The organism is Pseudomonas sp. 2848, from assembly GCF_003253945.1.
GTDB lineage: Bacteria > Pseudomonadota > Gammaproteobacteria > Pseudomonadales > Pseudomonadaceae > Aquipseudomonas.
Genome location: NZ_QKZD01000016.1, coordinates 1 through 55,638, shown reverse-complemented (window position 1 = coordinate 55,638; position 55,638 = coordinate 1). Strand labels below are relative to the sequence as shown.

At 66.1% G+C, this 55,638-nt stretch carries 51 protein-coding genes, 1 tRNA gene, 1 pseudogene and 1 riboswitch (1 of these 54 only partly in view); of the genes and pseudogenes, 31 read left to right on the top strand and 22 right to left on the bottom strand.

Annotation, left to right across the window (positions count from 1 at the left end):
- The 8 genes and pseudogenes from DFS21_RS24100 to DFS21_RS24060 form a co-directional block, all read left to right on the top strand.
- Positions 1 to 585 (top strand): annotated as a pseudogene (locus tag DFS21_RS24100) (DMT family transporter) (it extends 286 nt beyond the left edge of the window).
- 153 nt (positions 586 to 738) lie between these two features.
- Positions 739 to 3,807 (top strand): formate dehydrogenase-N subunit alpha, encoded by a 3,069-nt coding sequence (gene fdnG, locus DFS21_RS24090; protein ID WP_146603173.1) that lies wholly within the window; start codon positions 739 to 741, stop codon positions 3,805 to 3,807.
- Positions 3,807 to 4,757, top strand: a complete 951-nt coding sequence (gene fdxH, locus DFS21_RS24085) for a formate dehydrogenase subunit beta (protein WP_038707246.1) — start codon at positions 3,807 to 3,809, stop codon at positions 4,755 to 4,757. The genes fdnG and fdxH overlap by 1 nt, the downstream gene beginning before the upstream one ends.
- A complete protein-coding gene (locus tag DFS21_RS24080; RefSeq protein WP_111533289.1) occupies positions 4,754 to 5,410 on the top strand; it encodes a formate dehydrogenase subunit gamma in 657 nt (218 codons plus the stop codon). Before fdxH ends, DFS21_RS24080 begins: the two co-directional genes overlap by 4 nt.
- Before the next feature lie 4 nt (positions 5,411 to 5,414).
- A complete protein-coding gene (gene fdhE, locus DFS21_RS24075; RefSeq protein WP_110703866.1) occupies positions 5,415 to 6,335 on the top strand; it encodes a formate dehydrogenase accessory protein FdhE in 921 nt (306 codons plus the stop codon).
- A 133-nt stretch (positions 6,336 to 6,468) separates the two neighbouring features.
- On the top strand, positions 6,469 to 7,896 hold the full coding sequence (gene selA, locus DFS21_RS24070) for an L-seryl-tRNA(Sec) selenium transferase (protein ID WP_110703864.1): 1,428 nt from the start codon (positions 6,469 to 6,471) through the stop codon (positions 7,894 to 7,896).
- Positions 7,893 to 9,815: a selenocysteine-specific translation elongation factor gene (gene selB / locus DFS21_RS24065; RefSeq protein WP_111533288.1), complete on the top strand. Its 1,923-nt coding sequence runs from the start codon at positions 7,893 to 7,895 to the stop codon at positions 9,813 to 9,815. Before selA ends, selB begins: the two co-directional genes overlap by 4 nt.
- A gap of 6 nt (positions 9,816 to 9,821) precedes the next feature.
- Positions 9,822 to 9,917, top strand: a tRNA-Sec gene (locus tag DFS21_RS24060).
- Between the two features lie 95 nt (positions 9,918 to 10,012).
- On the opposite strand, the gene DFS21_RS24055 is transcribed toward DFS21_RS24060, so the two are convergent.
- A complete protein-coding gene (locus tag DFS21_RS24055) occupies positions 10,013 to 11,002 on the bottom strand; it encodes an asparaginase (protein WP_111533287.1) in 990 nt (329 codons plus the stop codon).
- Between the two features lie 236 nt (positions 11,003 to 11,238).
- Positions 11,239 to 12,681, bottom strand: a complete 1,443-nt coding sequence (locus DFS21_RS24050) for a sodium:alanine symporter family protein (RefSeq protein WP_023632679.1) — start codon at positions 12,679 to 12,681, stop codon at positions 11,239 to 11,241.
- A gap of 181 nt (positions 12,682 to 12,862) precedes the next feature.
- Here DFS21_RS24050 and DFS21_RS24045 point away from each other — a divergent pair, with 181 nt between their 5' ends.
- On the top strand, positions 12,863 to 13,675 hold the full coding sequence (locus DFS21_RS24045; protein ID WP_023632678.1) for a helix-turn-helix transcriptional regulator: 813 nt from the start codon (positions 12,863 to 12,865) through the stop codon (positions 13,673 to 13,675).
- Positions 13,676 to 13,841: 166 nt separating this feature from the next.
- On the opposite strand, the gene DFS21_RS24040 is transcribed toward DFS21_RS24045, so the two are convergent.
- The gene (locus DFS21_RS24040; RefSeq protein ID WP_111533286.1) at positions 13,842 to 14,681 is read right to left on the bottom strand and encodes an alpha/beta hydrolase; all 840 of its coding nucleotides are present in this window, start codon (positions 14,679 to 14,681) and stop codon (positions 13,842 to 13,844) included.
- Between the two features lie 181 nt (positions 14,682 to 14,862).
- Here DFS21_RS24040 and DFS21_RS24035 point away from each other — a divergent pair, with 181 nt between their 5' ends.
- Both DFS21_RS24035 and DFS21_RS24030 read left to right on the top strand, forming a co-directional pair.
- Positions 14,863 to 15,747, top strand: a complete 885-nt coding sequence (locus DFS21_RS24035; protein WP_038707252.1) for a sugar nucleotide-binding protein — start codon at positions 14,863 to 14,865, stop codon at positions 15,745 to 15,747.
- Complete coding sequence (locus DFS21_RS24030; protein WP_111533285.1) at positions 15,740 to 16,672, top strand: NAD-dependent epimerase/dehydratase family protein; 933 nt, start codon at positions 15,740 to 15,742, stop codon at positions 16,670 to 16,672. Before DFS21_RS24035 ends, DFS21_RS24030 begins: the two co-directional genes overlap by 8 nt.
- A gap of 30 nt (positions 16,673 to 16,702) precedes the next feature.
- On the opposite strand, the gene DFS21_RS24025 is transcribed toward DFS21_RS24030, so the two are convergent.
- Positions 16,703 to 17,143 carry a helix-turn-helix domain-containing protein gene (locus DFS21_RS24025; protein WP_110703856.1) on the bottom strand — a complete coding sequence of 147 codons (441 nt, stop codon included), beginning with the start codon at positions 17,141 to 17,143 and terminating at the stop codon, positions 16,703 to 16,705.
- A gap of 98 nt (positions 17,144 to 17,241) precedes the next feature.
- Here DFS21_RS24025 and DFS21_RS24020 point away from each other — a divergent pair, with 98 nt between their 5' ends.
- The gene (locus tag DFS21_RS24020) at positions 17,242 to 18,465 is read left to right on the top strand and encodes an MFS transporter (RefSeq protein ID WP_111533295.1); all 1,224 of its coding nucleotides are present in this window, start codon (positions 17,242 to 17,244) and stop codon (positions 18,463 to 18,465) included.
- Here DFS21_RS24020 and DFS21_RS24015 read toward each other — a convergent pair.
- The 5 genes from DFS21_RS24015 to DFS21_RS23995 all read right to left on the bottom strand — a co-directional run bounded on the left by DFS21_RS24015 (position 18,453) and on the right by DFS21_RS23995 (position 22,349).
- Positions 18,453 to 19,136 (bottom strand): OmpW family protein, encoded by a 684-nt coding sequence (locus DFS21_RS24015; RefSeq protein ID WP_046857328.1) that lies wholly within the window; start codon positions 19,134 to 19,136, stop codon positions 18,453 to 18,455. The two genes, DFS21_RS24020 and DFS21_RS24015, sit on opposite strands and share 13 nt — an antisense overlap.
- A gap of 110 nt (positions 19,137 to 19,246) precedes the next feature.
- Positions 19,247 to 19,801: a DUF3299 domain-containing protein gene (locus tag DFS21_RS24010; protein ID WP_371926935.1), complete on the bottom strand. Its 555-nt coding sequence runs from the start codon at positions 19,799 to 19,801 to the stop codon at positions 19,247 to 19,249.
- A gap of 8 nt (positions 19,802 to 19,809) precedes the next feature.
- On the bottom strand, positions 19,810 to 21,075 hold the full coding sequence (locus tag DFS21_RS24005) for an ABC transporter permease (RefSeq protein WP_111533283.1): 1,266 nt from the start codon (positions 21,073 to 21,075) through the stop codon (positions 19,810 to 19,812).
- Positions 21,075 to 21,785: an ABC transporter ATP-binding protein gene (locus DFS21_RS24000; RefSeq protein WP_110704221.1), complete on the bottom strand. Its 711-nt coding sequence runs from the start codon at positions 21,783 to 21,785 to the stop codon at positions 21,075 to 21,077. The genes DFS21_RS24005 and DFS21_RS24000 overlap by 1 nt, the downstream gene beginning before the upstream one ends.
- On the bottom strand, positions 21,786 to 22,349 hold the full coding sequence (locus DFS21_RS23995; RefSeq protein ID WP_110704219.1) for a DUF2796 domain-containing protein: 564 nt from the start codon (positions 22,347 to 22,349) through the stop codon (positions 21,786 to 21,788).
- A gap of 134 nt (positions 22,350 to 22,483) precedes the next feature.
- Here DFS21_RS23995 and DFS21_RS23990 point away from each other — a divergent pair, with 134 nt between their 5' ends.
- Complete coding sequence (locus DFS21_RS23990; RefSeq protein WP_110704217.1) at positions 22,484 to 22,828, top strand: hypothetical protein; 345 nt, start codon at positions 22,484 to 22,486, stop codon at positions 22,826 to 22,828.
- A 27-nt stretch (positions 22,829 to 22,855) separates the two neighbouring features.
- On the opposite strand, the gene trxA is transcribed toward DFS21_RS23990, so the two are convergent.
- Genes trxA through DFS21_RS23975 form a run of 3 tightly spaced genes read right to left on the bottom strand, consistent with a single transcriptional unit; the run spans position 22,856 to position 24,887 of the window.
- Complete coding sequence (trxA, locus tag DFS21_RS23985) at positions 22,856 to 23,743, bottom strand: thioredoxin (RefSeq protein ID WP_111533282.1); 888 nt, start codon at positions 23,741 to 23,743, stop codon at positions 22,856 to 22,858.
- A gap of 31 nt (positions 23,744 to 23,774) precedes the next feature.
- Complete coding sequence (locus DFS21_RS23980; protein WP_111533281.1) at positions 23,775 to 24,434, bottom strand: methyltransferase; 660 nt, start codon at positions 24,432 to 24,434, stop codon at positions 23,775 to 23,777.
- Positions 24,435 to 24,887: a YbaY family lipoprotein gene (locus tag DFS21_RS23975; protein WP_038707256.1), complete on the bottom strand. Its 453-nt coding sequence runs from the start codon at positions 24,885 to 24,887 to the stop codon at positions 24,435 to 24,437.
- Positions 24,888 to 24,992: 105 nt separating this feature from the next.
- On the opposite strand from DFS21_RS23975, the gene nrdR reads away from it, so the two are divergent.
- The 12 genes from nrdR to DFS21_RS23915 all read left to right on the top strand — a co-directional run bounded on the left by nrdR (position 24,993) and on the right by DFS21_RS23915 (position 33,704).
- Positions 24,993 to 25,457 (top strand): transcriptional regulator NrdR, encoded by a 465-nt coding sequence (gene nrdR / locus DFS21_RS23970; RefSeq protein ID WP_009685710.1) that lies wholly within the window; start codon positions 24,993 to 24,995, stop codon positions 25,455 to 25,457.
- A gap of 2 nt (positions 25,458 to 25,459) precedes the next feature.
- The gene (gene ribD / locus DFS21_RS23965) at positions 25,460 to 26,587 is read left to right on the top strand and encodes a bifunctional diaminohydroxyphosphoribosylaminopyrimidine deaminase/5-amino-6-(5-phosphoribosylamino)uracil reductase RibD (RefSeq protein WP_110704209.1); all 1,128 of its coding nucleotides are present in this window, start codon (positions 25,460 to 25,462) and stop codon (positions 26,585 to 26,587) included.
- 42 nt (positions 26,588 to 26,629) lie between these two features.
- Complete coding sequence (locus tag DFS21_RS23960) at positions 26,630 to 27,295, top strand: riboflavin synthase (protein ID WP_110704207.1); 666 nt, start codon at positions 26,630 to 26,632, stop codon at positions 27,293 to 27,295.
- An 18-nt stretch (positions 27,296 to 27,313) separates the two neighbouring features.
- Positions 27,314 to 28,405 carry a bifunctional 3,4-dihydroxy-2-butanone-4-phosphate synthase/GTP cyclohydrolase II gene (gene ribBA / locus DFS21_RS23955; RefSeq protein WP_038707258.1) on the top strand — a complete coding sequence of 364 codons (1,092 nt, stop codon included), beginning with the start codon at positions 27,314 to 27,316 and terminating at the stop codon, positions 28,403 to 28,405.
- 91 nt (positions 28,406 to 28,496) lie between these two features.
- A complete protein-coding gene (ribE, locus tag DFS21_RS23950; protein ID WP_023631199.1) occupies positions 28,497 to 28,973 on the top strand; it encodes a 6,7-dimethyl-8-ribityllumazine synthase in 477 nt (158 codons plus the stop codon).
- Positions 28,970 to 29,470, top strand: coding sequence for a transcription antitermination factor NusB (gene nusB, locus DFS21_RS23945; protein WP_023631200.1), 501 nt, complete (start codon positions 28,970 to 28,972; stop codon positions 29,468 to 29,470). Before ribE ends, nusB begins: the two co-directional genes overlap by 4 nt.
- Positions 29,471 to 29,488: 18 nt before the next feature.
- Complete coding sequence (gene thiL, locus DFS21_RS23940; protein ID WP_111533280.1) at positions 29,489 to 30,445, top strand: thiamine-phosphate kinase; 957 nt, start codon at positions 29,489 to 29,491, stop codon at positions 30,443 to 30,445.
- Positions 30,442 to 30,945, top strand: coding sequence for a phosphatidylglycerophosphatase A (locus DFS21_RS23935; protein ID WP_023632630.1), 504 nt, complete (start codon positions 30,442 to 30,444; stop codon positions 30,943 to 30,945). Before thiL ends, DFS21_RS23935 begins: the two co-directional genes overlap by 4 nt.
- 16 nt (positions 30,946 to 30,961) lie before the next feature.
- Positions 30,962 to 31,708 carry an ABC transporter substrate-binding protein gene (locus DFS21_RS23930; protein ID WP_110704203.1) on the top strand — a complete coding sequence of 249 codons (747 nt, stop codon included), beginning with the start codon at positions 30,962 to 30,964 and terminating at the stop codon, positions 31,706 to 31,708.
- A gap of 150 nt (positions 31,709 to 31,858) precedes the next feature.
- Positions 31,859 to 32,476 (top strand): GTP cyclohydrolase II, encoded by a 618-nt coding sequence (gene ribA / locus DFS21_RS23925; protein WP_023631163.1) that lies wholly within the window; start codon positions 31,859 to 31,861, stop codon positions 32,474 to 32,476.
- Positions 32,473 to 32,892 (top strand): MFS transporter, encoded by a 420-nt coding sequence (locus tag DFS21_RS23920; RefSeq protein WP_111533279.1) that lies wholly within the window; start codon positions 32,473 to 32,475, stop codon positions 32,890 to 32,892. Before ribA ends, DFS21_RS23920 begins: the two co-directional genes overlap by 4 nt.
- Positions 32,892 to 33,704, top strand: coding sequence for a cobalamin-binding protein (locus tag DFS21_RS23915; protein ID WP_111533278.1), 813 nt, complete (start codon positions 32,892 to 32,894; stop codon positions 33,702 to 33,704). Before DFS21_RS23920 ends, DFS21_RS23915 begins: the two co-directional genes overlap by 1 nt.
- On the opposite strand, the gene DFS21_RS23910 is transcribed toward DFS21_RS23915, so the two are convergent.
- The 4 genes from DFS21_RS23910 to DFS21_RS23895 form a co-directional block, all read right to left on the bottom strand.
- Positions 33,682 to 35,559: a TonB-dependent siderophore receptor gene (locus DFS21_RS23910; RefSeq protein ID WP_111533277.1), complete on the bottom strand. Its 1,878-nt coding sequence runs from the start codon at positions 35,557 to 35,559 to the stop codon at positions 33,682 to 33,684. The genes DFS21_RS23915 and DFS21_RS23910 overlap by 23 nt on opposite strands.
- Before the next feature lie 71 nt (positions 35,560 to 35,630).
- Entirely contained in the window at positions 35,631 to 37,526 is a 1,896-nt protein-coding gene (dxs, locus tag DFS21_RS23905) for a 1-deoxy-D-xylulose-5-phosphate synthase (protein WP_111533276.1), read from the bottom strand.
- 134 nt (positions 37,527 to 37,660) lie between these two features.
- Positions 37,661 to 38,548 (bottom strand): (2E,6E)-farnesyl diphosphate synthase, encoded by an 888-nt coding sequence (ispA, locus tag DFS21_RS23900; protein WP_110704193.1) that lies wholly within the window; start codon positions 38,546 to 38,548, stop codon positions 37,661 to 37,663.
- The gene (locus DFS21_RS23895; RefSeq protein WP_011531978.1) at positions 38,545 to 38,787 is read right to left on the bottom strand and encodes an exodeoxyribonuclease VII small subunit; all 243 of its coding nucleotides are present in this window, start codon (positions 38,785 to 38,787) and stop codon (positions 38,545 to 38,547) included. The genes ispA and DFS21_RS23895 overlap by 4 nt, the downstream gene beginning before the upstream one ends.
- 216 nt (positions 38,788 to 39,003) lie before the next feature.
- On the opposite strand from DFS21_RS23895, the gene DFS21_RS23890 reads away from it, so the two are divergent.
- Genes DFS21_RS23890 through DFS21_RS23880 form a run of 3 tightly spaced genes read left to right on the top strand, consistent with a single transcriptional unit; the run spans position 39,004 to position 42,764 of the window.
- Positions 39,004 to 40,419, top strand: a complete 1,416-nt coding sequence (locus tag DFS21_RS23890; RefSeq protein ID WP_111533275.1) for an MBOAT family protein — start codon at positions 39,004 to 39,006, stop codon at positions 40,417 to 40,419.
- The gene (locus tag DFS21_RS23885; protein WP_256591581.1) at positions 40,406 to 41,569 is read left to right on the top strand and encodes an SGNH family hydrolase; all 1,164 of its coding nucleotides are present in this window, start codon (positions 40,406 to 40,408) and stop codon (positions 41,567 to 41,569) included. Before DFS21_RS23890 ends, DFS21_RS23885 begins: the two co-directional genes overlap by 14 nt.
- A 1-nt stretch (position 41,570) precedes the next feature.
- Positions 41,571 to 42,764: an SGNH/GDSL hydrolase family protein gene (locus DFS21_RS23880; protein ID WP_110704187.1), complete on the top strand. Its 1,194-nt coding sequence runs from the start codon at positions 41,571 to 41,573 to the stop codon at positions 42,762 to 42,764.
- An 88-nt stretch (positions 42,765 to 42,852) separates the two neighbouring features.
- Here DFS21_RS23880 and ribB read toward each other — a convergent pair whose 3' ends face one another.
- Both ribB and rtcR read right to left on the bottom strand, forming a co-directional pair.
- Positions 42,853 to 43,503 carry a 3,4-dihydroxy-2-butanone-4-phosphate synthase gene (gene ribB, locus DFS21_RS23875; protein ID WP_111533274.1) on the bottom strand — a complete coding sequence of 217 codons (651 nt, stop codon included), beginning with the start codon at positions 43,501 to 43,503 and terminating at the stop codon, positions 42,853 to 42,855.
- Between the two features lie 80 nt (positions 43,504 to 43,583).
- Positions 43,584 to 43,725, bottom strand: a riboswitch (FMN riboswitch).
- Between the two features lie 36 nt (positions 43,726 to 43,761).
- Entirely contained in the window at positions 43,762 to 45,345 is a 1,584-nt protein-coding gene (gene rtcR / locus DFS21_RS23870; RefSeq protein ID WP_111533273.1) for an RNA repair transcriptional activator RtcR, read from the bottom strand.
- 601 nt (positions 45,346 to 45,946) lie between these two features.
- On the opposite strand from rtcR, the gene DFS21_RS23865 reads away from it, so the two are divergent.
- From DFS21_RS23865 to DFS21_RS27080, 3 genes are all read left to right on the top strand, one after another.
- Entirely contained in the window at positions 45,947 to 47,077 is a 1,131-nt protein-coding gene (locus DFS21_RS23865) for a slipin family protein (protein ID WP_111533272.1), read from the top strand.
- A 38-nt stretch (positions 47,078 to 47,115) separates the two neighbouring features.
- Positions 47,116 to 48,321 carry an RtcB family protein gene (locus tag DFS21_RS23860; protein ID WP_111533271.1) on the top strand — a complete coding sequence of 402 codons (1,206 nt, stop codon included), beginning with the start codon at positions 47,116 to 47,118 and terminating at the stop codon, positions 48,319 to 48,321.
- 329 nt (positions 48,322 to 48,650) lie between these two features.
- Positions 48,651 to 50,105: a hypothetical protein gene (locus tag DFS21_RS27080; RefSeq protein WP_256591578.1), complete on the top strand. Its 1,455-nt coding sequence runs from the start codon at positions 48,651 to 48,653 to the stop codon at positions 50,103 to 50,105.
- Positions 50,106 to 50,152: 47 nt separating this feature from the next.
- Here the strand turns inward: DFS21_RS27080 and DFS21_RS23850 are convergent, their stop codons facing one another.
- The 4 genes from DFS21_RS23850 to DFS21_RS23835 form a co-directional block, all read right to left on the bottom strand.
- The gene (locus DFS21_RS23850) at positions 50,153 to 51,028 is read right to left on the bottom strand and encodes an alpha/beta hydrolase (protein ID WP_111533270.1); all 876 of its coding nucleotides are present in this window, start codon (positions 51,026 to 51,028) and stop codon (positions 50,153 to 50,155) included.
- 67 nt (positions 51,029 to 51,095) lie between these two features.
- Complete coding sequence (locus tag DFS21_RS23845; RefSeq protein WP_110704173.1) at positions 51,096 to 53,324, bottom strand: TonB-dependent siderophore receptor; 2,229 nt, start codon at positions 53,322 to 53,324, stop codon at positions 51,096 to 51,098.
- An 83-nt stretch (positions 53,325 to 53,407) separates the two neighbouring features.
- A complete protein-coding gene (locus DFS21_RS23840) occupies positions 53,408 to 54,745 on the bottom strand; it encodes a sensor histidine kinase (RefSeq protein WP_110704172.1) in 1,338 nt (445 codons plus the stop codon).
- The gene (locus DFS21_RS23835) at positions 54,745 to 55,437 is read right to left on the bottom strand and encodes a response regulator transcription factor (RefSeq protein ID WP_110704170.1); all 693 of its coding nucleotides are present in this window, start codon (positions 55,435 to 55,437) and stop codon (positions 54,745 to 54,747) included. The genes DFS21_RS23840 and DFS21_RS23835 overlap by 1 nt, the downstream gene beginning before the upstream one ends.
- Positions 55,438 to 55,638 lie beyond the last annotated feature (201 nt).

Genomic DNA, 55,638 nt, shown 5'->3' with positions numbered 1-55,638 from the left:
CGCCGTTGGTGACTTCCTATGGCGTGTTCACCACGTTGCTGGCGTGGTTGGGGGGCGAGGTGCTGGGCACCTGGCAGATCTTCGGCTTGCTGACCTGCTTTCTGGGCGTGGTCCTGGCCAGCCGTGAGGCAAAGGGCGGCACTGGGCAAGCGCCTGCGGGCAGTCGTCTGTCAGTCGGTTTCGCCCTGCTAGCCGCGCTGCTGTATGGCATCAGCTTCTGGGTCCAGGGAAAATACGTATTACCGGAGCTGGGGCCAGTGAACATGCTGGCGCTCGGCTATGGGGTGGGTGTTCTGTTCCTGCTGCCCGCAGCGCTGCGAATGTTTCGAGGTCAGATTACGGTCAGGCTCAAGACCTGGGGGACCTTGTGTGGTGCCAGTCTTTTCAATCTGGGGGGGGTTCTCGGCGTTTTCCTGGGGCGCGCTGCATGGCTCGATCGCAGTCGTTACGGTGATCAGCACCTTGTCTGGAGGCATTGCCGCCATTCTTGGCTTCCTGTTCTACCGCGAGCGTCTGTCCCTGCTACAGGTCGTCGGGGTGGCCCTGGTGCTGGCGGGCGCTGTACTTCTGCACCTGTATAAATAAAGTGGCGATTTACTTACAACCTGATCCAGATCACCCCACTTCCCAGATTCTTGACTAGGCTTAACAGTTGGCGGTCTCTACCCACCGCCACCGTGAAGTCCCTGAGGCGCCGGCCAAGTCCCGTGCGCCCGAGAACCTGATCAGGAGTGCACGATGGACCTCAACCGTCGGCAATTCTTCAAGGTCGCCGCCGTCGGCCTTGGAGGCTCGAGCCTTGCGGCGTTGGGCATGGCCCCGACCCCCGCGTTCGCCGAGCAGGTGCGCCACTTCAAGCTGGCGCACACCAAAGAGACCCGTAACACCTGCCCCTACTGCTCGGTCGGCTGCGGCCTGATCATGTACAGCCAGGGTGACGCGGGCAAGAACGTCAAACAGAACATCATCCATATCGAGGGCGACGCGGACCATCCGGTCAACCGCGGCACCTTGTGCCCGAAAGGCGCGGGCCTGCTGGACTTTATCCACAGCCCGAGCCGCCTGCAGTACCCCGAGGTGCGCAAGCCGGGCAGCAACGAGTGGACCCGCATCGAGTGGGACGAAGCCCTCGACCGCATCGCCGACCTGATGAAACAGGACCGCGACGCCAACTTCATCGAGAAGAATGCCCAGGGCCAGACGGTCAACCGCTGGCTCACCACCGGATTCCTCGCCGCGTCCGCCGCTTCCAGCGAAGCGGGCTACCTGACGCACAAGGTGATCCGTGCGACCGGCATGCTGGGGTTCGATAACCAGGCGCGTGTCTGACACGGCCCGACGGTGGCAAGTCTTGCCCCGACGTACGGCCGTGGCGCGATGACCAATCACTGGTCTGACATCGCCAACGCAAACCTGGTCCTGGTGATGGGCGGCAACGCCGCTGAAGCGCACCCGTGCGGCTTCAAGTGGGTGACCGAGGCCAAGGCGCACAACAAGGCGCGGCTGATCGTGGTCGACCCGCGGTTCACCCGTACCGCCTCGGTGGCCGATTACTACGCGCCGATTCGTACCGGCAGCGACATCGCCTTCATGGGCGGGCTGATCAACTACCTGCTGAGCAACGACAAGATCCAGCACGAGTACGTGCGCAATTACACCGATGTGTCGTTCATCGTCAAAGAGAGCTATGGCTTCGAGGACGGGCTGTTCAGCGGCTACGACGCGGCCAAGCGCGTGTATGCCGACAAGTCCGGCTGGGGCTACGAGCTGGGCGAGGACGGTTTTGCCAAGGTCGACCCGACCCTGCAGCACCCGCGTTGCGTGTACCAGTTGATGAAGCAGCACTACAGCCGCTACACGCCGGAGCTGGCGAGCATGACCTGTGGCATGCCCCAGGACCAGATGATGAAAGTCTGGGAAGAGATCGCCACCTGTTCGGTGCCGGGCAAGACCATGACGATCCTCTATGCCCTGGGCTGGACCCAGCACTCGATCGGCGCGCAGATCATCCGCAGCGCGGCGATGGTGCAGTTGCTGCTGGGCAACGTCGGCATGCCCGGTGGCGGGGTCAACGCCCTGCGCGGACACTCCAACATCCAGGGCCTGACCGACCTGGGCCTGCTGTCGAACTCGCTGCCGGGCTACCTCACGCTGGCCGGCGACGCCGAGCAGGACTACGCCAGCTACATCGACAAGCGTGCCTCCAAACCGCTGCGCCCCGGGCAGCTGTCGTATTGGCAGAACTACGGCAAGTTCCACGTCAGCCTGATGAAGGCCTGGTACGGCGCCAATGCCACGGCGGAGAACAACTGGGGCTATGACTGGCTGCCCAAGCTCGACGTACCGGCCTACGACGTGCTGCGCATGTTCGAGATGATGGGCCAGGGCAAGGTCAACGGCTACATGTGCCAGGGCTTCAACCCGATCGCCGCGTTGCCGGACAAGAACCGCGTCACCGCCGCGCTGGCCAAGCTCAAGTGGCTGGTGATCATGGACCCGCTGGCCACCGAGACCTCCGAGTTCTGGCGCAACGCTGGCCCGTTCAACGACGTCGACACGGCCAACATCCAGACCGAGGTGATCCGCCTGCCCACCACCTGCTTCGCCGAAGAGGACGGTTCGCTGGTCAACAGCAGCCGCTGGCTGCAGTGGCACTGGAAGGGCGCCGATGGGCCGGGCCAGACCCGTACCGACGTGCACATCATGAGCGAGCTGTTCCTGCGCCTGCGCAAGCGCTATCAGGCCGAGGGCGGCGCCTATCCGGACCCACTGCTCAACATCAGCTGGCCGTACAAGGTCCCTGAGGAGCCATCCCCCGAAGAGCTGGCCAAGGAGATGAACGGCTGGGCGGTCAGTGATCTCACCGACGCCACCGGTGCCACGCTCAAGGCAGGGCAACAGCTCGCCGGCTTCGCGCAGTTGAAGGATGACGGCAGCACCGCGTCGGGCTGCTGGATCTTCGCCGGCAGCTGGACCGAGCAGGGTAACCAGATGGCCCGTCGCGACAACAGCGATCCCTATGGCATGCACCAGGTGCAGAACTGGGCCTGGGCCTGGCCGGCAAACCGCCGCATCCTCTACAACCGCGCCTCCAGCGACCCGCAAGGCAAGCCATGGGACCCGGAGAAGAAGCGCCTGGTGTGGTGGAACGGCAAGGCCTGGACCGGCACCGACGTGCCCGACTTCAAGGTCGACTCGCCGCCGGAAGCGGGGATGAATCCGTTCATCATGAACCCCGAGGGTGTGGCGCGCTTCTTCGCCATCGACAAGATGGCCGAGGGCCCGTTCCCCGAGCATTACGAACCTTTCGAGACACCGATCGGCATCAACCCGCTGCACCCGCAGAACAAGAAGGCCACCAGCAACCCGGCCGGGCGGATCTTCGATTCGGTGTGGGACACCTTGGGTACCCACGACGAGTTCCCGCACGCCGCGACCACCTACCGGCTGACCGAGCATTTCCACTTCTGGAGCAAGCATTGCCGGCTCAACGCCATCGCCCAGCCCGAGCAGTTCGTCGAGATCGGCGAGGTGCTGGCGAACGAGAAGGGCATCAAGGCCGGTGACCGGGTAAGGGTGTCGAGCAAGCGCGGGCATATCGACGCGGTGGCGGTGGTGACCAAGCGGATCCGTCCGCTGCAGGTCAACAACCAGACCGTGCACCAGATCGGCATCCCGCTGCACTGGGGCTTCACCGGCGCCACGCGGCACGGTTACCTGACCAACACCCTGGTGCCGTTCCTCGGGGATGGCAACACGCAGACGCCGGAGTCCAAGTCGTTCCTCGTCAAAGTGGAGAAACTCTGATGGCCAGCCAAGACATCATTGCCCGCTCGGCCACCACCACCGTGCCGCCCTCGGTACGCCAGCAGCAGGAAGTCGCCAAGCTGATCGACACCACCAAGTGCATCGGCTGCAAGGCCTGCCAGGTGGCGTGTTCGGAGTGGAACGAACTGCGTGACGAGGTTGGCCACAACCATGGCACCTACGACAACCCTCAGGACCTCAGTGCCGAAACCTGGACCCTGATGCGCTTCACCGAGCACGAGCGCGACGACGGCAACCTGGAGTGGCTGATCCGCAAGGATGGCTGCATGCACTGCGCCGATCCGGGGTGTCTGAAAGCGTGCCCGAGCCCGGGGGCGATCATCAAGCATGCCAACGGTATCGTCGACTTCAACCAGGACCACTGCATCGGTTGCGGCTACTGCATCACCGGCTGCCCGTTCAACATCCCGCGCATTTCGCAGAAGGATCACAAGGCGTACAAGTGCACCCTGTGTTCCGACCGTGTGAGCGTGGGCCTGGAGCCGGCCTGCGTGAAGACCTGCCCGACCGGGGCGATCGTCTTCGGCAGCAAGGAGGAGATGAAGGTGCACGCCGATGAGCGCATCGTCGACCTGAAGTCGCGGGGCTACGACAACGCCGGGTTGTACGACCCGGACGGTGTCGGCGGCACCCACGTGATGTACGTGCTGCACCATGCTGATACGCCGCGGATCTACGCCGGTCTGCCGGACCAACCGGTGATCAGCCCGCTGGTCGGGCTGTGGAAGGGCTTCAGCAAGCCGCTGGCGCTGCTTGCCATGGGCGCGGCGGTGCTGGCCGGGTTCTTCCACTACGTACGTGTCGGCCCGCAGCGGGTCGAGGAGGATGAGCATCCGGCACCTGTGGATAACGATGTCCACCAGGTGGACCCGGCGGTGCATGTCTATGATCCGAACCGCCCGGGCGGGCAGGGGGAGCAGCGGCCATGAACGACAACAAGCCTATCCTGCGCTACAACGCCAACGAGCGGAGCAACCACTGGATCGTCGCGATCCTGTTCGTGCTGGCCGGCCTGTCGGGGCTGGCGCTGTTCCACCCGGCGCTGTTCTGGCTCAGCCACCTGTTCGGCGGCGGGCCGTGGACACGGATCCTCCACCCGTTCATCGGCGTGGCCATGTTCGTGTTCTTCCTTGGCCTGGTGCTGCGCTTCTGGCGCGCCAACTTCATCACCGCCAACGACCGCCTGTGGCTGCGCCGCATCGACCGGGTGATGCTCAACAAGGAAGAGGGCGTGCCGCCGATCGGCAAGTACAACGCCGGGCAGAAGCTGCTGTTCTGGACCTTGCTGGCGTGCATGCTGGTGCTGCTGGTCAGCGGCGTGGTGATCTGGCGGGCCTGGTTCAGCCATTACTTTGATATCGGTGCTATCCGACTGGCGACCTTGCTGCATGCCCTGGCGGCGTTCGTGCTGATCCTCAGCATCATCGTGCACATCTACGCCGGGATCTGGATCAAGGGCTCGATCGGCGCGATGCTGCATGGCTGGGTCAGCCGCGCCTGGGCGCGCAAGCACCATGAACTGTGGTACCGGGAAGTCACCGGCGACAAGACGCCGCACACTCACGGTAGAAAAGAAGGATGAGCGTTTGAGCACGATTCTCGAACCCGGGCAGATCGAAGCGTCGGCGGTAATGCCGCCGTTCCTGCATCTGCCGCCCGCCAATCTGTTCGCAGTGCGGGCCGCGCGCCTGGAGCAGCTGGCCGAGGGCAATGCCCTTGGCGAGTATCTGCATCTGGTCGCGCGCCTGTGCCGGATCCAGCAGCAGCTTGTGGATAACCCGCCCGGTGGCTTGCCGGTAGCCGAGGAGCGTCAGCGCCTGTGCATAAGTCATGGCCTGCCACCCCTGGCAGCGGACGGCCTGGTGCGCGAAGGGCAGTGGCTGGTGTGGCTGCAAGCGCTGCTCGATCACTTCGAACCGGCGCCCGAAGGGCCACTGGCAGCGGCGCTGGGCAGCCTGCGCGAGAGCGGTGACGAACAGCGCAAGGGCTGGGCCATCGCGCTGCTCGGTGGCCAGTACGATGCCGTACCGGCGGCCTTGGTGCCCTTCCTGGGCGCGGCGTTGCAGGCCGCCTGGTCGAGTTGGTTGCTGACGCTGCCAGAGCCTGAGCTCAAGCCCGCTGGCAGCCTGGCCCAGTGCCCGGCCTGCGGCTCGCCGGCCATGGCCGGTGTGGTGCGCAATCGCGGCAAGCACAACGGCCTGCGCTACCTGGCCTGTTCGCTGTGTGCCTGCGAATGGCATGTGGTGCGGGTCAAGTGCGTGTACTGCGAGTCGAGCAAGGGCCTGCGCTACAGCAGCCTCGAGGATGACCGCCATGCGCCGGGCAAGGCACCGCTGCGCGCCGAGTGCTGTCCGGGGTGCCAGGGCTACCTGAAGCAGAGCTACCTGGAGAACGACGCGGCGGCCGAGCCGTTGGCCGATGACCTGGCGAGCCTGGCGCTGGATATGCGGCTGGACGAGGAGGGCTTCCATCGGCTGGCGCCGAACCTTATGTTGGCACCGGGGTAGTGTCTACACTGCAATCGAGTTGAGGCCTCTCGCGGGGCAAGCCCACTCCCACGCTGTACCTGTATTGCGTGGGAGCGGGCTTGCCCCGCGACAGGGCCCGAACAGACAACGGATCAGTCACAGGTAGTACCGCATGTCTCCAAGCCCCGCCAGCGACACCCCACGCTTGCCCTCCATCGACACCCTGCTGCGCCACCCTGCCTGCCAGCCGCTGCTCGACCGTCATGGCCGCGACGCTACCCTGGCCACCCTGCGCCAGCTCCTCGACGACCTGCGCGAACCGGCCCGTCTGGGTCAGCTGAGCGCCGTGGAACTGAGCGCCGATGTTCTGCTCGGGCGCACGGGCGAGCGCCTGGCCATCCAGCAGCGCAGCCAGGTGCGCCGGGTCTTCAACCTCACCGGTACGGTGCTGCACACCAACCTCGGCCGCGCCCTGCTGCCGGAGGAGGCAGTGGAGGCGATGCAGGTCGCCGCCCGCTATCCGCTGAACCTGGAGTTCGACCTGGCCACCGGCAAGCGGGGTGACCGCGACGACCTGATCGAAGGCCTGATCCGCGAGCTGACCGGCGCCGAAGCCGTCACCGTGGTCAACAACAATGCTGCCGCCGTGCTGCTGGCGCTCAACAGCCTGGGCGCACGCAAGGAGGGCATCATCTCCCGCGGCGAGTTGATCGAGATCGGCGGTGCGTTCCGCATCCCCGACATCATGGCCCGCGCGGGGGTGAAGCTGCACGAGATCGGCACCACCAACCGCACCCACGCCCGCGACTACGAAGGCGCGATCAACCCGCGCACAGGGCTGCTGATGCGCGTGCATTGCAGCAACTACAGCATCCAGGGCTTCACCACCCAGGTACCCACCGCCGAGCTGGCGCGCATCGCCCACGATCATCAGTTGCCGCTGCTCGAAGACCTGGGCAGCGGCAGCCTGCTTGACCTGACCCGCTGGGGCCTGCCGGCCGAGCCGACGGTGCGCCAGGCGCTGGCCGACGGCGCCGACATCGTCACCTTCAGCGGCGACAAGCTGTTGGGCGGCCCGCAGGCGGGGATCATCGTCGGGCGCAAGGAACTGATCGCGAAGATCAAGAAGAACCCGCTCAAGCGTGCCCTGCGGGTCGACAAGATCACCCTTGCCGCGCTGGAGGCGGTGCTGCAACTCTATCGCAACCCCGATCGCCTGGCCGAACGTCTGCCCAGCCTGCGCCTGCTGACCCGTGCGCAAGCCGAGATCGCCGCCCAGGCCGAGCGCCTGGCGCCCGAGTTGGCTGCTCGTCTCGGCGCGCAATGGGTGGTGAGCGTCGAGCCGGCAATGGGCATGATCGGCAGCGGCAGCCAGCCGGTGGCGCGGCTGCCCAGCGCGGCGCTGTGCCTGCGCCCGCAGGTGTCGAAGAAACTGCGCGGGCGCAGCCTGCATGTGCTCGAGCGTGCGTTGCGCGACCTGCCGGTGCCGGTGCTCGGTCGTATCGACGACGATGCCCTGTGGCTTGACTTGCGCCAGCTGGACGACGAGGCCCAGTGGCTGGCGCAACTGCCGGCGTTGCAACTGGGGGCGGTGCAGTGATTGTCGGGACTGCCGGCCACATCGACCATGGCAAGACCGCGCTGCTCCAGGCCCTGACCGGCCAGGCCGGCGACACCCGCCGGGAGGAGCGCGACCGGGGCATGACCATCGACCTCGGCTATCGCTACGCGGCGCTGGCGCAAGGGGCGCCGCTGACAGGCTTCATCGATGTGCCGGGCCACGAGCGGTTTATCCACAACATGCTGGCCGGTGCCCATGGCATCGACCTGGTACTGCTGGTGGTGGCCGCCGACGATGGGGTGATGCCGCAGACCCGTGAGCACCTCTCGATCATCGCGTTGCTGGGGATTCCCCATGCGCTGGTGGTGATCAGCAAGTGCGACCGGGTCGAGCCGTCGCGGTTGAGTGAAGTCCGGGCCCAGATCACCGAACTGCTCGCGCCCGGCCCCTACGCCGGGGCCAGGCAGTTTGCGGTTTCGAGCCTGTCCGGCGAGGGCATCGACGCCCTGCGCGAGGCTTTGCTGGCGGCTGAAGCGCATGTTCGCCAGCGCAGCGTGCGTGGCGGTTTCCGGCTGGCGGTAGACCGAGCTTTCGCGGTTTCCGGAGCGGGAGTCGTGGTCACCGGCACGGCGCTGGCCGGGCAGGTCAGCGTCGGCGATACCTTGCTGCTCGGCAAGGCCGGCAAAGCGGTGCGGGTGCGTGGCCTGCATGCCCAGAACCAGGCAGCCCTGGTCGCCGCAGCCGGGCAGCGGGTGGCCTTGAACATCAGCGCGGAAAAGCTCTCGGCCGAGCAGGTGCATCGTGGCGACTGGCTTGTGCCGGAGTGGCTGCATGCGCCCAGCGTGCGGGTCGATATCGACTTCACCCTGCTGCCGGGTGAAACCCGCGCCTTCGAGCATTTCAGCGCAGTGCACGTGCACCTGGGCACCCAGGATGTCACCGCCCGGGTTGCCTTGCTCGAAGGTGAGCGGCTCGCCGCCGGCCAGCGCATGTTCGCCCAGTTGCTGCTCAATGCCCCGCTGCAGGCGGTGCATGGGGATCGCCTGGTGCTGCGTGACCAACGGGCCCAGCGCACGCTGGGTGGTGGGCGTGTGCTCGACCCGTTCGCCCCGAGTCGGCAACGGCGCAGCGAAGCGCGCTTGCGTCAGTTGCAGGTGCTGCGCGACGCCGACAATCTCGAGCAAGCGTTGTCGGCCCTGCTCGAGGCGGCCCCCGGCGGTCTCGAGCCCCGGCGTCTGGAGCGCCAGTTCAACCGCTTGCGCGAGACCTGGCAGTTGCCGGATTCGGTGCTGGTGATTGCCACCCGTCAAGGTCAGCTGTTGTTCGATCACTTACAGTGGCAGGCACTCAAGCGACAGGTGCTGGAGCGTCTGGCGCAGTTCCATGCGCAAGAGCCCGACCAGCTTGGCCCGGACCGGGACCGCTTGCGCCGCTTTACCGCCTTGCCATTGGAGCGCCCCGCGTTTGTCAGCTTGCTCGATGAGCTGCTGGGCGCAGGTGCGATCAGCAGCAGCGGCCCCTGGTTGCACCTGCCGGACCACCGGGTCCAGTTGAGCGCCGCGGACAACGCGTTGTGGGAGCGTCTGTTGCCGCGCTTGTTGGCAGGTGAGTTCGACCCGCCCTGGGTACGGACCCTGGCCGGCGAGGAGGGTTGCGAAGAGGCTGATGTCCGGCTGTTGTTGCGCAAGCTGGCCCGGTTGGGCCTTGTGCATCAGGTGGTGCGTGACCTGTTCTACCCGGAGGCGACGCTCAGGCGCATGGCGGAGCTGCTGTTGCGCCAGGCTGCGACTTCGCCGATAGTGCAGGTCGCGGCGTTTCGCGATGGTTTGGCCATCGGTCGCAAGCGCAGTGTGCAGATCCTCGAGTACTTCGACCGCATCGGCCTGACCCGACGAGTTGGCGACCTGCGTCACATTCGCGTCGACAGCGCCCTGGCCCAACCGCAACACGGGCCCTGATTTCAAGGAAGGCAATCGCGCCCGGTGGCGCGGCCGGGCTTCAAACCCGGTTGGGGACGGCAGCCGTTCCCGGGCAGGTTCGACTCCCGCTGCCTTCCGCCACTTTTCCAGATGCTGAAACGATCGCGGGGCAAGCCCGCTCCCACGGATTTGTGGGAGCGGGCTTGCCCCGCGATGGCGAACGGAAGATCTGCGAATCAGGCGCGCTCGCCGCACAGGTCCAGCGCGAACCAGTGCTCCGCCGCCTGTACATCCAGCCCCGAGCCCAGCAACGCGAACAGCTTGCCCAGCGCCGCCTCGCGGGTCATGCCGCCGCCACTGACCAGCCCGGTGTCGCGCAGGCGGCTGCCGGCGGCGTAGGTGTCGAACACCACCGAGCCTTCCGGGCATTGGCTGATGGCAACGATCATCACGCCGCCCTGGCGAGCGTCATGCAGTGCGTCGAGCAGCGCCTGGTCATCCGACGGGCCGGTGCCGCTGCCGTAGCACTCCAGCACCAGGCCCTGGATGCCGCTGTCGAACAGGCCGCGCAGGTGTTCGGCCGCAAGGCCCGGGAACACCGGCATGACCGCCAACTTGACCGGCTGGCGTGGCTGGCGGTAGTCCAGGCGGGCCGGCAGTTGCGGGGCACGCTCGCCATCACGATGGCGCGGCAGCACGGTGAAGGCGTCGAAGGCTTCGCTGCGCAGTTTCGAGGCGCGGCAGCCGTGCAGCAACTGGCCATGGAAATACAGCTGCACGCCGTCTTCCAGGCCGTTTTCGAACAGATTGAGCGCGCCGACCAGGTTGGCCCAGGCATCGCTGTCCGGGGCGCCGGCCGGCAGCATGGAACCGGTCAGCAGGACCGGCACCGGCAGGCCCAGCAGCAGGAACGACAGGGCAGCGGCGCTGTACGCCAGGGTGTCGGTGCCGTGCAGCACCAGCACGCCGTCATGCCCGTCGCGCTCGACCGCCTCGACGATGGCATCGCGCATCGCCAGCCAGTTGGCCTGTTGCATGTTGGCGCTGTCGATCAGCGGGTTCAGTTCACGCAGCGCCCATTGCACCTTTGGCGCATCGCCGCAGGCGGCAAAGTGTTCGCGCATGCGCGCTTCGAAGCCACCGGCCGGCGCGAGGCCTTCGGCGGTCTGCAGCATGCCGATGGTGCCGCCGGTGTAGAGGACGAGGAGATTCTTGACTGGACGCATGGGAGGATTCCGTAGCGATGTGGCTTTGCACGAAAAGTGCCTGCGCGACGATCAGGCGGCGTTGAAAACAGGCTCGGAATGCTCATTTACAACTCGTAAAGTCGAGCGCGACTCCGACCGTTCCTCGCCTGTTTTCGCCTTGCCTGATCGCCGCTCGGCGACTTTTTGTACAAAGCCGCGCGAAGAAAGAGACAACCGCCCCGGGCGGGGCGGCTGTGGCAGGGCAGGGCAGGGTATCAGTGCTGCGCTGGCGCCGGGGCGGCGGCTTTGTCAGCGGCTGTTTCAGCCTGCGGGTTGGCCGGCCAGGCGGCGCGGTCCAGGTCCAGGTCGGCGAACTTGCTGGAGTCGAACACTGGCTGCTTGATGCCCGCCTTGCGTTGGGCGTCGTAGTCGCGCATCACGCGCAGGCCGACCTTGAACAGCATGGCCAGGGCGATCAGGTTGACGAAGGCCAGGCAGGTCATGGTGATGTCGGCGAAGGCGAAGACGGTCGACAGGTCCTGGGTCGAACCCCACACTACCAGCGCCAGCACCAGGCCACGGAAGGTCATCAGCACGGCACGGTTGCGGCTGAGGAACTGCAGGCTGTTCTCGCCCAGGTAGTAGTTGTAGAGGATGCAGGTGAAGACGAACAGCGACAGCGCGACGCTGACGAAGATGCGGCCCCAGTCACCGACCACGGCGGCCAGCGAGTTCTGGGTCAGGACGATGCCGTCACCTTCGAAGCCCGGGGTGTAGAAGCCCGACAGCAGGATCAGCAGCGCGGTGCAGGTGCAGATCACGAAGGTGTCGAGGAACACGCTGAAGGCCTGGACCACGCCTTGGGCGCCCGGGTGTTTCACGGCGGCGACGGCGGCCACGTTCGGCGCGCTGCCCAGGCCCGCTTCGTTGGCGAACACGCCACGCTTCACGCCCATGACGATGGCGCTGCCGAGCAGGCCGCCGAACGCTGGGTCGAGGCCGAAGGCGCTCTTGAAGATGGTTTCCAGCATGGCTGGCACGTGTTCGATCTGGGTGCCGATCACGTACAGGGTCACGCCGATGTAGGCCAGGGTCTTGACCGGTACCAGCAGGTCGGACACAGCGGCAATGCGCTTGATGCCGCCGATGAAGGTGATGGCCAGCAGCACGGCGAGGACGATGCCGGTTTGCTTGGGATCGAAGGCGAAGGCGTTCTGCAGCGAGTGGGTCACGGTGTACGACTGCAGGCCGATGAAGGCGAAGCCGTAGGTGACCAGCAGCAGGATCGAGAACACGATGGCCATGCTTTTCAGCTTCAGGCCGTGCTGGATGTAGTACGCCGGGCCGCCGCGGTACAGGCCGTCGCCGTCGGCGCGCTTGTAGACCTGGGCCAGGGTGCATTCGAAGAAGCTGCTGGACATGCCCACCAGTGCGGTGACCCACATCCAGAACACGGCGCCTGGGCCGCCGAGGGTCACGGCGATACCGACACCGGCGATGTTACCGGCGCCGACGCGGCCGGCGAGGCTCAGCATCAGGGCCTGGAACGAGCTCAGTTGGCCTGCCTGGCCGCGAAGGGATTCCTTGAAGACGCCGAACATGTGGCCGAAGTGGCGGAACTGGACGAACCGCGAGCGGATGGTGAAGTAACCGCCGAGTCCGACGATCAGCACGATGAGGAGTTTCCCCGAAAGGAAATCGTTGAGTGCTTCGAGCATTGGAAAATGACCTCGATTCTTATTCTTCGCATGGAAAGACCAGCGGACGGCAGGCGCACCGCTATTCATTGGGGGCGCATGGTTGGCCATGACAACTATGGTTACAATTTCGCGGGTTGCTCTGTTTTGGTGCGACTTGATGCTAGAATGGCGCCACTCGCATCACCTGGACCCGCGTATCATGGGCGATCATTTCGCTATCAACCTCAAATTGGCCTGCAGCCACTACCGCTCTATCTCCGAGGTTTGCCGGCAGCTGTCGATCAATCGGGCGCAGTTCAACAAGTACCTGAGCGGCCAGAGCCGCCCGACGGCCTACAACCTCAAGCGTATCGGCGACTTCTTCGGCGTGGAGGACTACGAGCTGGGCCTGCCGCCCGAGCAGTTCGCTCGCCTGATCGGTGCACGCAACCAGCAGCAGCCTGTCGGCCCCCAGGACGACCCCATCAGCGAGCTGTTCAAGCCACTGCATAAAGAAGCCGGCAACCTCTCGCGCTATTGCGGCTACTACTTCGAATACTCCAACTGCATGTCGGTGCCCGGTTCGATCCTGGTGTCGCTGGTGCACCTGTGGGAGGAGCGCGGCAGTTTCCTGTTCGAGCGTCAGGAACGCCAGGAGCGCAGCAGCGGCCTCGACCGGCATGCCGAGGTGCGCTGCCGCTACCTGGGCGCGGCGTTCCAGCTGCAGGACCGGATGTTCCTGATCGACTACGAGTCGCTGACCCTCAACGAGATGAGCCAGACCGTGCTCATCCCCAGTTTCAAGAGCCGTATCAGCCGCCTGAACGGTCTCAAGACCGGGGTTTCCAGCGGTGACCGGCGCAACCCGGCCTGCACCCGGGTGGTGTGGGAGTACCTGGGCGAGGAGATCAACCGCATCAACGCCTTCCGGCAGATCAAGCTGTACCGCCCGGACGATCCGCGCATCGACGACGATATCCGCGACCGCCTCAGTGCAGGGATGATCAGCAACGGGTTGTTCGAGATCGAGTAGCCACCATCACGACCTGCTGGAGATTGCCCAGCCCTTCGACAGCGTCACCAGCGTGGGAGCGGGCTTGCCCCGCGATAGCGTCGGCACGACCAACGAGGGTCGCCCGATCAGACGCGATCGCGGGGCAAGCCCGCTCCCACGCAAGGACAGCAGCGCTCCACCGAATTCAATCGAGAATGAACGCCGCCACCGCGTCGGCCACCTGATCCGCCACCTGTGGCCGGTCACGCAGGTGCGCGGCGATGCCGTGGTCGCAGTCGGTGAGCATCAGGCATTCCACATGGGGCGCCGGCACCGAACGCAGCAAGGCGTGGGTGACCTCCTCGGGGATCGGACTGTAGCGCTCGACTCCCGCCAGGCGCCGGGTGCCGGCCGAGGTGCCGGGGCCCTGGCCGTGCACCTTGGAGTTGAGCCCGTCATATTCGCCGATTACCAGCAGCACCCGGCCCTGGAACTGGCGCAGGAAGGCGTAGCTGTCGCAATCGAGGAACGCATAAGGCTTGCGGATCGCTTCGCTGAAGGCCGGACCGAAGGGGGCGACATGGGCTGCATCGGGATAGACCGCCGGGCAGATCAGCACCAGCTTGCGCACGTTGGGGCGCTGGGCGGCCAGCTTGAGGGCGATGGCGGCGCCCAGGCTGTGGCCGACCAGGGTGTCGCTGCGCGCGTCCAGATGCTGGTGGAAGCGCAGGGCTTCCTGCAGATTGCTGGCCAACGACGCGTCCTTTGCACCAGGCTCGCTGGCCAGGCTGTGGCCGGAGAGGTTGCCGGTCAGCGAACCGATCCCCTGCTGTTGCAGGCGATAGAGCAAAGGGTTCAGGCGGGTGAAATCGGAGCGGGCGCCGCCGACCACGAAGACCGTGGGGGCGCACTCATGTGCCGGGAGCAGCAGGCGAGCCTGTTGCCGATAGCCGTCGAAAGCCTCGTCGATGAAGCGTTCCGGGCCGGGAGCGGGTTCGTCGTATTGCCATCTGGCGCGCAGCGCGGTGTTCGGCTCGGCATCCATGTTGATCTCCTTGAACAGGCCATGCGCAGTATAAGTAGCTGTCGGCAAAGGCGGAACACCCGCCCGACCGGTTCGAATCGGCACGCGGCGCGCGCCAGGCCTTGCCTGGGTTGGACTTCCCCTGTCGGAAACAGCAAAATGAACCCTTTCCTCCATCGACCAGACCGGACCTGTTGACTCTATGCGTATGCGCCTGATGCTGTTGGGTGGTGGCAATGCCCTCGGGCAAGCGCTGATTCGTCTCGGGGCCGAGGAAGATATCGCTTTCCTGGCGCCTCGCCCTCCGGAAAACGGCTGGGATCCGGCCAGCCTGACCCTGCTGCTCGACGAGCAGCGCCCGCACACCGTGATCAACCTGGCCTACTACTTTGACTGGTTCCAGGCCGAGTCGGTCAGCGAGCAACGCCTGGCTCAGCAGGAGCGGGCGGTGGAGCGGCTCGCCGAGTTGTGCCAGCACCACGAGATGATCCTGGTGCAGCCGTCCAGCTACCGGGTGTTCGATGGCTCGCGCGCCACGGCCTACAGCGAGAAGGACGAGCCGGTGCCGCTCGGCCTGCGTGGGCAGGCGCTGTGGCGTATCGAGCAGAGCGTGCGCGCCACCTGCCCGCAGCATGTGCTGCTGCGTTTCGGCTGGCTGCTGGATGAAAGCCTCGATGGCGCGCTCGGGCGTTTCCTGACCCGTGCCGAGCAGCCCCAGGAGTTGCTGCTGGCCGATGACCGCCGCGGCAACCCGACACCGGTGGACGACGCGGCACGGGTGATCCTCTCGGTGCTCAAGCAGCTCGATTGCCAGGCGCCGCTGTGGGGGACCTACCACTACGCCGGCAACGAGGCTACCACGCCGCTGGTGCTCGGCCAGGCGATCCTTACCGAGGCCACCCAGTGGCGCAAGCTGGCCGTGCAGGCGCCCACCGCCCAGGCCCACGCCGCCCGCCCGGATGCTAGCGAGGAGCCGCAACACGCGGTACTGGCCTGCAAGAAGATCCTTCATACCTTCGGCATCAAGCCACGCGCCTGGCGCGCCGGCTTGCCGCCCCTACTGGACCGATTCTACCGACATGGCTGACGCCCCCATCCTGATCACCGGCGGTGCCGGCTTCATTGGCTCGCACCTGTGCGATGCGTTGCTGGAGAAAGGCTACGCGGTGCGTATCCTCGACGACCTGTCGACCGGCAAGCGCGACAACCTGCAGCTTGGCCACCCGCGCCTGGAACTGCTCGAGGGCGATGTCGCCGATGCCGCGCTGGTGGCCCATGCCGCCAGTGGCTGCCAGGCGGTGGTGCACCTGGCCGCGGTGGCCTCGGTGCAGGCCTCGGTGGAAGACCCGGTGAAAACCCACCAGAGCAACTTCATCGGCACGCTGAACGTGTGCGAGGCGATGCGCCTGAACGGCATCCGCCGCGTGTTGTTCGCTTCCAGCGCGGCGGTGTACGGCAACAACGGCGAAGGCCAGTCGATTGCCGAGGATACCCCCAAGGCGCCGCTGACCCCCTACGCGGTGGACAAGCTGGCTAGCGAGCAGTACCTGGACTTCTACCGCCGCCAGCACGGGCTGGAGCCGGTGGTGTTCCGCTTCTTCAACATCTTCGGGCCACGCCAGGACCCTTCCTCGCCGTATTCCGGGGTGATCAGCATCTTCTGCGAGCGCGCCACCAGTGGCAAACCGATCACGGTGTTCGGTGATGGCGAGCAGACCCGCGACTTCCTGTTTGTCGGTGACCTGGTCCAGGTAATGGTGCAGGCGCTTGAGCAGCAGGCGGTGGAAGAGGGCGCGGTAAACATCGGCCTGAACCAGGCGACCTCGCTGAACCAGTTGCTCAAGGCGCTGGAACAGGTGGTGGGCGGCTTGCCTGCAATCAGCTACGGCCAGGCACGGTCGGGGGACATCCGCCATTCGCGGGCGGACAACTCGCGTTTGCTGGCACGTTTCGCATTTCCCGAGCCAACGCCGTTTGTCGAAGGCCTGGCCCGCTTGCTCGGCAAAGCTTGAGCCTCTCGCGGGGCTTGCCCCGCGATGACGTCACGAATGCCGGATCACCCGCCGCCGGCAATCCTCCGGCCCCAGCGCCCGCCCGTCCCGCGCCCGCACCTGCAACGTCTCCAGACCCTGGCCGCGATCGTCGACCAGCTGCGAGCGTGACTCTCCCGCCGTGAACAGGTAGCGCTCTCCCCATTGGCGCAAGCCGATCACGATCGGAAACACCGAACGGCCCTTTTCCGTCAGCGCATATTCCTTGTAGGCACTGCCATCGGACGCAGGCTGCTGTGCCAGCAGCCCGGCCTCCACAAGCAGTTTCAGGCGCGAAGCGAGGATGTTCTTCGCCAGCCCGAGGTTTTTCTGCAATTCGCTGAAGCGGCACGGGCCATCGAAGGCATCGCGCAGGATCATCAGCGCCCAGCGCTCGCCGAGCACCTCCAGGGCGCGGGCCACTGGGCATTGCTGGTTGTTCTCGTCGAGCATGAGGTGTTCCTTGGGTGTGATCTGGTTGCAGAATAAAACCATGTTTGCTAGAAATCCAGTTCCATGGTTTTAAATTGAAACCAGATTTGGAGGGATTGCTGATGCCACCGCTCACCCGCGGATTGACGCTGTTGTTGGCTGCCGCCTGCGCCCTGGCCGTGGCCACGGTGTACCTCGCCCAGCCGCTGCTGGAGGCCATGGCCGCGAGCCTCGGCGTAAGCGCTGCGCGCGCCGGCCTGGTGGTGGGCATGACCCAGGCCGGCTATGCCTTGGGTCTGTTGCTGATCGTGCCGCTGGGCGACCTGATCGATCGCCGCCGGCTGATTGTCGGCCAGTTGCTGGCATCGGCCGGCGCGCTGTTGGCCGTGGCGTTTGCCGTGGACTGGGCCATGTTGCTGGCGGCGATGGCCATGGTCGGCCTGGCTGCGGTGGTGGTGCAGGTGATGGTCGCGCATGCCGCCACACTGGCCACGCCAGCTCAGCAGGGGCAGGCGGTGGGGACTGTCACCAGTGGCGTGGTGCTGGGGATCCTGTCAGCGCGCTTGGTCTCGGGTGCACTGGCTGACCTGCTGGGCTGGCACGGCGTATACGTCGTGGCGGCGGGGCTGGCGTTGGCCATGGCGTTGTTGCTGGCCTGGCGCTTGCCTGCTGTCAAGCCGCAGGGGCCGAGGCAGCGCTATCGGGTACTGTTGGTTTCAGTGCTGCGCTTGTACCGGCATGACCGTCTGCTACGTCAGCGCGGTGTGTTTGCGGTGCTGATCTTCGCGGCGTTCAGCGTGCTGTGGAGCGCGATGGTGTTGCCCCTGAGCGCCGCGCCCCTGGCTCTGGACCATACACAGGTCGGGCTGTTCGGCCTGGCCGGCGTGGCTGGCGCGCTGGCGGCGTCGCGTGCCGGGCGCCTGGCGGATCAAGGGCATGGCCGGCGGGTGAGCGGATGGGCGCTCGGGCTGTTGACGCTGTCATGGCTGCCCAGCGCCTACCTGGAGCAGTCATTGCTGGCGCTGGTGATTGGGGTGCTGATGCTGGACCTGGCCGTGCAGGCCGTGCATGTGACCAACCAGAGCCTGTTGCTGGCGGGGCGCGGCGAGATGGCCAGCCGGCTGATCGGCGCCTACATGTGCTGCTATTCGGTCGGCAGCGGGGTGGGGGCGGTCGTGGCAACCTGGGTGTACGGGCAGTGGGGCTGGGTGGCGGTGTGCGGGGTGGGAGCGGGGATAAGCGCGGTTGCCTGGAGCTACTGGGGGTACCTGTGGTGGGGCGAGGCGGCGCGGGGCAAGCCCGCTCCAGAAGGAACGGGCTTGCCTGCGGATCAGAACTTGTAGCCGATGCCGACCATGTAGACCCATGGATCGACGTCCACGTCGACCTTGGTCTTGCCGACGCCCAGGGCGCTCGGGCCATCGATGCTGGCCTTGGTGTCGATGTCGACGTACCAGACCGCGGCGTTGAGCAGCAGGTTGTCGGTGAGCATGTAGTCCATGCCCAGTTGGCCGGCGATGCCTACCGAGTCCTTCAGCTTCATGTTGCTGAAGCCCTGGGCCTTGCGGTTGCTGCTCAGGTCTTCATCGAAGAACATCGTGTAGTTGATGCCCACGCCAGCGTAGGGCTGGAATTTGGAGCTAGGTTCCATCGGGTAGTACTGCAGCGACAGGGTCGGAGGCAGTTGCTTGATGTCGGCCAGCTTTCCATCCAGGCCCGGGCCGAGGCCCTTGACGCCGACTTTGTGCTGGAACGGCGTGGCGGCCAGCAGTTCCAGGCCGATGTGGTCGGTGAGCATGTAGGCGAAGGCCAGGCCCAGCTGGGTGTCGCTGTCCAGGGTCGCCTTGGTGCCCGAGACCTTGGCGCCATCGAGCTTGATGTCACCGCTGCTTTCGTTCGGCGCGGTGGTGATGGCGCCGGCGCGGAGGATGAAATCCCCCGCCTGGTGGGCGTGGGCAACAGGGGCTGCGAGCGCCAACGCGACGAGCGAGGCACTGAGCAAGGACTTGTTCATGGAAGCTCCCAGAGGACGTGAGTAATCGAGTAGTCCAATGGTACGAAGCTGACTAAACAGAAAGTTTGACCCAGCTCAACGAAGCCTCTTCAAACGGGCGTGCACAGTTCTCACTTCAGCTCATAAGCGTAGATTTTCTCGGCTTCCATCTGATAGCCCGCATCGGCCAGCTCGCTGCTGGACGCCTTGACCTGCATCGTGCCTTCGATCCAGTAGGGTTGATAGAGGTCTTCGATACGTACGCCCATCTCGCTGAAGATGTGCACGATCTGGTTCGAGGGTGGCGGTGGCACGTGGATGCAGGCGCCGAAGTAGGGCACCAGGAGGAACTCGGTGGTGCGGCCTTCGTCGCTGACCTCCAGCGGCACGATGTAGCCGGGGATCTTCACGGGCTGGCCGTCCAAGGCCTTCACCACCGGTGCGTTGGGTGCCTGCTGGCGCGCGGCGGGGGCGGCCTCGGCAGCCAGCGCGTCGCTGATCTGCGACAGGTCGTGCAGCGGCGTCAGCTGCGGCGGGATGATCGGCGCACCCTCGGGGATCAGCGCGGGCCAGTCCAGTTCACGAGGTTCGGCGGCACACACCGTGGATGCCAGCAAAACCACTGCCAGTAACAGGTAAAGCCAAGCAGTGGGGGCCTGCCTGTTGTCCATGGACGTCGCGGTCATGAAGGTTCTCAAAGATGAATCGACAGGCCATCGGCCAGCGACTGCCGGTAGGCACGCCAGGCTGGCACGCTGCCCATCAGCAGCGCCGCGCCAAGGCTGATAGCCAGCAGCGTCCACTCATGGGCGCTTGGCCAGGCCAATGGCAGGTACAGCCCGTAGTTGGCCTGCACATAGCCCTGCGCCAGGGCAATGCCGGCATACAGCAAGCCAAGCCCGGTGGCGATGCCCGACAATGCCAGGGCCAGTGCCTCGAGCACCAGCAGCCCGGCGATATGCCAGGGACGGGCACCGACCGAACGCAGGATGGCCATCTCCCGGCGGCGCTCATTGAGGCTGGTGAGGATGGCCGTGAGCATGCCGATCAGACCGGTGAGCACAACGAACAGCGACACCACGAACAATGCCTGCTCGGCCGTGCCCATCAGGCTCCACAGCTCCTGCAGGGCCACGCCGGGCAGGATCGCCAGCAGGGGCTCGGCACGGTACTCGTTGATCTCGCGCTGCAGGCTGAACGTGGCGATCTTGCTGTTGAGCCCGAGCATGAAGGCGGTGATGGCGGTGGGCTGCAGGTCCATGGCGCGGGCCTGCTCGGCACTGATGCGCCCGGCGCCACGGGCCGGGACGCCGTTGTGCCAGTCGATGTGGATCGCTTCCATCCCTGCCAGGCTGATGTGCAGGGTGCGGTCCACCGGGGTGCCGGTGCGTTGGAGCACGCCGACCACGGTGAAGGGCTTGTCGTCGTGCTTGACCAGGCTGATGGCGGCCACGCCGTGCGCCAGTACCAGCTTGTCACCCAGTTTGTAGTGCAAGGCCTCGGCGACTTCGGCGCCCAGCACCACTTCGAACGGATCGTCGGCGAACGCCCGGCCCTGGTCGAGTGCCAGGTGCTGGCGGCGACCGAACTGGTAATGGCTGAAGTAGTCGGCGCTGGTGCCCATCACCCGGTAGCCACGGTGCGAATCGCCCAGTGAAATCGGGATCGCCCACTTCACCCGTGGATCCTTGGCGTAATGCTCGTAGCTGTCCCAGCGGATGTTGTTGGTGGCATTGCCGATGCGGAACACCGAGTACAGCAGCAGGTTCACCGACCCCGAACGGGCACCGACGATCAGGTCGGTGCCGCTGATGGTGCTGGCGAAACTGGCGCGGGCTTCGGTGCGTACCCGCTCGACGGCCAGCAGCAAGCACACCGACAGGGCGATGGCGAACGCGGTGAGCAGGGCGGTGAAACGGCGGTTGGCCAGGCTGGCCAGGGCAAGGCGAAGCAGGTACATCAGGCCTCCCGGGGCTTGGCGGCGCGATTGAGCTCGGCCAGGGACAGGTGGCGGTCGAACAGCGGCGCCAGGCTCTGGTCATGGCTGACGAACAGCAGGCTTGCGCCGGCGTCGCGGCATTCGTCGAACAACAGGCGGATGAACGCCTCGCGGGTGTCGGCGTCGAGGGCCGAGGTCGGCTCGTCGGCGATCACCAGCTCGGGCTGGCCGATCAGCGCCCTGGCCGCGGCGACCCGCTGCTGCTGCCCGATCGACAGGCTGTCGGCGCGGCGGGCGAGCAGGGCCGGGTCGTCCAGGCCCAGGTGGGCGAGCAACTGGGCAGCGGCCTGGTCGATGCTGCCGTGGCGCTGGGCGGCGCGAACGGCACGGCTTTTCGAGAAGCGGCAGGGCAGCTCGACGTTTTCGCGCACCGAGAGGAACGGCAACAGGTTGAACTGCTGGAAGATGTAGCCGGTGTGATCGACCCGGAAGCGGTCGCGTGCGCCCTGGCCCAAGGTCGCCAAGTCCTGGCCGAGCAGGCGGATGCTGCCCTGCCCTGGGCGGTTGACCCCGCCCAGCAGGCCGAGCAGGGTGGTCTTGCCACTGCCGCTGGGACCCTTGAGGAACAACGCCTCGCCGGGCTCCAGGCGAAACGCCGGGATCTCCAGCAGCGGCGCCTGGCCAGGCCAGGCGAACACCAGGTCATGCAGTTCGATCAGCGGCCGGCTCATTCAGAACTTGACCACGGCCTTGGCGGGGGTGGCCTCCACGCCTTTCTGGCCATTCGGGCCGATCAGTTGCACGTTGATCTTCTGGGTTTGCGGGAAGGTTTTGAACAGGTGGGCGAGGTCGATCTGGGTGAGTTTGCCCGGGGTGGCGCAGGTTAGCTGGTAACGAGCATCGATGTCGGCGTGCTGGTGCGCCTCGCCGCCAGCCTCGGGGGCATTACCGAACAGCGGGCTTTCCAGCTCCTGGGCCTCCTCCTTGCAACCGGCGGCCTGGGCGATGCCGAACAACTTCAGGGGTTGTTCGAGCTGCTGGCGGGCGGCGGTGACCTTGGCTTTGTCGGCGTCGCTGCTGGCGGCGTGTTCGAAGCCGACCAGGTTCATCGCCGGGCTGTCCAGCGCCAGCTCGAGGACGTTGCCGTCGAGTGCCGCGTTGAGCTTGGCCACGCCGTGCTCATGGGCGCCGAGGGTGCCATGGGCGTGATCGTGATCATGGTCGTGATCGTCGTGGGCATGGGCCACGGCCAGGGGAAGCAGGGCAAAGGGCAGGGCGAGCAACAGACGACGCATGGACGGCTCCACAGGCGGCTTGGGATGAATTTGTGATGTTATAACAATTTTTATTGGCGCCGCCAGACTGCCTGGCACAGGTTTCATGTTCGTGGGAGCATGGCGCAATCGAGCCTGGAAACAAGGAAATTATCGTGAGAATTCGTGGACAGATCGGCGAGTGGCCGGTGGACCTGACTGTCGAGCTGGAGCCGCATGAATGGGCGCAGCTGGGGCGTCAAATGGATATTCAGGCCCCGGTGGAAGCTGCGCCGGTCAGCGCCAACCCGGCACCTCGACAGGATGACGGACAGTGGGCGGCGGCGCGTGAGGTGCTGCGTCAGGCGGGTCAGATGGGTGGTCCGGAGCTGCTGGAGCGTCTGGAAGGTTTGGCCGGAAGCGTGGCGGCAGGCAAGCGGCTGCTGGTGCGCTTGCGCCATAGCAGTGAGGTGAAGGTGGAGAGTGGCGTGGATGCGCCGGTGTATCGCTGGGTGGGATGAGGGGGCCGCACAGCGGCCCCAGCAGCCTCAGAACAACGCGGAAGAGAGCTTGCGGCGGTACACACTGACCAGCGGATGCTCGGTGCCCAGCAGCTCGAACACCTGTAGCAGCGCCTTCTGCGGCAGGCCGTTCTCGTAGGCGCGGTTGCGCTGGAACAGCTTCAGCAGACCATCCATCGCGGCCTCGTACTGCTGGCGTGCCAACTGCTGGATGCACAGCTGGTAGGTTGCTTCGTCATCCTGCGGATTCTGCGCCAGGCGGCTCTTCAGCTCCGCGGCTTCCGGCAGGCTGGCGGCCTGGCGCAGGAAGGTCAGCTGGGCCTTGGCGCCGGCCAGTGCGGCCTTGTGCTCATCGGTCTTGACCGCGTCGAGCACCACCTGGGCCTCGCCCAGCTCGCCGCGTTCGGCCAGGCAGCGGGCGTAGAGGATCAGCGCCTCGGCATTGCTGTTGTCTTCACCCAGCAGCACCTGCAGCAGGGCCTCTGCCTCGCTGAAACGACTCTCGGCGAACAGCGCCTTGGCCTGCTCCAGCGGCGCGGCGGCGGGCGGCGCGGGCATCTGCACATGGGGTTCGAGCATCGCGCGGATGGCCGACTCGGGCTGCGCGCCGGCAAAGCCGTCGACCGGTTGGCCATCCTTGAACAGCACCACGGTCGGCAGGCTGCGGATGCCGAACTGGGCGACGATCTGCTGCTCGACGTCGCAGTTGATCTTGGCCAGCAGCAGCTCGCCCTGGTAGCCCTCGGCGATCTTCGCCAGCAGCGGCATCAGCGCCTTGCACGGCGCGCACCATTCGGCCCAGAAGTCGACCAGCACCGGCTTGTGGAAGGAGTTCTCGATGACCAGTTGCTGGAAGTTGGCATCGGTGGCATCGAAGATATAGGGCAGGCTTTGGTTAACTGGCGCTTGGCTCATCGCAACTCTCGCAAATCCGTGAATGCCCCCACTATAAGGGCTCGCGGCTGGCGTGGTACAGGCTGACCCGGCGGAATTCGTGCGGCTCGGCCAGATCCGGCAGGGTCAGCGCCTCCAGCACGCCGAGCGGGCGGTACAGCGGATGGTTGAAATCGCGCACGCGCGAGTCGGCCACCAGCGCCTGGCGGCCACGGCCGAGGAATGCGTCCAGCAACGGCAGGTTGGCGCGGTCGTAGAGCACATCGGCGACCAGGATCAGGTCGAAGCGGTCGGCCTCGGCGAAGAAATCGCTGCTGTAGCCCAGCGTCACGCCGTTCAGTGCGGCGTTGGCGCGGCAGGCGTCCAGGGCCAGCGGGTCGAGGTCGCAGGCCACCACCTCCAGCGCGCCGGCCCGGGCGGCGGCGATCCCGGCGATGCCGGAGCCGGCGCCGAAGTCCAGCACGCGCTTGCCACGCACCCAGTGCGGTTGCTCGGCCAGGTAGCGCGCCATGGCCAGGCCGCTGGCCCAGCAGAAGCTCCAGTAGGGTGGCTCTTCGAGAATGCGCCGGGTTTCCTCGCTGCTGAATGCGCGATCCATGTTCTGGTCGTCGATCAACCAGAGTTTCAGGTCGCACTCGGGCAGTTCACTGACGATCAGGCGTGCTTCGCCGATCAGGCCGCTCAAGGCCTGCTGCAGGGCCAACGGGGCCATCTACGGTGCCTTTTCGAAACGCAGCGGGCCGGTGGCCTGGGTCTGGGCCTGGGCGATGGGTACCGGAGGCAGGTGCAGGATCAGTTGCCCGGAGCGGCTGGCGCGGCCGCGCAGTTCGACGCGGGCGCCGGCCGGGAAGGCTTCGGGGTTGAAGCGCAGGCGGTAGGGCAGGGCCTGGCCGGTACCGCTCAGGGTGCTGCTGGCCAGCAGTTGCTGCGGGCGGCCACGCTCGTCGATCACCAGCAGGGCCAGCTCCACATCGGCACCTGCCGGGATTTCCATCAGGGTACCGCTCAGCTCGCGCTGGTAGGCCGGCAGCGGGCCCAGGGGTTCGGTCTTCTTCGCCACCTTGGCCGGCACCGGCGCCGGGGCCTGTTCCGGCTTGGGGCGGTCGCTGCCGCAGGCGGCGAGCAGGGCGGCGCAACACAGCACGACGAGCGCTCGAGGGTACATGGGGTCGTCCTTCACGGGCAGATTTGCATGGATGGTAAACCCTTTGGCTTGTCTTGCCAGTGCAATGCGCTACCATGGCCCTCCCTTTTTTTGTTGCCTGCCACCATGCACTGTCCGTTTTGCGGCGCCAACGACACCAAGGTCATCGACTCGCGCCTGGTCGCCGAGGGCGAACAGGTGCGTCGCCGTCGCGAGTGCGTCGCTTGCGGCGAACGTTTCACCACCTTCGAAACCGCCGAGCTGGTGCTGCCGCGGCTGATCAAGCAGGACGGCACGCGCCAGCCCTTCGATGAGGACAAGCTGCGGGCCGGCATGCAGCGCGCGCTGGAAAAGCGCCCGGTCAGCGTCGAGCGCCTGGAAGCGGCGCTGGCGCACATCAAGAGCCGCCTGCGTGCCACCGGCGAGCGTGAAGTGAAATCGCTGGTGGTCGGTGAGATGGTGATGGCCGAGCTGCGCAAGCTCGACGAAGTGGCCTACATCCGATTCGCCTCGGTCTACCGGCGTTTCCAGGACCTCGACGAATTCCGCGAAGAAATCGACCGCCTGGCCCGCGAGCCAGCCAAAGAGTAAGCATGTCCAGCCAAACCATTCTCGACGCCCACTACATGGCCCGGGCCGTGGAACTGGCCCGCAAGGGCCTGTACAGCACCCACCCCAACCCCCGCGTGGGCTGCGTGATCGTGCGCGATGGCGAGGTGGTCGGCGAGGGCTGGCATGTGCGTGCTGGCGAGCCGCACGCCGAGGTTCACGCCCTGCGCCAGGCCGGCGAGCGCGCCCGAGGCGCCTGTGCCTACGTCACCCTCGAGCCCTGCAGCCACCATGGGCGCACGCCGCCGTGCGCCGAAGCCCTGGTCAACGCCGGGGTGGCGCGGGTGGTGGCGGCCATGCAGGACCCCAACCCGCAAGTGGCCGGCAATGGCCTGCGCCGTCTGCGCGAGGCCGGCATCGAGGTCGCCAGCGGGGTGCTCGAAGCCGAGGCCCGCGCCCTCAACCCAGGCTTCCTCAAACGTATGGAGCACGGCCTGCCATTCGTGCGCGCCAAGCTGGCGATGAGCCTGGACGGTCGCACTGCCATGGCCAGTGGCGAGAGCCAGTGGATCACCGGCCCCGCCGCCCGTGCCGCGGTCCAGCGCCTGCGCGCCCGGTCCAGCGTGGTGCTGACCAGCGCCGAAAGCGTGCTGTTCGACAACGCCCGCATGACCGTGCGTGGCGAAGAACTGGGCCTGGATGAGGCGCTCACCGCCCTGGCCGTGTCGCGCCCGCCGCTGCGCGTGCTGATCGACGGGCGGCTGCGCCTGCCACTGGACGCGCCGTTCTTCCAGGCCGGCCCGGCGCTGGTGGTGACCGCCGCCGGCGAGGACCCTCGTTATGCCGCCGCCGGTCATGAGCTGCTCGACCTGCCCGGCAGCGACGGCCGCGTCGACTTGCCGGCCCTGCTGCGGGTGCTGGCCGGGCGCGGCGTCAACGAAATCCTCCTGGAAGCCGGCGCCGGCCTGGTCGGCGCCTTCGCCCGCCAGGGCCTGGTCGACGAGTACCAGTTGTTCGTCGCCGGCACCTTCCTCGGCTCCGATGCCCGTCCGCTGCTGGACTGGCCGTTGTCGAAAATGAGCGAGGCGCCGCGGCTGAAGATTACCGACATGCGCGCGGTCGGCGATGACTGGCGAGTCACTGCCATCCCCCTGCCGGCCCCCGGCGTATAATGCCTGGCTTGCTTCGCGCAGCCCGTACTTGAGGAGAACAGCATGTTCACCGGCATCATCGAATCCATTGGCACCATCCGCAGCCTCACCCCCAAGGGCGGTGACGTGCGTGTCTATGTCGAGACCGGCAAGCTCGACCTGGCCGACGTCAAGCTTGGCGACAGCATCGCGGTCAACGGCGTGTGCCTGACCGCCGTCGAGCTGCCCGGCGACGGCTTCTGGGCCGACGTCAGCGTCGAGACCCTCAAGCGCACGGCCATGATCGACCTCAAGAGCGGCAGCCGGGTCAACCTGGAAAAGGCCCTGACCCCGACCACCCGCCTGGGCGGCCACCTGGTCAGCGGCCACGTCGACGGTGTCGGCGAGATCGTCTCGCGCGCCGATAGCGCCCGCGCCATCCAGTTCCGCGTGCGTGCGCCCAAGGAGCTGGCCAAGTACATCGCCCACAAGGGCTCGATCACCGTCGACGGCACCAGCCTGACGGTCAACGAAGTCGATGGCGCCGAGTTCGAGCTGACCATCGTCCCGCACACCCTGTCCGAAACCATCATGGCCGACTACCGCGCAGGGCGTCGGGTGAACCTTGAGGTCGACCTGCTGGCCCGTTACCTGGAGCGTCTGCTGCTGGGCGACAAGGCCGCCGAGCCGAGCAAAGGCAGTGGCATCACCGAAAGCTTCCTGGCCGCCAACGGCTTCTTGAAATCCTGATTGAGAAGGGGGTGCCGCGTGGCGCTCAACAGCATCGAAGAACTGGTCGAAGACATCCGCCAGGGCAAAATGGTCATCCTCATGGATGACGAAGACCGCGAGAACGAAGGCGACATCATCATGGCGGCCGAGTGCTGCCTGCCCGAGCACATCAATTTCATGGCCAAGCACGCCCGTGGCCTGATCTGCATGCCGATGACCCGCGAGCGCTGCGAAACCCTGAAGCTGCCGCTGATGGCGCCGCGCAACGGTTCGGGCTTCGGCACCAAGTTCACCGTGTCGATCGAGGCCGCCGAAGGCGTCACCACCGGCATCTCCGCCGCCGACCGCGCCCGCACCGTGCAGGCGGCTGCGGCCAAGGACGCCAAGGCCGAGGACATCGTCAGCCCTGGGCATATCTTCCCGCTGATGGCCCAGCCCGGCGGCACCCTGGCCCGTGCCGGCCACACCGAGGCGGCCTGCGACCTGGCGCGCATGGCCGGTTTCGAGCCAAGCGGGGTGATCTGCGAGGTGATGAACGACGACGGCACCATGTCGCGCCGCGCCGAGCTGGAAGTGTTCGCTGCCGAGCATGGCTTGAAGATCGGCACCATCGCCGACCTGATCCACTACCGCATGATCCACGAGCGCACCGTGCAGCGCGTGTCCGAGCAGCCGATCGAGAGCGAGCTGGGCGAATTCAACCTGGTCACCTACCGTGACGCGGTGGAAGGCGACGTGCACATGGCCCTGACGCTCGGCAAGATCTGCGCCGAAGAGCCGACCCTGGTACGGGTGCACAACATGGACCCGCTGCGCGACCTGCTGCTGGTCAAGCAGCCGGGGCGCTGGAGCCTGCGCGCGGCCATGGCCGCGGTGGCCGAGGCCGGCAGCGGCGTGGTCCTGCTGCTGGGCCACCCGCTGGACGGCGACGTGCTGCTGGCGCACATCCGCGAAAGCGCGGGCGATGCGCAGCCCAAGGCTCCCACCACCTACAGCACCGTCGGTGCCGGTTCGCAGATCCTGCGCGACCTCGGTGTGCGCAAGATGCGCCTGATGAGTTCGCCGATGAAGTTCAATGCGATATCCGGATTCGATCTGGAAGTTGTAGAATACGTGCCCTCCGAGTGACTTGAGGCGGCCTGATCGCCCTTAAGCTCGAGTCAAAACCCTCCCGAGGCCGCCACAGCGCGGCCTCGCTCTTGAAGATGAGAACTCCGGAATGACCCTGAAGACCATCGAAGGTACCTTCATCGCCCCCAAAGGTCGCTATGCTTTGGTGGTTGGCCGCTTCAACAGCTTCGTCGTCGAAAGCCTGGTAAGCGGTGCAGTCGATGCCCTGGTACGCCACGGCGTCAGCGAAAGCGACATCACCATCATCCGTGCCCCGGGCGCGTTCGAAATCCCGCTGGTGGCACAGAAAGTCGCCCAACAGGGCGCTTATGACGCGATCGTCGCCCTGGGCGCGGTGATCCGTGGCGGTACCCCGCACTTCGAATACGTGGCGGGCGAGTGCACCAAGGGCCTGGCCCAGGTGTCCATGGAGTTCGGTGTTCCGGTGGCCTTCGGCGTACTGACCGTCGATTCCATCGAGCAGGCCATCGAGCGTTCCGGCACCAAGGCCGGCAACAAAGGTGCCGAAGCTGCCCTGTCCGCTCTGGAAATGGTCAGCCTGCTGGCGCAGTTGGAGGCCAAGTGATTAGCGACGAAAGCGATCGTTTCAACCCGCGCGATCCAAAACCCGCGGATGCCGGCAAGCCCTCGAAGAGCGCCAAGCGTCGCGAAGCCCGCAAGCTCGCCACGCAAGCGCTCTACCAGTGGCACATGGCCAAGCATTCGCTGAACGAGGTCGAGGCGCAATTCCGGGTCGACAACGATTTCACCGATATCGACGGCGCCTACTTCCGCGAGATCCTGCACGGGGTCCCGGCGAAGAAGGCCGAGATCGACGAGGCGCTCAAGCCTTGCCTGGACACGCCGCTGGAAGAGCTCGACCCGGTCGAGCTGGCCGTGCTGCGCCTGTCCACCTGGGAATTCATGATGCGCGTCGACGTGCCGTACCGCGTCGTCATCAACGAAGGTGTGGAGCTGGCGAAGGTGTTCGGCGCCACTGACGGCCACAAGTTCGTCAACGGCGTGCTCGACAAGCTGGCTCCGCGTCTGCGTGAGGCGGAAGTCAAGGCGAACAAGCGCTGATCGCGGCGCTGACGAGCCATGGGTGAGTTCGAGCTGATCCGTCATTTCTTCGCCGCAGCGCCCTGTGCGCAGGGCGGCGAGGGCGTGGCCCTGGGGATCGGCGACGACTGTGCCCTGCTGGACCTGCCTGCCGGCGAGCAGCTGGCGATCTCCACCGACACGCTCGTGGCCGGTGTGCATTTCCCCGCAGTCTGCGACCCGTTGCTGCTCGGCCAGCGTTCGCTGGCCGTGGCGGTCAGCGACCTGGCGGCCATGGGCGCCACGGCCATCGGCTTCACCCTTGCCCTCACCCTGCCCCAGGTCGGCGCGCAATGGCTTGCCGGCTTTGCCGACGGCCTCGGCCGCATGGCCGCGCGCTGCGGTATCAGCCTGATTGGTGGCGACACTACACGCGGCCCGTTGAGCATCACCGTGACCGTGTTCGGCCGGGTGCCGACCGGCCAGGCGCTGCGTCGCAGCGGCGCGCAGCCGGGCGACCTGCTGTGTGTCGGTGGTTTCCTGGGCAACGCGGCGGGGGCCTTGCCGCTGGTGCTGGGCGAACGCGAGGCGGCTGCCGATGTGGCCGGGCCATTGCTCGAGCATTACTGGTCGCCCTTGCCGCAACTGCAACTGGGCGAGCGCCTGCGCGGCCTGGCCACGGCGGCGCTGGATATTTCCGACGGCCTGCTGGCCGACTGCGGGCATATCGCCAAGGCGTCCGGCGTTGCGCTGCAGGTGAACCTGGCGCAGGTCCCCGTGTCTGCTCCTTTACAGGCTTTCCTCGGTAGAGAAGCGGCCTTGCATGCAGCGCTCACCGGTGGTGACGACTACGTGCTGGCGTTCACCTTGCCGGAAAGCGCACTGACCGCCTTGGCCCGCGAGGTGCACGTCATCGGTCGTGTACTGCAAGGCCAGGGCGTGACCTTGCGTGACCCGCAAGGCCAGGACATCACCCCCGTGCAGCGGGGCTATCAACATTTCAGGGAGACACCGTGACCGACCACCCCAACCAGGTGCCTGCGGAGTTCGTTCCGCCTTCGGTCTGGCGCAACCCGTGGCACTTCATCGCCTTCGGCTTCGGCTCCGGGACTTTGCCCAAGGCCCCGGGAACCTGGGGTTCGCTGGTGGCGCTGCCGTTCATCCCGCTGTGGCAGATGCTGCCCGACTGGGGCTATTGGCTGTTGCTGGGCATCAGCATGCTGTTCGGCGTGTGGTTGTGCGGCAAGGTGGCCAACGACTTGCGCGTGCACGACCACGAGGGCATTGTCTGGGACGAGATCGTCGGCATGTGGATCACCCTGTGGCTGGTGCCGGAAGGTTGGCAGTGGCTGCTGGCGGGGTTCCTGATGTTCCGCTTCTTCGACATCCTCAAGCCGTGGCCGATCCGCTGGGTCGACCGCCATGTGCATGGTGGGTTCGGGATCATGCTCGACGATATCCTGGCCGGCGTGTTCGCCTGGCTGGGCATGCAGGTTCTGGTGTGGGCGGTGGCCTGATACAGGGAGCGTTGCGATGGGCCTGAAGGCTGTGGTGCTGGCATCGATGCTGTTGGTCGCGGGGCCGGGTGCGATGGCCCAGGAGGCGCCGGCGCAGGTGCGTCTGGTCAGCGAGGCGTGGGTCGACTACACCAATGCCGATGGCAGCGGGCTGGCCTGGGACGTGTTGCGCAAGGTGTTCGAGCCGGCCGGGGTCAAGGTCGTGGTCAAGAGCGCGCCCTACAGCCGCGCCGTCGGGCTGGTGAAGCGCGGCGAGGCGGATGCCTGGGTCGGCTCCTACAAGGAAGAGAACGCCGACAACCTGTATCCGCAGTGGTACTTCGACCAGGACCATATCTATGCCCTGGGCCTGGTCGACAAGCCGGTGCCAACGCTCGAGACCATCGGCCAGTACCGGCTGGCCTGGGTGCGCGGCTACGACTACGCCAGCTATCTGCCCGGGATCCATAACTTCCGCGAGATCCAGCGTCGCGAGGGCATCCTGCCGATGCTCGAACATGACCGGGTCGACTTCTACATCGATGCGCTCGCCGAGGTCGACTATGTGCTTGGCCAGGCGCCCGATGCCACGCGCTTTCGCCGCACCCATGTCGCCGAGCTGCCGTTGTACCTGGCCTTCACCCACAGTGAGCAGGGAAAAGTCCTGCGCGACCTGTTCGACCGGCGCATGGAGCAACTGGTGCGCAGCGGCGAGCTGAAGCCGATCTTTGAGCGCTGGAAGCAGCCTTATCCGTTTACGGATGATCACCTGCCTCATCAATAAATGCCCCGCAGTCCGCTCCCGCAGGGGCCGGTGTGCGGCCATATGCATCTAACTTTTCGATCTTAAGCCACGATATTCCTCCTGCGCACCTGCGCCGGGCTGCTGATACAATCGGCCGATCTGAAAAATCCTACTGCCCAGGAGCACAACGTGCCCGTCGTCTTTGTTGCCGCCTCGAAACTCCCGACTCCCTTTGCGACCTTCACCATGCATGGCTTCCTCGACGAAGCCACTGGCCGCGAGCACGTGGTGCTCAGCCTGGGTGATATCGCCGACGGCGAGCCGGTGCTGGGGCGTCTGCACTCCGAATGCCTGACTGGCGATGCGCTGTTCAGCCAGCGTTGCGACTGCGGCTCGCAGCTGGAGGCCGCATTGCAGGCCATCGCCCGTGAAGGCCGGGGTGTACTGCTGTACCTGCGCCAGGAAGGCCGTGGCATCGGCCTGCTGAACAAGATCCGCGCCTACGAACTGCAAGACGGCGGTGCCGATACCGTCGAGGCCAACGAGCGCCTGGGCTTCGCCGCCGACCAGCGTGACTACGCCATGTGCCTGCCGATGCTCGAGCACCTGGGCGTGAAGTCGCTGCGTCTGATGACCAACAACCCGCGCAAGGTAAAGGCGCTGACCGACATGAGCATCAAGGTCGCCGAGCGCGTGCCGCTGCACACTGGCCACAACCCGCACAACCGCCTGTACCTGGCCACCAAGGCCGACAAGCTCGGCCACATGATGGGCAACAAGCACCAGGGCGAGGTGCCCCAGGCGTGACGCGCACAGAGGTGAAGCGGCGGCTGGCGCTGGCCTGGTGGCAGTATCTGGCCGTGGGGTTGCTGCCGCTGCCGGTGATGGCCTGGGCCTTTGGTGACGGCGAGGCGCTGATCCCGGTGCTGGCCATGCCGCTGTTCATCGCCGGTGCCGCCAGCATGTTCCTCAGCCTGCCGCGCTTCAGCGCGTACAAGCGGGCGTTGATCGCCACCGATAAGGTATTGGGCAGCGCCGAAGAACCGGCGGCCTGGATCGAGCTGGCCCGCGTGCGCCGCCTGGCCATGCTGTTCGCCTGCTTCCCGGCCTGGGTTGCCGCGCTGTCGGTGCTGGTCGGGTTGGAGGCGGTACCGCAGATTCTCCTCGCCCTGTCCACCGTGGTGCTGCTGTACCTCTATCGCATCCCACGCCAGCTCGGCTGATGCGGGCGCTGTTCGCCGGGTTTTTGCTGCTGTGTCTCGGCGCCGTGGCCGAGGCCGCGCCGCGGGTGGTCAGCCTGGCGCCGTCGATGACCGAGATTGTCCTGGAGCTACGAGCCGGCGAGTTGCTGGTCGGTGTGCTCGATGGCGGCGAGCGTCCGCCGGCGCTGGCCCGGTTGCCTTCCGTCGGCCGCCATGGCCAGCTCGACATGGAGCGCCTGTTAAGCCTTGAGCCCGACCTCTTGCTGCTGTGGCCCGGCAGCGTGCCGCCAGCCCAGCGCGACCAGCTCAGGCGCCTGGGCATCGCCACGTTCAGCGGCGAGCCCGGCAACCTCGACCAGTTGATCGACCAGATCGAAGCCATCGCCCAACGTATTGGCCGTGACCAGCAAGGCCGCGCCTATGCCGCCAGCCTGCGTGAGCGGTTGCAGGGGCTGCGCGACCGCTACCGGCGTGAGGCGCCGCTGCGGGTGTTCTACCAGGTCTGGGACAAGCCGCTGTACACCTTGGGTGGCCGCCAGGTGGTCAGCGACGCCTTGCGCGTGTGCGGGGCGCGCAATGTGTTCGATGACCTGGCCCAGCCCGCCCCGCAGGTCAGTGTGGAGTCGGTGTTGCTGCGCGACCCGGAGGTGATCCTGGCGGGCGATGAGGCGCAACTGGCCAGTTGGCGCAACTGGCCGCGGCTGAGCGCGGTGAAGGGCGAGCGTTTGCTGGTGGTGCCGGACAAGGGCCTGGAGCGGCCCAGCGGGCAGATGATCGAGGCCACTGCTCGGCTGTGTGCGTTGCTCGATGCTAGAGCGCCGGTGTCCAGGTAAGGCTCAACAGCCAGGTGCGTCCTTCTTCGCGATAGCCGTGCCAACTGCCGTCGTAGCTGTAGAGGGCGCGGCTGTATTGCTTGTCCAGCAGATTGTCCAGCTTCAGCTCCACCTTCACCTCGTCTGTCAGGGCCATGCCGCCACGTAGGCCGAGCAACCCATAGCCCCCCATGCGCCGATTGTTGGACGGATCGTCGTAGCTACCACTGACGGCCTGCCAGCTGGCCCCCACGCTGTAGCGAGCAAATTGTCGATCCACATCCAGGCTCAACGTGCGACGAGCGCGGCGTTGAAGGGTATGGCCGCTTTCCCGGTCACGCGGGTCGACCAGGCTTAGGCCCAACTGAGAGGTCCAACCGGCCCATTCCTGCTGCAGCGACAGCTCCATGCCATTGATTCGCGCATTTTCGACATTGCCGGGCCGCCTACGCTCGGGGTCGTAGTTGATTGCGTCGCGCAGGTCGGTGCGATACAGCGAGGCTTCCAGCCGTGTATCACTGGCCAGCTGGCTGCGCCATTGCAGTTCGTAGCTTTTCGAGTGCTCGGGGCGCAGGTCCGGGTTGCCGTACTGCACATCGTAGAGATCGTTGAAGGTCGGGGCGCGAAAGCCCTCGCTGTAGGAGAGCAGCACGTCGTTGCGAGGGTTCAGCGGGACAGTGAGGCTGGCATTCCAGGTGGTCTGGTCGCCGAATTGCTGGTTACGGTCCTGGCGTACACCCAGTTCGCTCGAGAAGCTGTCCCCGGCAAAGCGGTACTGGGCGAAGGCTGCGCGGTTCCAGCGGCTGTCCTCGCTGAAGTTCGCCGTACCGTGGAAGCGGTCCTGGTACCAGTCGCCACCCAGCATCAGCTGGTTGCGCTCGTCGAGTGTGAAATCGTTCTGCCAAGTGACCTGGTCACGGTAGGTGTTGTAGATGAAGCGCTCGTCGCTCATCTTGTCACGCTTGTCGTCACGGTTTTCGCTGTGGCCAAGTTCCAACCTGGAGTGCCAGGTGTCGCTCAGCTGGGCGTCGAACCAGGTGCCCAGGCTGCTGACGCTGAAATCGGTGTAGGGCTGCTGTGGATAACTCAGATAGGTGGTTTCATCCAGCCGCCCATAAGGATTGTCGTATTCACTGCGCCCACGGCTGTCGAGCAGGTTCAAGCCCGCTTCGAAGCGCTCGTTGAAGCTGTGGCTCAAGCTCAGGTTCAGCGAGCGGTTGCGATAGGCGTCATGGTCGCCATCGCTGGCATACGACGGCCCGGTCGAATCGATGCCGGCCGTCTCGTCCAGGCTGGCGCCGAGGTTGAAGCGGGTCGCGCCATCGCCACCGGACAGGCCCAGGCTGCGCTGCCAGGTCTGGTTGCTGCCGGCCGCCAGGCGCAGGCGCGGTTGCAGGCCTTGGCCCTCGCCACGCCGGGTGAAGATCTGGATCACCCCGCCGATGGCGTCGCTGCCGTAAACCGCCGAGCGCGAGCCGCGCAGCACTTCCACCCGTTCGATCTGGTCGATGCCGAGAAACTGCAGGCCGCTGTCGCCGGAGGTGGCGTTGGCGATGCGCACGCCATCAACCAGCACCAGGGTCTGGGCGGCCTTGGTGCCGCGCACGAAGATGCCCGGCAGGCTGCCGCGACCGCCGGTGGGCGCGACCTGCACGCCGGGCACGCGGGCGAGCAGATCGGTGACGCTGCTGGGTTGCAGGCGGTCGATGTCGGCACGGGTGAACACCGTGTTGGCGGCGCTGGTGGCGGTACGCGACTCGACCTGGCGGCTGGCGCTGATCAGCACGTCGGGAAGCTTGAGGGCGTCATCGCGGGAAGGTTCGGCTGCCAGGGCGGCGGCGGGGAGGCAGAGCAGGGGGAGGGCGCGGATCTTCATGGGGCAGTTCCATTGCAATCGCGGGGCAAGTCCCATCGGCGCACCGCCGCGACTTGCCCCGCGATACGGCCTTACAGTCCGAGCTTGGCCATTCGGGTTTTGACGGAGGCTTCGATCCCTGCCGCATCCAGCCCGCACTCGGCCAGCATCTGCGCAGGCTTGGCATGCTCGACATAGATATCCGGCAGCCCCAGGTGCAGCAGCGGCTTGACCACCGCTTCGCGGGCGAGGAACTCGCCGACCGCTGCGCCGGCGCCACCCATGATGGCATTCTCTTCGATGGTCACCAGCAGCTCATGGCTGGCGGCCATTTCCAGCACCAGTGCCTCGTCCAGTGGCTTGACGAAACGCATGTCGACCACGGTGGCATCGATCTGCTCGGCCACCTGCAGGGCTGCGGCCAGCTGTACGCCGAACACGAGCAGGGCGACCTTGCCACCCTGGCGGCGGACCACGCCCTTGCCGATGTCCAGTGGCTCCAGATCGCCGCTGATCGGCGCATTCGGGCCGGTGCCGCGTGGGTAGCGCACGGCGGCCGGGCCCTTGTAGTGGTGGCCGGTGCTGAGCATCTTGCGCAGCTCGTTCTCGTCGCTCGGGGTCATCACCAGCATGCCGGGGATGCAGCGCAGGTAGGACAGGTCGTAGGCGCCGGCGTGGGTCGGGCCGTCCTCGCCGACCAGGCCGGCGCGGTCGATGGCAAACAGCACATCGAGGTCCTGTACCGCCACGTCGTGGATCAGCTGGTCATAGGCGCGTTGCAGGAAGGTCGAGTAGATCGCCACCACCGGCTTGGCACCCTCGCAGGCCATGCCCGCGGCCAGGGTGACCGCGTGCTGCTCGGCGATGGCGACGTCGAAGTAGCGCTCCGGGTAGCGTTCGCTGAAGTCGATCAGGTCCGAGCCTTCCTTCATCGCCGGGGTGATGCCCACCAGGCGATTGTCGGCGGCGGCCATGTCGCAGAGCCACTGGCCGAACACCGAGGCGTACTTCGGGCCGCTGGTCTTCTTCGGCGCGACCGGCTTGTCGGCCGGCTCCAGCTTGGTGATGGCGTGGTAGCCGATCGGGTCGACCTCGGCCGGGGCGAAGCCCTTGCCCTTCTTGGTCACCACGTGGAGGAACTGCGGGCCCTTGAGGTCGCGCATGTTGCGCAGGGTGGCGATCAGGGTCGGCAGGTCGTGGCCGTCGATCGGGCCGATGTAGTTCCAGCCCAGTTCCTCGAACAGCGTGCCCGGCACCAGCATGCCTTTGGCGTACTCCTCGGTGCGGCGGGCGATTTCCCAGGCACCGGGCAGGCGCGACAGCACTTTCTTGCTGCCTTCGCGCATGCTCGCGTAGGTGCGGCTGGAGAGGATCTTGGCCAGGTAGTTGGACAGGCCGCCGACATTGCGCGAAATCGACATGTCGTTGTCGTTGAGGATCACCAGCATGTCGGCGTTGACTTCCTGGGCGTGGTTCAGCGCCTCGAAGGCCATGCCGGCGGTCAGCGCGCCGTCGCCGATCACCGCGATCGACTTGCGCGGGTCGTTCTGCAGGCGGGCGGCGATGGCCATGCCCAGCGCGGCGCTGATCGAGGTGCTGGAGTGGCCAACGCCGAAGGTGTCGTACTCGCTCTCGCTGCGGCGCGGGAAGGCGGCGATGCCGTCCTTCTGGCGCAGGCTGAGCATGCGCTCGCGCCGGCCGGTGAGGATCTTGTGCGGGTAGGCCTGGTGGCCGACGTCCCACACCAGCCGGTCATCCGGGGTGTCGAAGACGTAGTGCAGGGCGATCGTCAGCTCGATGACGCCCAGGCCCGCACCAAAATGCCCACCGGTCTGCCCGACGGTATAGAGCAGGTCCTGGCGCAGCTCGTCGGCCAGGGTCTCCAGGTCGGCTTCGGCCAGCCGGCGCAGGCCGGCGGGCGTGTCGGCGCGGTCCAGCAGCGGCGTGACCGGGCGTTCGCGGGGGATCTCTTGAAACGTCGTGGGCATCAGGCGAGTCGTTATAGGTGTGAAGACGCGGCAGTTTACCCCATTGTAGGAAAAGCTGCCCATTCAGTCGGGTGTGGCCAAGGTGTCGTTGATCAGCGTGGGAGCGGCGGTGCGCCGATGCTCCCACGGGTGCCTCAGTGGCGGCGTTCGACGATGTAGCGGGCCAGCGCCCGCAGTGGTTCGGCATTCTCGCCAAAGCCTGCCAGCGCGGCCAGCGCCTGGTCGCGCAGCTCCAGAGCATAGGCTTTGGCCGCCTCCAGCCCGAGCAGCGCCGGGTAGGTCGGCTTGTCGCGGGCGATATCGGCGCCCTGGCGTTTGCCCAGGGTGGCGGTGTCGCTCTCCACGTCGAGGATATCGTCCTGCACCTGGAACGCCAGGCCGATGGCCTGTGCATAAGTCTGCAGCAAATCGAGCTGGACCTGCCCGGCGCGGGCGCTGGCCAGGGCGCCGAGGCGCACGCTGGCTTCGATCAGCGCGCCGGTCTTGTGCCGGTGCATGTACTCCAAGGCTTTCTGGTCGAGCTTCAGGCCCACCGAGCCGAGGTCGATGGCTTGGCCGCCGACCATGCCCGCAGGGCCGGCCGCCTTGGCCAAGGCCTGGACCATCTGCAGGCGGATGGCGTCGGGCTGCGGGCTCAGGCGCGTATCGAGCAGGGCGCTGAAGGCCAGGCTTTGCAAACCGTCGCCGGCGAGGATCGCGCACGCTTCGTCGAAGGCCTTGTGGGTGGTCGGCTGGCCGCGGCGCAGGTCGTCGTCGTCCATGGCCGGCAGGTCGTCGTGTACCAGTGAGTAGGCATGGATCAGCTCAACCGCGCAGGCGGCGCCGTTGGCCTGCTCCGCCGGCACACCGAAGGCCTCGCAGGCGGCGTAGGCCAGCAGCGGGCGCACACGCTTGCCGCCGTTCATCACGCTGTAGCGCATGGCCGCGTAGAGACGCTCGAGCTCCTTTGAGGGGGCTTGGAACAAGGGTTCCAGGGCCGCGTCGACCCGGGCCTGGGCGCTTGCCTGGTACTGGGCGATCATGCCTCGGGCTCCGCGTCGAACGGTTGCGCGGCCAGCTCGCCGTCACGCTCCAGCAGGATCTGCACCTTCTGCTCGGCCTGAGCCAGGGCGCCCTGGCAATCGCGGGTCAGGGCGATGCCTTGCTCGAAGGCGGCCAGCGACTCTTCCAGCGACAGTTCGCCGTTCTCCAGGCGCTCGACCAGGGCTTGCAGGTCGGCGAGGGATTGTTCGAAATCGATGGAGGCTTTTTTGCGGGCCATGGCGACAGTCTCGGTGGTGTCCAGAACGGCGCGACACTAGCAGAGCGGGGCAGGGGGAGCAAATTGCAGGGCGGGTTCGTCGCATTTTGTTGCACTTGTACCCGACGGCCCGTCTTGCAATCTGCGAAGCAATCGAATTGTGGGGGTGGCGGCCCTCTGCCATAATCCGCGCGCTCTGGCCCGCAGGCCAGCGGCTTCCCTCCCCGACGTCATGTAATGGACTACGTTGTGAGCTTCCTCTCGATCGAATTCGGCCTCTGTTTCACGCTGTTCTTCCTGCTTTATTGGAGCCTGTGCTGGAGTGTCCGGCTGCAGAACCTGCTGCTGCTGACGGCCAGCTATGGCCTGGTGGCCAGCTTCAGCCTGCAGTCGCTTTACATCCTGCTGGGCTACAGTGTGCTGGTGTACCTGCTCGGCCTGCTGGCGGGGCGCTACCCTGGGCGCTGGTTTAGCCGCGTGCTGCTGTTGACGCTGGTGCTGGGCTGTTTCTACCTGTTCAAGTACCAGGCGTTCTTCGTCGAAGGCGCGCAGGCCGCACTGGCCACCGCCGGGTTCGACGTGGCGCTGCCGTTGCTGGAAGTGCTGGTGCCGATCGGGCTGTCGTTCTATACCTTCCATTCGGTCAGCTACCTGGTGTCGATCAACCGGCGCGAGCTGGCGCCGTCGGCGCCGCTGGACCTGGCCTTGTACCTGGCGTTCTTCCCCAGCCTGGTGGCCGGGCCGGTCAACCGCGCCCTGCATATGCTGCCGCAGATCCGCCCGCCGGCCATGCGCCAGGTGCTGGAGCCGCAGCGGGCACTGGGGCTGATCGCGATGGCGGTGGTCAAGCTGTTCTTCCTCAGTGCCTGGCTGGGCAGCGAGTGGGTGGACCCGGTGTTCGACACCCCAGGCAGCGCCACCCCCGAGCAGGTGCTGTTGAGCGTGTACGGCTACAGCCTGCTGATCTACTTCAACTTCAGCGGCTACACCAACCTGGTCACCGGCATCGCCTTGTTGCTGGGGTTCCGCCTGCCGGACAACTTCGACGCGCCGTATGCCGCACACAACCTCAAGGAGTTCTGGGGGCGCTGGCACATCAGCCTGTCGCGCTTCATCCGCGACTACGTCTATATCCCGCTGGGCGGCAACCGCCAGGGCGTATGGCGCGGCAACCTGAACATGCTGCTGGCGATGCTGGTGTCCGGGCTGTGGCACGGGGCGAGCGTGAACTTCATCATCTGGGGCGCGCTGCACGGCATGGGCCTGGCTATCTCCAAGCTGTTCAGCCAGTGGTGCCCGGGGTTCGCCAATCTGCCGGGATCGGGCTTGCTGGCGCGGTTGATGACCTTCCACTACGTGGCCTTCGCCTGGATCTTCTTCCGCAGCCCGACATTGGAGGGCGCGCTGGAGATGCTCGGCGACATCGCCCAGCTGAGCCTGGTGGGCCTGAACAGTGCCACGGGCCTGATGCTGCTGGCCTGCGTGCTGTTCGTGGTCAGTTATCCACAATGGCTGGCGCTGCTGCGCCAGAGTGGCGCGGCCTTCCAGCGCCTGCCGTGGCAGCTGTACCCGATCCCGCTCGGGGTCGGTGTGTCGCTGGTGATTTTCGCTTCGCAGTCGGGCGTGCCGGGGTTCATCTATGCAAGCTTCTGATAGCAAACAGCTGTTCCAGGTACAGATGGGCGCTGCCCGCGGCCTGTACGCGATCGTGGTCACCACCGCACTGCTGTTCTGGCTGAACCAGGACTCGATCAAACTCTACTGCCAGCAGAAGTACCACCAGAGCTGCGAAATCCCGCTGCTGGGGCAGATGCCGGCCTGGCGCACGGGGGCGCAACTGACGGCGCTGCTGGAGGCCCGCCGTGACGAGCTGCTCGAGCGCCTGCAGCCGGCGCCGCAGGTAGCCGAAGCGCCGCTGCCCGAGGTCCTGCCCGCGCCGATGCCGGTGGTCTCGGTCGACCTGCAGACCCCGGCGGCGCTGGCCAAACCGCTGCCGCACGGTGCGGCGCACACGCCGGCGCCTGTTCACGTGCCCCCGCCCGTCGCTGTAACCCCGTCCGTCGCGGCAGTGCCGGCGTCAGCGCCAATGCCAGCGGCAACTCCAGCACCCGCCCCGGCGCCGGTATTGCTGCAACCGGGCACCGTGGCCTCCCTGGCCGCTGGTGACGAGGTGTTCCTGGTCGGCGATTCGCTGATGCAGGGCGTTGCCCCGCACCTGGCCAACAGCTTGCGCAAGCGTTACCAGATCCGTACCGTCAACCTCAGCAAGCAGAGCACCGGCCTTGCCTACCCGGGCTTCTTCAACTGGCCGAAGACCGTGGCCGAGACCCTCGACCACGAACCGAACGTGCGCCTGATGGTGGTGTTCCTCGGCCCCAACGACCCGTGGGACATGCCCCAGGGCAAAGGCAAGCCGTTCCTGCGCTTCAAGTCGCCGGAATGGGAGGTGGCCTATCGCGCCCGGATCGATTCGATCCTCGAGCAGGCCCGCACGCACAACGTGCAGGTTATCTGGGTCGGGCCGCCGAACATGGAGAAGGCGCGGCTGTCCACCGCCATGGGTTACCTCAGCGGGCTCTACCAGGAGCAGACCGCGCTGTACGGCCAGTACTACGTGTCGGCCAACCCGATCCTCGGCTACGCCGACGCCAGCTTCGCGTACACGGTGCAGACCGCGCAGGGCAAGCGGGTGAAGGTGCGGGTCGACGACGGCATTCATTTCACCATCACAGGCCAGAAGATGATCGCCGAGCAGATACTGTCGCTGATCAGCTTTCCAGGCCTGACCGTAACAGGACATTGAGATGCGCCAATGGCATCACCTGCTGGGCCTGGCCCTGCTGATCAGCGCCGCGCCGGGTTGCAGCACCGGCGCCAACAGCGTGAGCGCCCAGCCCGCGGCGCGGCCCACCGCCGCGCCCGCCAGCCGCCAGGACGGCAACGTCGCCCTGCTCGCCGGCAAGCTGCGCAATGCCGGGCGTGCCCCGGTTGCCATCGTCCAGCTGGGTGATTCGCACACCGCCGCCGACCTGTTCAGCGGCGAGCTGCGCCGCCTGCTGCAGGCACGCTACGGCGACGGTGGCATTGGCCTGGTGCCGGCCTCGCCGGTGCCGGGGATCCGTAACGACCGAGTGATCATCAAGAGCGAGAAGCGCCAGTGGGAGCTGGTGTCGGCGCGCAACCAGCAGAGCCATCAGTTTCCGCTGGGCGGCTACCTTTCGCTGCCGCAGGCCAACCGTTCCAGCGTGATGCTGCAGGCGCGTGACGAAGACCGTCAGCGCTACAAGGTCTCGGCGTTGTACCAGTCCAGCGGGAGTGCCAGCCTGCTGGTCAATGGCGGCCAGCGCCGGGTGTTGCCGGCCAGCAACGGCCAGTGGCGCTTCAGCCCGGCGTTCGCCAATGTCGGCCTGCCGGTGCAACTGACGGTGGAGGGTGGCCGTGGCGTCGCCTTGGGTGGCTGGTACCTGCAGGGGCAGAAGAATGCCGGGGTGATCTATTCGACGCTGGGCATCAACGGCGCGCGCCTGGAGGTGGTGGACAAGTGGCAGGCGGGTTGGCGCGACAGCCTCAAGGCCGTGCGGCCGGACCTGGTGATCCTGGCCTACGGCACCAATGAGGCGTTCGACGACAAGCTCGACCTGGCGCTGTACCAGGCGCAGTTGGAGGCGACCCTTACGGGCGTGCGCAAAGACCTGCCGCAGGCGGCGATACTGCTGGTCGGCCCGCCGGACTCGATCAAGCAGCGCAAGGCGCGCAGTTGCGCGGCGCGCCAGCCGCAACCGCTGGCCTCGGTGATCCGTATCCAGAAGCAGATGGCGCGCAAGCACAAGGCGCTGTTCTGGGATTGGCAGGGGTTCATGGGCGGGCCGTGCTCGATCGCCGGCTGGCAGGCGCAGGGGCTGGCGCGGCCTGATCTTGTCCATCTGACAGCCGATGGCTATCGCAAGAGTGCGGCGGGGTTGTATGAGTATCTGAAGGGGCCGTTGGGGTTGCGTTGAGGCCTGGCCTCATCGCGGGGCCAGCCCGCCCCCACGAAGCACCTTGGTACTTGGCGTGGGAGCGGGCTTGCCCCGCGATGCCTTTGGATCAGGCCGGCTCGGCCTCCAGCTCAACCATCGCCTCGCGATAGCGCGCCAGCTCCTCGATGGTCAGCACCGGCAGGTTGTACTGCCGCGCATACACCGCCACCTGCTCGCCCCGGGCCATGCTGCCATCGGGGTTCATCAGTTCGCACAGCACCGCCGCCGGGCGCAGGCCGGCCAGGCGGGCCAGGTCCACCGAGCCTTCGGTGTGGCCACGACGGGCCAGCACGCCGCCGTCACGGGCGCGCAGCGGGAATACATGGCCGGGGCTGACGATGTGGCGCTGTTGCGCGGTGGAGCGCAGCGCGGCTTCGATGGTGGTGATGCGGTCCTGGGCCGACACGCCGGTGCTGACCCCTTCGGCCGCTTCGATGGTGACGGTGAAGCCGGTGCCATGGCGGGCCTGGTTGTTCTGCACCATCGGCGCCAGCTGCAGGGCGTCGACGGTGGCTTCGTCCAGGCACAGGCAGACGATACCGCTGCAATCGCGGATCATCATGGCCATGGTCTGCAGCGAAAGGTTCTCGGCGGCAGCGACGATGTCGGCTTCGTCCTCGCGGTCGTCGTCGTCGAGCAGCAGCACGGGGCGCCCGGCCTGGAAGGCGGCGATGGCGGCGCTGACGTTGGGGAATTGCTTGTTAAGCGGGGTGGACATGAAACGCTCCTCGTGAATGATCGATGAACGTCTCGGGGCGAACAAAATGCGCGCGCAAGGGCGCCTGGACGGCCCCTGCCAAACGCCTTCTTTCATCCGGACTATGACCGTCGGCCCTGGAATCTCACCAGATCTGCTGACCCCCGGCATGGCCGGGGCGCTCGCGGGCTCATCTTTCGATTTACCGCCGGTGGGGACTTTCACCCCGCCCTGAAGACTGGGCAAGCATACCGTACCGAGCCAGTCTGATGGCAAGCCCTACGACTTTAGTTGCTGCCAATCCAGCCCGAACCGCGTCAGGTACTTGCGCAGGCGGTCGGCGTCGTTAGGGTTGGCCTTCTCCTGGCGTGATACCGCGAACAGCTGGCGCCCGGCCTCGGACAGGCTCTGGGCGCGGCGGCACACATCGATCACCGCCTGCAGTTGTACCTGGTCGAACAGGTCCAGTTCGCGGCCGGCCAGCAGCGGCTCGGTTGCCGATTCCAGGCCCCAGGCATAGCGCAGCCGAGCGATCTCTTCCTCGACCAGTGCCTCGTCGATGCGCCCGCTGTCGGCCAGGGTCGCCATGCGCGTGATCGATGCCGACAGCTCGCGGAAGTTACCGGCCCAGCGTGCTTCGCTGGCGTGGGCGAAGGCCAGGTAGCGGCGCTTGGCTTCGAGGTTGAAGCGCACCTGGCGGCCTTGCTCACGGGCGTGGCGCTGCAACTCGAAATCCAGGTTCGGCTCGATGTCCTCGCGCCGCTGGGCCAGGCCCGGCAGGGCGAAGGTCCACAGGTTGATGCGGGCGAACAGGTCTTCGCGGAACGAGCCGTCGGCGACCTTGGCGCGCAGGTCGCGGTGGGTGCCGGCGATCAGTTGGAAGTCGCTTTCCACCTCACGGTCGGCGCCCAGCGGGAAGAAGCGCTTTTCTTCGATGGCCTTGAGCAGCATGGCCTGTTCGTCGGCGCCCAGCTCACCGATTTCGTCGAGGAATAGCATGCCGCCGTCGGCGGCGCGCAGCAGGCCGTCGCGGGCGTTCTGCGCGCCGGTGAAGGCGCCTTTGGCATGGCCGAACAGGGTCGACATGGCGCCGTCGCCGCGCAGGGTGGCGCAGTTCACCTCGATGAAGCGACCGCCCAACTGGTGACGACCGCGCTTGAGCTCATGGACGCGGCGGGCCAGGAACGACTTGCCGGCGCCGGTCGGGCCGACCAGCAGCATCGGCGCCTTCGAGCGCAGGGCGACCCGTTCGATCTGCTCGATGGTGCGGTTGAACCCGGGGTTGCGCGTGGCGATGCCGGACTTGAGCAGCGACTGCCCCTCGACCTGTTCCCGGCGAAAGCGCGAGGCGATCGGGTCGTAGCGCGACAGGTCGAGGTCGATCAGCGTGGCGATGCCGGCCGGGTCGCTGTTTTCGTCGTGCTTGCGCGAGGGCGAGGTCTGCACCAGGCGCGCCGGCAGGTAGCGCGCCTCGGTGAGCAGAAACCAGCAGATCTGCGCGACGTGGGTGCCGGTGGTGATATGCACCAGGTAGTCCTCGTGCTCGGTGTCGAAGCTGTAGCCGCTGGCGAAGTCGTGCAGGGCGCCGTAGACCTCCTCGAAATCCCACGGGTTGCGCAGCGCCAGAGGATGCAGGCGCACCTCGGTGCCGGGCGAGACCTGCTGGATGTCGGCGCGGATTCGCTCGGCCAGGCCGAGGTCGCGTGCGCCGGGGTCGTGGATCAGTTCCAGGCGGTCAAGAGGCAGGTCGGGTTGCTGGCACAGGCTGATGGTCGGCCTCCACCGGTTCCAGCGTGCGGCGCCCTTGCCGTTGCGATCGAGGGTGGTGCCGAGAAAGCCGATGGCGACGAGAGGCTTGGTCATCCGTGATTATCCAGCAAGATAAATAGGTATCTAATGGTATATGAAAATTGGAATCGTCATGACCATTGCAGTGTGCCGTTGAAATCGTAAATTGAAATTAAATCGTTATAAATCAGTTAGTTAATAAATATTTTGAGTGTCGGATAAAAAACTGGCACGCCGCTCGCTATACCCCTTTCGACCGCATCGCCAGGCAGGCCCTCGGGTCAGGGGATATCAACCCCCGCCGGTGCACGTACCCACCCTCAGGTGTCGGTGTCGTGCATGCCGCCGCCGCAACGACCGGTCACTGCGGCGCAAGCCTGTAAACAGGCTTGCGAGGCGCTCGCCGGGCCAAGTCCCGGCACTACCCTCCACGGTAGCTACAACCGCAACACCCGCAGGTGGGGCACAGGCAACGCAACCAGGGCCAGGATGGTCCGCTTTTGCGAAGGACGCCTGGGCCACCGCTGGCTCACCCGGCCCGTGGGCCGGGCCTGGCGCAACGATGGAGGCCGCCGGAGCAACACTCCCGGCCCCGGACTCCGCCAGGCTTCGCCCACGGCGCTCGGTGAGTCGGCGACCACCCGCAACCAAGGACATTGATAAAAGGATGAGCATGATGAAACTGTTGAAACGCTTTGTGGTGAAGAAGAACGAACGTGGCCTGCTGATGAGCGAAGGCGACTTCGTCTCGATTCTCGAGCCTGGCCAGTACCAGCGTTTCGACTGGCAAGACCGGCTGACGGTGACCACCTTCAGTCTCCAATCCCCGCTGTTCGACCACCCGCTGGCGCAGTACCTGCGTGGGCATGAACCAGCTCTGGTCGAGCAGCATTTCGAAGCCATGGACCTGGCGCAGCACGAGGCCGGCCTGCGTTTCGAGAACGGCCGCCTGGTCGAGTTGCTGGCACCGGACAGTCGCCGCCTGTACTGGAAAGGCCAGGTCGAGCATGGCTTGCAGCGCATCGACCTGAATCAGGGCCGGCGCCTGGACGATGAACTGGTGGTCCGCCTGAACCGCCCCGGCGTGGCCGGCACGGACCTGGTGCTGCTGGCGCTGGTGCCGGCGTTCCATGTCGGTGTGCTGAAGATCGACGGCATGGTAGCCGGGTTGCTCGAGCCGGGCCGCCATGGCTACTGGCGCTGCGGCAGCCAGGTAGCGGTGGAGATGGTCGACACTCGCTTGCAGGCGCTGGAGGTCAACGGCCAGGAGATCCTCACCCGCGACAAGGTCAGCCTGCGCCTGAGCCTGGTGGCCAACTGGCGCTACACCGATGTACTCGGCGCCCACGGGCAGATGAGCAAACCGGTGGAGCACCTGTACCGCGAACTGCAGTTCGGTTTGCGTGCCGCAGTGGGCACCCGCACCCTCGACGAACTGCTGGAAGACAAGCAGTCCATCGACGGTAGCGTCACCGAGCACCTGCTGGCGCACCTGCAAGACAGTGGCCTGGAGGTGAGCAGCCTGGGGGTGCGCGACATCATCCTGCCGGGCGAGATGAAAACCCTGCTGGCGCAGGTAGTGGAGGCAGAGAAGGCTGCCCAGGCCAACGTGATCCGCCGGCGTGAGGAAACCCAGGCGACCCGCTCGCTGCTCAACACCGCCAAGGTGATGGAAGGCAACCCCACGGCCCTGCGCCTCAAAGAGCTGGAAACCCTGGAGCGGGTGGCCGAGCGCATCGACCGGATTTCGGTGTTCGGTGGCCTGGATCAGGTATTGAATGGCATGGTCAGTCTCAAGGCGGGTTGACCCTTTGCGACACGACGTACGCAACAAGGAACAAGGTAATGAACATACTCGAAGTGGCGGGCGGCAAGCCGATCAAGCTGTGGACCGACGGTGTGCCGGTCGAGGACGACGCCCGCAAGCAACTGATGAACACGGCGAAGATGCCGTTCATCTTCAAGCACCTGGCGGTGATGCCGGATGTGCACCTGGGCAAGGGCTCGACCATCGGCAGCGTGATCCCCACCGTGGGCGCGATCATCCCGGCGGCGGTGGGCGTGGACATCGGCTGCGGCATGATCGCCGCGCGCTCCTCGCTGCATGCCCGTGACCTGCCGGACAACTTGCATGGCCTGCGTACAGCCATCGAGAAGGCCGTGCCCCATGGCAAGACCTTCGGCCGTCGCGACCAGGGTGCCTGGGACAACGTGCCGAACCACGCCGACCAGGTCTGGAGCGGCCTGGCCGGGCGCTTCAAGGCAATCACCGACAAGCATCCGCGCCTGGAGAAGACCAACAACCGCCAACACCTGGGGACACTGGGCGGCGGCAACCACTTCATCGAGGTCTGCCTGGACGAGGCCGACCGCGTCTGGTTCATGCTGCACAGCGGCTCGCGTGGCGTCGGCAACGCCATCGGCAACCTGTTCATCGAACTGGCCCAGGCCGACATGCGCCAGCACATGGTCAACCTGCCGGACCGCGACCTGGCGTATTTCGAGGAAGGCAGCCGCCATTTCGCCGACTATGTCGAGGCGGTGGAGTGGGCGCAGGACTTCGCCCGGCATAACCGCGAACTGATGATGCAGGCGGTGGTCGCCGCCACCCGCAAGGTGCTGGGAAGGCCGTTCGAGGCCAGCCTCGAAGCAGTCAACTGCCACCACAACTACGTGCAGAAAGAGCAGCATTTCGGCCGCGAGGTATTGGTGACCCGCAAGGGCGCGGTGTCGGCGCAGAAGGGCCAGCTGGGCATCATCCCGGGCTCGATGGGCGCCAAGAGCTTCATCGTTCGCGGCTTGGGTAACGAGGAATCGTTCTGCTCGTGCAGCCATGGCGCGGGCCGGGTGATGAGCCGGACGAAGGCCAAGAGCCGCTTCACCGTCGAGGACCAGCAGCGCGCCACCGCCCATGTGGAGTGCCGCAAGGACAAGGATGTGATCGACGAGATCCCGATGGCCTACAAGGACATCGATGCGGTGATGCAGGCCCAGCGGGAGTTGGTCGAAGTGGTGCACACCCTGCGTCAGGTAGTGTGCGTGAAAGGTTGAAGCGGGCGACAGCGGCCAGCTGGATGGGCACCTGCGCGGCATCGTCCAACGCAGCGCGTCGCAGGAACTGCGCACTGCATCGCTGTCGCAGCGACCGTGTGCCACGGGGTTGGGTACCCGCATGGGCTGCCCTGAATCCAGCTATTCGGGTGCTCGACCGAGTGTCACAGGCGTATTGCCGACTCAAACGGATTCCGGTATTGGTGGTGGCTCTTTGATATCTATTTGTTTTCCGGTCAGCCGTTCAGGGCCCGACCGTGCCACTCGAACCCCAGCAGTTCACGATTTTCCGCACCCACCCGGTTGATTGAAGTGACACAGGAGTCGTCATGCAGGCAGCGAAAGAGCTCGATCAGGTCACCAACGTGAGTTTCCTCTTCGGCATTGCCAAAGTGCAGGCCGAGGCGCCACCGGACTATGCCCGTCAACACCTGCTGCGTTACCTCGCAGAGTATGGCGAGCAGGGCGTGGATGAAGAGCGTCTGCAGCAGATGACCAGGCTGATGGCCGCTATCCCGCTCACCTCGGCCGATACCTTGCCGACGTTGCGCGATTCGGTGCTCAGGCAGCATGCCGCGCGCACTGCCTGCATCCGCCAGGCTGTGGAGCGCCAAACGCCATTGCTGGAAGGCGAAACCTTGCTGGAGGAGAGCTTTGCGTTTCTCGGCAAACCATACAACGGCTGTCGTGTCCGTTCGGTGGCACTGTTGCGCACTACCAACTATGGGCAATTGGTGTACCTGTTCAAGGATGTGGTGGTGGGGCAGGATGGCCAGTTGCTGTTCATCGAGGCAGTTGGCCCGGTGAGCTCGCCAGCAGCGGATCTGGAGCTGAGCTCGACGGATGTCGTTGCAGCGGCATTCGGTGAGCTGGGTGGCAAGCTGGCCACGTCCCTGGCCTCCGCTGTCGGTGGTGCAATTGGCAAGGCACTGTTCGAGCAGGCCTTTCCGCCAGGCGTGCCGAGCTACTTCGACCAGGTCTATGTTGAGCTCAAACGGATTGTCGGTGGTGAATTGCAGCAGAGCCTGATCGACAGCATCGACGGCTCGATCAAGAGCATCCAGCAGCATCTGGAGACCGAATACCTGCCGGCCAAGGAATCACTCGATTTCACGCTGCTGGAGGATCGCAAACAACTGTTCGCGCTGTTGCAGAAGTACGAGACCACTTACCTCTCCGGCCCGGGCGGGATGCTGGGCACGCTGATGAACGAGAAGTACGCCAAGCTCGGTTTTGGCGTGTTCCTGATTGCCGCCGGTGTGCAACTGGCGTTGTTCCAGGAGATGGCTTTTGTCGATCCGAACGGCCTGGGACGCGATGGCACGCTACGCAGCCCGCTGCAGTCCAGTTATGGCCAGCCCAAGACCGGCACGGTTGCCAGGGCCGCGAAGATGTACGCCGAGTTCGCCGCCGAGCTGTGGCCGCGGATCATCAAGGACCGTGAAGCGAAGATCAGCCATGATGTGCGCAACATGTGCGCGCCGGGTGATACTGGGGGTACCAGCTGTCATCGCTATGGGTGGCTTGACGATGAACTCGAGCGTAGTGTGCTGCTGCCGTGCACCTGGAAAACCAAGGTGACGCTGTACCGTGTCTGCGATGGTGACAAGAGTGGCAAGAACCCCAACCTCGACTTCATGAACGAGCGTTTCGCGAATTACCCGGTGGAGCGGGTCGAGGCGCTGCGCAAGTCGTTGGGTGTGCCGGAAACCATCATCGAGCAGTGGAGAAGCCTCATCGAGACGCCGGTCCGGCCAGCGCCCGAGCCTGCTCGCCAGGCCTGATGGGTGAGGCGCTGGCCAGGTGATTGGCCGGCGCCTGCGGGCGACCCTTACCTGTACATCCCTTCCACCACCCTACGCAGCGAGGCTGCCAGCATCGGGCCGTGCCCCAACCCCGGGAAGCGTTCGTAGCGAACCTGCAGCCCTGGCACCTGCGCCAGTGCGCCGGCGAGGTCATGCAGCGCTTTGCCACTCTCGTCGCCCGGTGAGCCGTGTGGCTCGTCAGGCTCGTCGGTGCCTCGCATCAGCAGCAGGTTCGGCCGACTGTCGCTCATGTGCAGCCCTTGCGCCTCTGCGACGATGGCACCGTCATTCCACCACAACGATGGGCTGGCAGCCGCGTAGCTGCTGAACATCCCTGGGCGGGTGAACAGCGTATGCAGTACAGCAAGCCCGCCATAGGAATGGCCCCAGAGGGTTTGCCGTTGTGGATCGATGGGCGCGACCGTGGCGACCATCGGGCGCATGCGTCGCTCGAGCAAGTCGAGAAACCCGTCGATACCACCGCTGGGCTGGCCGGTCAGTGGGTCATGCTGGTCAACCCGGCCTGGCACCTTGGGGGTGTAGTCGTAGGTGCGGGCACTGCGCTCGATGCGTTGGTCGGTCTGATAACCGATGGCAACCAGCAGGGGGGCCTGCCCGCTCGCCAACTGCTCCAGTTGTTGCGGTTCGAGGGCACCAATGGCGGCATTGCCATCGAGCATCCACAGCACCGGGTAACCGCTGGCAGGTGCAGGGTGCAGCGGTTTTCCCACCCACAGGCGGTAGTGGCGCCGGCCGTCCGCCGAGTCCAGGTCAAGGTGGCTGAAGCGATAGGCCAGGTCCTGGCGCTGCAGCAGGGTGCGGTCCATTTTCTGCTCAGGTTGGGGGCGCGCATAGGCGGGCGCGGTCATCGCCAGTGCCAGTACGAGCGGAAGAATCTTCATCGGGCGTACTCCTTGTAGCGTCCAGGGCAGGCCGCCGCTGCGTCGATGGCGTCGCGGCGGCACAGGTTCAGAAGGAGGCGGTCAGGCTGGTATAGAGGGTGCGGCCCGGTTCGTTGTAGGTGGCCGCGCCCGCGCCCTCGATCCCGTTCACCGCCTGGGCGTTGCCGGCGCGGTACAGGCGCTTGTCGAACAGGTTGTCGATGCCGGCGGTGACGCTCAGGTTTTTAGTGAGCGCATAGGTGCCGCTGGCGCCGACCAGCGCGTAGGGTGCCACCTGGTCGTTGGCGGTGCCGGTGACCCGCTTGCCCTGGTAGTCGTACTTCTTCGGCGTCTGCTTGCCATACCAGGCCACGCTCAGCTGCAGCGACAGGTCGTCGGAGGCTTGCCAGTCGAGCATCGAATTGAGGGTGTAGGCCGGGGTCACCGACAGGGTCTCGCCAGTGGTCTTGTTCTTCGATTGCAGCATGTAGGTGAAGTTGTTGCTCCACTTCAGCTGTTCGCTCAGCGGGATGGTCAGGGTGCCCTCGAAGCCCTCGACCAGCGCTTTGGGGATGTTCTCCCACTGGTAGAGGGTGGCGTTGGCGTTGGCGCCGGTGCCACCGGCTGCCTGGCCGATGCCGCTCAGGCCCGAGTCGATCTTGTTCTTGTAGTCGTTGCGAAAGTACGTCAGGCCGGCGACCCAGCCGTTGTCCTGGAACTCGATGCCCAGTTCCTTGTTGACGCTGGTCTCGGCCTCCAGGTGCGCGTTGCCCTGCAGGTAGCAGCTGGTGCTCTGCCCGTAGCAGCCCTGGCCACGGCTGTAGAGCAGGTAGTCGGGGTTGAGCTGGTACAGGTTCGGCGCCTTGTAGGCGCGGGCGATGCCGGCCTTCAGCGTCAGGGTGTCGCTCAGCGCGTGGGACAGGTTGAGCGACGGGCTCCAGTTGTCGCCGACGATGCTGTGGTGATCGAAGCGCAGCGCCGGAGTGAGCATGGTGCCGGGCAGCAGTTCGATGTTGTCCTCGGCGAACAGCGAGAAGATCTGCGCCTGGCTGCTGGTACTGCGGCCGCTGCTGGTCAGGCCGGGCACGCTGCCGCCTTCGCTGGTGGTCTGGGTATTGGCGCTGGGGTCGTCGAGCTTCTGCTGGCTCCACTCGCTGCCCAGGGTCAGGGTCTGGTCGCGCCAGGCGTGCAGTGGCAGGTTGAGCTCGCCGTGGGCGGTCAGGTCGCGCAGGGTCGAGGTGTAGAAGTCGGTGTTGCTGAAGATACCTTCGGTGCCACCGGCCAGGCCTTCGTTGATGCGCTGGTTGCGGGTCTTCTCGTATTGCAGGAAGGCCATGCTGCTGCCGAAGTCCCAGTCGCCACGGTGAGTGATGGCGAAATTCTCGCGGTAGAGAATGTTGGTTTCCTTGCCCAGCATGCTTTTGACGTTGGCATTGGAGTTGGTGTTCTGCGTATCGCCCGCGTACAGGTTGCCTTGGCGGCTGAAGCCGGCTTCGAGTTCCAGGGTCTGCTCCGGGGTCAGGCGCCAGCTCAGCAGGCCGTTGAGGTCCTTGTTGCGCACGCCTTCGCGGCCGGCGGGCAGGGTGCCGGCCTGGGTGCCGGAGCGTGCGGACTCGTGGCCGGCGTTGATGTCCCAGTCGTCCGCGTCGGTCTTGGCCACGTTGCCGTACACCCGATAGCTGAGGGTGTCGGTCAGTGGGCCGTTGAGGCCGAAGCTCACGCGCTTGGTGGCGCCTTCGTCACCGTGCTGCGGGAAGTTCTGGTACACGGTCATGTTGCCGTGGGTCTCGCCCGCCGGTTGCTTGGTGATGATATTGATCACCCCACCCATGGCCCCGGAACCATAGCGTGCCGCCGCCGGGCCGCGGATCACTTCGATGCGCTCGACCTGGTCGGCCGGCACCCAGTTGGTGTCGCCGCGCGAGTCGCGTTCGCCACGCCAGCCGTAGCGTACTGAGCTGCGGCTGCTGACCGGCTTGCCATCGACCAGGATCAGGGTGTTCTCCGGCCCCATGCCACGAATGTCGATCTGACGGTTGTTGCCGCGTTGACCGCTGGTGGAGTTGCCGGTCAGGTTGACCCCCGGCATGGTGCGGATGATCTGCGACAGGTCGTTGGCCGGCGGGCGCTTCTTGATGTCTTCGGCGGTGATGATCGACACTCCGGGCGCCTGCTTGGTCTCTTCCAGCGCGGTGGCCACCACGTTCTGGCTTTCCAACTCGATCGGTGCGGGCTGGTTGGCGGCGTGCACGGCGCTGCTCAGCAGGCAGCTGGACAGCAGCAGGAAGGGTGATAGGCAAAGCGGGCGGGGCGACATGTGTGATCTCCGGCGCGGCGGGCTGATTTCAAGAGATCACAGATGGTAATAGCTCTTATTTGAGAGTAAAGCGCATTAACTTTCTAAACACTTTCGGCCGCGGGCAGCAGCAGGTGCAGGCACAACCCAGGGTAGCCATTGCTCGCCCAGAGCCGTCCGCCCTGCAGCTCGATGGCGCGCCGGGCGATGGCCAGGCCCAGGCCGAAACCGGCGCCGCTGCCGGGCAGGCGGCGATAGGCCTGGAAGATCGCTTCGAGCTCCGCCTCCGGCACCCCAGGCCCGTGGTCGCGCAGGCACAGGTGCCAGTGCGTGCCCTCGCGCCAGCCCTCCAGGCTGACCTGGCCACCGGCGGGCGAATGACGGATGGCGTTGCGCAGCAGGTTTTCCAAGGCCTGGGCCAGGCTGTCCAGGTGGGCCTGCACCACGCAGTCGAGGCCGAGCGAGCAGGGCAGTCGCGCCATCGCCCAGCCGCTCTCGAAGCAGCTGTCCTGCACCAGCGCTTCCCACACCGAGAGCACCAGCACCGGCTCGGTCGCCAGTTGCGGCTGCTCGGTGTCCAGCCACGCCAGGTCGAGGGTGTCCTCCAGCAGTTTCTGCATGTCGTCCACTTCCCGGTCCAGGCGCTGGCGCAACTGCTCCGCGGGCAGGCCGCTGTCATGGGCGATGCGCAGGCGCGCCAGTGGCGTGCGCAGTTCGTGGGACAGCGTGCGCAACAGCAAGCGTTGCTGGTCGAGGCTCCTGCGCAGGCGCACGGCCATGTGCTCGAAGGCCTGGGCCAGTTCGCCCAGTTCGTCGCGGCGCTCCTGCAGGGGCAGGCCGGGGCCGTCCAGGTCGTCTGCGCGCAATGCGTCGGCGCGGTCGCGCAGGCGGTTGAGGGGCACGACCAGGTGGCGGTACAACGCCAGGCCCAGCAACAAGGCGAGCAGGGCAGGGGCCACGCCGTGGGTGATCACGTGGGTCCAGGGGGTCAACCCGGTCGGCAGCAGGTGCTCGGGGAGCTGAATGACCAGGCGACCGTCCTGGGGGCGGCTGGGGAACTCGATGCTCACATAGGGCAACTCGTCCTGCAGGCGCCGGCTCATGGGCCAGTCGAGCTTGCGCATGAAGGTCAGGCGGCTGGCCTCCTCGGCGCTCAGCGGGGTGGAACCGAGGCTCTGCAGGTGCGGGCCGATGATGGCGACCCAGGTGTCCTCCTCGGCTTGCAGCCGGCGGCGCAGGCGCTCCACGCCGTCGGCGCCGTCTGTGCGCCAGGCCTGCTCGGCCTGTTCGGCGAAGCCTGCCAGGTACACCCGGTCGGCGGGGGCGAGGAAGTAGGTGCTGCGCTCCACCGACAGCCCCCAGGTCCAGATCAGCCAGGTCAGCAGCAGGCAGAAGCACACCTGCAGCAGCGCCAGTTTCCATAGCAGCGGATGCCGGCGCATCAGGCGCTTTCCGTGTCGACCAGGATGTAGCCCTGGCCGCGCACGGCCTGGATTTCCAGGTGCCCCGCACCGATGGCGGCGAGCTTGCGGCGCAGGTTGCAGACATGCACGTCCAGGCCACGGTCGAGGCGGGTGTAGGCCCGGTGCAGGACGCTCTGGTAGAGGAAGGCCTTGCTCAGCGCCTCGCCGGGGTGGGCCTGCAAGGTCGCGAGCAAGCGGTACTCGGAACCGGTCAGCCCGGCGTTCTGGCCATGGTGCGCGACATCATGGTTGGCCGTGTCGAAGTCCAATGCGCAGGCATTGCGCGGAGCGGGCGGGCGCCGGTCCAGCGCCACCCGGCGCAGCAGGGCGTCGACCCGGGCATCGAGCTCGGCCAGGCTGAAGGGTTTGGGCAGGTAGTCGTCGGCGCCACGGGTGAAACCGCTGATGCGGTCCTGCTCGGCACCCAGGGCCGACATCAGCATCACCGGCACGGCCTGGTGCCGGCGCAGTTCGTCGAGCAGGCTGAGGCCGTCGACACCCGGGAGCATGATGTCTAGCAGCAGCAGGTCGAAGTGTGTCTGGTGTATCGCATTCAAGGCCTGGGTGCCGTTCTCGCAGGCCTGAACACTGAAGCCACGGCGCAGGAAGTGGTGTTCCAGGTCCTGGCGCAGGCGGGGATCGTCTTCGGCGAGGAGGAGCTTGGGGGACACGGGATTGCCTTGATGAGAATACATTGCAAATACGAATCATCCCATTGACGGCGGTGCCGGGGCAATGGCCAGGTGCTGGCATTTCGTCGCGTTACACGGCACATGCGGGAGCAACTGTCTTGAGGGGATTTTTTTAGAAAGATCCTTTCAGACATAGCTTCGCCAGCGACTCCCTCCAGATGGAGTCGCTGGCGAAGCCCG

Bases quoted from the DNA above. Each gene is read 5' to 3' on its own strand.
- DFS21_RS24035 (WP_038707252.1), top strand. From the start codon at position 14,863: ATGCGTATGCGCCTGATGCTGTTGGGTGGTGGCAATGCCCTCGGGCAA.
- ribD (WP_110704209.1), top strand. From the start codon at position 25,460: ATGTCCAGCCAAACCATTCTCGACGCCCACTACATGGCCCGGGCCGTG.
- DFS21_RS24045 (WP_023632678.1), top strand. From the start codon at position 12,863: ATGGGCGATCATTTCGCTATCAACCTCAAATTGGCCTGCAGCCACTAC.
- ispA (WP_110704193.1), bottom strand. From the start codon at position 38,548: ATGATCGCCCAGTACCAGGCAAGCGCCCAGGCCCGGGTCGACGCGGCC.
- ribE (WP_023631199.1), top strand. From the start codon at position 28,497: ATGACCCTGAAGACCATCGAAGGTACCTTCATCGCCCCCAAAGGTCGC.
- DFS21_RS23980 (WP_111533281.1), bottom strand. From the start codon at position 24,434: ATGGCCCCGTTGGCCCTGCAGCAGGCCTTGAGCGGCCTGATCGGCGAA.
- DFS21_RS23975 (WP_038707256.1), bottom strand. From the start codon at position 24,887: ATGTACCCTCGAGCGCTCGTCGTGCTGTGTTGCGCCGCCCTGCTCGCC.
- DFS21_RS24005 (WP_111533283.1), bottom strand. From the start codon at position 21,075: ATGTACCTGCTTCGCCTTGCCCTGGCCAGCCTGGCCAACCGCCGTTTC.
- DFS21_RS23865 (WP_111533272.1), top strand. From the start codon at position 45,947: ATGAAACTGTTGAAACGCTTTGTGGTGAAGAAGAACGAACGTGGCCTG.
- DFS21_RS23885 (WP_256591581.1), top strand. From the start codon at position 40,406: ATGCAAGCTTCTGATAGCAAACAGCTGTTCCAGGTACAGATGGGCGCT.
- DFS21_RS27080 (WP_256591578.1), top strand. From the start codon at position 48,651: ATGCAGGCAGCGAAAGAGCTCGATCAGGTCACCAACGTGAGTTTCCTC.
- selA (WP_110703864.1), top strand. From the start codon at position 6,469: ATGTCTCCAAGCCCCGCCAGCGACACCCCACGCTTGCCCTCCATCGAC.
- DFS21_RS24010 (WP_371926935.1), bottom strand. From the start codon at position 19,801: ATGACCGCGACGTCCATGGACAACAGGCAGGCCCCCACTGCTTGGCTT.
- DFS21_RS23845 (WP_110704173.1), bottom strand. From the start codon at position 53,324: ATGTCGCCCCGCCCGCTTTGCCTATCACCCTTCCTGCTGCTGTCCAGC.
- DFS21_RS24025 (WP_110703856.1), bottom strand. From the start codon at position 17,143: ATGCTCGACGAGAACAACCAGCAATGCCCAGTGGCCCGCGCCCTGGAG.
- rtcR (WP_111533273.1), bottom strand. From the start codon at position 45,345: ATGACCAAGCCTCTCGTCGCCATCGGCTTTCTCGGCACCACCCTCGAT.
- ribB (WP_111533274.1), bottom strand. From the start codon at position 43,503: ATGTCCACCCCGCTTAACAAGCAATTCCCCAACGTCAGCGCCGCCATC.
- fdxH (WP_038707246.1), top strand. From the start codon at position 3,807: ATGGCCAGCCAAGACATCATTGCCCGCTCGGCCACCACCACCGTGCCG.
- DFS21_RS23880 (WP_110704187.1), top strand. From the start codon at position 41,571: ATGCGCCAATGGCATCACCTGCTGGGCCTGGCCCTGCTGATCAGCGCC.
- DFS21_RS23960 (WP_110704207.1), top strand. From the start codon at position 26,630: ATGTTCACCGGCATCATCGAATCCATTGGCACCATCCGCAGCCTCACC.
- DFS21_RS24030 (WP_111533285.1), top strand. From the start codon at position 15,740: ATGGCTGACGCCCCCATCCTGATCACCGGCGGTGCCGGCTTCATTGGC.
- DFS21_RS24055 (WP_111533287.1), bottom strand. From the start codon at position 11,002: ATGCGTCCAGTCAAGAATCTCCTCGTCCTCTACACCGGCGGCACCATC.
- DFS21_RS23890 (WP_111533275.1), top strand. From the start codon at position 39,004: ATGGACTACGTTGTGAGCTTCCTCTCGATCGAATTCGGCCTCTGTTTC.
- DFS21_RS23930 (WP_110704203.1), top strand. From the start codon at position 30,962: ATGGGCCTGAAGGCTGTGGTGCTGGCATCGATGCTGTTGGTCGCGGGG.
- trxA (WP_111533282.1), bottom strand. From the start codon at position 23,743: ATGAGCCAAGCGCCAGTTAACCAAAGCCTGCCCTATATCTTCGATGCC.
- DFS21_RS24000 (WP_110704221.1), bottom strand. From the start codon at position 21,785: ATGAGCCGGCCGCTGATCGAACTGCATGACCTGGTGTTCGCCTGGCCT.
- DFS21_RS24080 (WP_111533289.1), top strand. From the start codon at position 4,754: ATGAACGACAACAAGCCTATCCTGCGCTACAACGCCAACGAGCGGAGC.
- thiL (WP_111533280.1), top strand. From the start codon at position 29,489: ATGGGTGAGTTCGAGCTGATCCGTCATTTCTTCGCCGCAGCGCCCTGT.
- DFS21_RS23860 (WP_111533271.1), top strand. From the start codon at position 47,116: ATGAACATACTCGAAGTGGCGGGCGGCAAGCCGATCAAGCTGTGGACC.
- DFS21_RS24040 (WP_111533286.1), bottom strand. From the start codon at position 14,681: ATGGATGCCGAGCCGAACACCGCGCTGCGCGCCAGATGGCAATACGAC.
- nrdR (WP_009685710.1), top strand. From the start codon at position 24,993: ATGCACTGTCCGTTTTGCGGCGCCAACGACACCAAGGTCATCGACTCG.
- DFS21_RS24050 (WP_023632679.1), bottom strand. From the start codon at position 12,681: ATGCTCGAAGCACTCAACGATTTCCTTTCGGGGAAACTCCTCATCGTG.
- DFS21_RS23850 (WP_111533270.1), bottom strand. From the start codon at position 51,028: ATGAAGATTCTTCCGCTCGTACTGGCACTGGCGATGACCGCGCCCGCC.
- DFS21_RS23995 (WP_110704219.1), bottom strand. From the start codon at position 22,349: ATGCGTCGTCTGTTGCTCGCCCTGCCCTTTGCCCTGCTTCCCCTGGCC.
- dxs (WP_111533276.1), bottom strand. From the start codon at position 37,526: ATGCCCACGACGTTTCAAGAGATCCCCCGCGAACGCCCGGTCACGCCG.
- DFS21_RS23915 (WP_111533278.1), top strand. From the start codon at position 32,892: ATGCGGGCGCTGTTCGCCGGGTTTTTGCTGCTGTGTCTCGGCGCCGTG.
- DFS21_RS23840 (WP_110704172.1), bottom strand. From the start codon at position 54,745: ATGCGCCGGCATCCGCTGCTATGGAAACTGGCGCTGCTGCAGGTGTGC.
- DFS21_RS23895 (WP_011531978.1), bottom strand. From the start codon at position 38,787: ATGGCCCGCAAAAAAGCCTCCATCGATTTCGAACAATCCCTCGCCGAC.
- DFS21_RS23910 (WP_111533277.1), bottom strand. From the start codon at position 35,559: ATGAAGATCCGCGCCCTCCCCCTGCTCTGCCTCCCCGCCGCCGCCCTG.
- DFS21_RS24015 (WP_046857328.1), bottom strand. From the start codon at position 19,136: ATGAACAAGTCCTTGCTCAGTGCCTCGCTCGTCGCGTTGGCGCTCGCA.